Source organism: Bradyrhizobium sp. USDA 4473, assembly GCF_054063335.1.
The window spans coordinates 4,733,849-4,788,658 of the sequence record NZ_JBSSGE010000001.1 but is presented as its reverse complement, the minus strand read 5'-3'; the positions used below and the strand labels follow the sequence as shown (position 1 = coordinate 4,788,658).

Here is a 54,810-nt window from a genome sequence, read left to right as displayed (position 1 = left end):
GATGAACAGCCGCTCCTGCGAGCGCATTAACGGCCTGCATGTGATCCTGAAGGGCTATCTCGCGATGGCCGCAGGCCTCGCCGGCGATCAGTGGAACGAAGGCGACGTCTCCTGCTCGGTGGTCCGCCGCGTCATGCTGCCCGATGCCTTCCTTGCCATGGACGGGCTGCTCGAGACGTTGCTGACCGTGCTCGACCAGATGGAGGTATTCGAGGCTGTCGTCGAAACCGAGCTGAAGCGCTATCTGCCGTTCCTGCTGACCACCACTGTGATGATGGAAGCGGTGAAGAAGGGCGCCGGCCGCGAGGGTGCCCACGAGGCGATCAAGGAACATGCCGTCGCGGCCATCGGCGACCTGCGCACCGGTAAGATCGTGCAGAACGATCTGCTGCAGCGCCTCGCCGCCGATCCGCGTCTCGGCTTGAGCGAAGCCGAGCTCAAGGCCGTGCTCGACCAGGGCCGCGCCAACTCCGGCGACGCCGCCGCCCAGGTCGATCACTTCGCCGAGCAGGTCGAGGCGCTGGCCAAGGCCAAGCCGGACGCCGCGCGCTACACGCCGGGCACAATTTTGTAGAAGGACGAATAGTGGGTAGCGAATAGCGAGTGGAAGAAATTCCATTCGCTATTGGCTATTCGCCATTCGCCCGCTTACTCTTCCTTGAAGCCGTATTCCGGCACATTGCCGCTGGCGCCGTAATATTTGTACGGCAGGAACTTGCCGCTCATGGTGATCTTGACGCGGTCGCCCTTGGGGTTGGCGACGCGTTCCATCGCCATGTCGAAGTCGATCGCCGACATGATGCCGTCGCCGAACTCCTCCTCGATCAGCGCCTTCCAGGCCGGGCCGTTGACCATCACCATCTCGTAGAAGCGGTAGATCAGGGGATCGGTCGGCGGCATCGGCGTGCCGGTGCCGCGCATCGGCACCTCGTTGAGCATCGCGATCTCGGCCTTCGACAGCCCGAACAGCTCGCCGGCATTGGCCGCCTGCGGTTTTGTCAGCTTCATCTGGCCGAGGATCGCGCCGACGATCAGGACTTCGGAATAGCCGCCGATCTTTTCGCAGATGTGCTTCCAGCTCCAGCCCTTCTCGCGCTTGATGTCGAGCAGCTTCTCGGTGAGGTCTTCGCGTTTCATGGGGTTTCCTCCTTTGGGCTTCAGCGCGCAGCGCTCTGCGCGGGATTGGGTTCGACGACGCGCGGCGGCGAGACGATCACCGGCTCGCCGACGCCGGGCCGCACCACAGGCACGTGGCGCGGATCGTGTCCGGTCGCCTCGGTCGCAAAGCTCTTGCTGCGGCTGACCAGGAAATCGACGATATGGTTGCGCAGCGCATAATAGTAGGGATGGCGGTGCAGATCGATGCGGCCGCGATCCTTCGGCAGCGGATTCTCGACGATCTCGGCCAGCACGGCGCCGGGGCCGTTGGTCATCAGGAAGATCTTGTCGGCGAGGAAGATCGCCTCGTCGACGTCATGGGTGATCATGAACGTGGTCTGTCCGGTCTCGAGACAGATGCGCCGTACCTCGTCCTGGAGCGTGCCGCGGGTCAGCGCGTCGAGCGCCGAAAACGGCTCGTCCATCAGCATGATCTTCGGCGTGATCGACAGCGCCCGCGCGATGCCGACGCGCTGCTTCATGCCGCCAGACAATTCCGACGGATGCTTGTGCTCGGAGCCGGTCAGCCCGACCAGATCGATGAACCTCTCGGCGTGAGCCTTCACGCGTGCGCGGTCCCATTTGCGCCATTTCGAGCTGACGGCGTAGGCGACGTTGCCGAGCACGGTGCGCCACGGCAGCAGCGCGTGGCTCTGGAAGATCACGGCGCGGTCGAGGCTGGTGCCCTCGATGCCCTGCCCGTCGACGATCACGGTGCCCTCGCTCGGCTTGTCGAGGCCGGCGAGGATGTTCAGCACGGTGGTCTTGCCGCAGCCGGAATGGCCGATCACGCAGCCGAACTCGCCGCGCGCCATCGACAGCCAGAAATTCTCGAACACGGTGGTGATGCCGCCGCCGGCGCCGGGATAGCGCCGCGCAATGCCCTCGATGGAGATGAACTTGTCGGTCATCGCTACTCCGGAAACGTCACCATGCGCGTGAAGCGCGCCAGCACCTGGTCGAGCAGCATGCCGACAAGGCCGATCAGGAGGATCGCGATGATCACATTGGTGATCGACAGATTGTTCCACTCGTTCCAGACGAAATAGCCGATGCCGGTGCCGCCGACGAGCATCTCGGCGGCCACGATCACGAGCCAGGCGATCCCGATCGAGATCCGCATGCCGGTCAGGATCGTCGGCGCCGCCGCCGGCAGGATCACGGTAAAGGCGCGCCTGACGGTGCCGACCTCGAGCGTGCGCGCGACGTTGATCCATTCCTTGCGGACGCTTGCGACCCCGAACGCGGTGTTGAGCAGCATCGGCCACACCGAGCAGATGAAGATGACGAAGATCGCCGAGATCGAGGAATCCTTGATGGTGTAGAGCGCCAGCGGCATCCAGGCCAGTGGCGAGATCGGCTTCAGCACCTGGATGAAGGGATCGAGCGCCTTGCTGATCAAAGGCGACATCCCGATCGTGAAGCCGAGCGGGATCGCAACGATGACCGCGATCAGATAGCCGAGCCCGACCCGGCCGATCGAATAGGCGAGCTGGATGCCGAGCCCCTTGTCGTTTGGCCCGTTATCGTAGAACGGCCGCTTCAGGTGCTCCCACAGTTTCGCGCCGACATCTAATGGTCCCGGCATCGCCGACTTGCCCTGGGTCGCCGTCAGCCCCATCAGCTTGGCGTATTCAGGGCTCATGTTCGCAGCCGCACCCGTGCTGCGGGTCGCGAGGTGCCAGGCACCGAGGAAGGCGGCGAGCAGTGCAAGCGAGACGATGGCGGCGCGGAGACGGAGGGAAAGCGTCATTGCGCGAACTCCCTCCGCCCGTCGTCCCTGCGAAAGCAGGGACCCATACGCCGCGGCCCTTCGATGGAGCACGTCGGGAGACACCGTGCACAATTGCTAGCGGTCGTGGTTATGGGTCCCTGCTTTCGCAGGGTCGACGCTGTGGATAGACTTGCTCTCCTCACGACGACTTCCTGATCTTGAAGCTCGCCAGATAATCGTCGGGCTTGGCCGGATCGAAACTCTTGCCCATCACCGAGAACGATTTGTAGGCGGTCGGCGGCGGCGAAAGGCCCATCTCGGCCATCACCTTCTTGGTGTCGGTGGCGAGATACACCTGCTCGGCAACCGCTTTGTAGTCGACGTCGCCCTTGATCTGGCCCCAGCGCTTCATCTGGGTCAGCATCCACACCGCAAAGGATTGCCAGGGGAACGGATCGAAATCGACGCGCTTCGGATCGGTCTTCACGCCGCCGAGCCCGTCGGCATAGGTGCCGGTCAACACCTGCTCCAGCACCGTCACCGGCGCGTTGATATAGTTGGCCGGCGCGATCGCTTCCGCGATCTGCTTGCGATTCTCGGCCTTCGCCGCATAACCGGTGGCATCGACGATCGCGCGGGTCAGCGCGGCGAAGGAATTCGGCGCCGTGGTGATGAACTCGCGGCTCGCCGCAAAGCTGCAGCAGGGATGACCGTCCCAGATCTCCTTGGAGAGGATGTGCAGGAAGCCGACACCGTCATAGATCGCGCGCTGGCAGATATTGTCGGGCGCGAGGAAGCCGTCGATGTTGTCGGCGCGCAGATTGGCGACCATTTCCGGCGGCGGCACCGAGCGGAGCTGCACGTCGGTATCCGGATCGAGCCCGTGCTCGGCGAGATAATAGCGCAGCAAATAATTGTGCATGGAATAGTCGAACGGAATGGCGAACTTCATGCCCTTCCAGTCCTTCGGATCGCGCCGATCCCTGTGCTTCATCGCTAGCGTGATGCCCTGCCCGTTGATGTTCTCGATCGCGGGCACCGTGAACGGGATCGCATTGGCGCCGAGCCCCAGCGAGATCGCGATCGGCATCGGCGCCAGCATATGGGCGGCGTCGTATTCCTTGTTGATGGTCTTGTCGCGAATGACAGCCCAGCCGGCGGTCTTTACCACCTCAACGTTGAGGCCCTGCTTGGCATAGAAGCCGAGCGGCGCCGCCATGATGATCGGAGTCGCGCAGGTGATCGGGATGAAGCCGATCTTGAGGTCCTTTTTCTCCGGCGGACCGGCATCGGCGAACGCCTCCGTCGCGGTCTTGATCGGAAAGACCTGCGACAGCGCGGCGAGCGCGGTCGCCGCCCCGACCGATTTCAGGAACGCGCGGCGCGCGATGTCTTGCGGAAACACCGCCCGCATCACTGCCGAGGCGACGATGCCCTCGTAACGCTGCTGTTCGCTCAGAACAGGCTCGCAGCGCAGCGTGCCCGCGGCATGCTCGTGCTCGGCCGCCGAGCGGTGCCGGCCGCAGGCGCAGCCGGATCGTGAAAGATCACGATCGGCGTCGAAGGGATCGTCTGACGTGGACATGCTGCGCCCCATTGTCGCACCGAAACGCGGAGAGCTCCGCGATCCGGTTCATCGATCGGCGTCCGGTTGCGTTTTGCGCCGCCGGACGCCGCCAAACATGCAGGTTCTATGCCGCCTTGCCGGTCACGACGGCAGATGTCGGCAGGCCTTCATCGATCGGCAGCGACGGGTCGCGCGACCACTCGTTCCAGGAGCCGAAATACATCCGCACGTCCTTCACGCCGGCGTTCTTCAGCGCCAGGAAAGTGTTCGAGGCGCGCGCCCCCTTGAAGCAATAGAGATAGACCGGCGTGGTCTGCGAGATGCCGACGGTGGCGCATTCGGCAAGGATCTCGTCCTTCGACTTGAAGCGCGGGCCTTCGCCGGTCGGCTTCATCATGCGGTACCATTCGAGCCACACCGCGCCGGGAATGCGGCCCTTGCGCGGGCAGAAATCCTTGCCGTAGGGGGAGGAGCTTTCGCCGATCCACTCGTCGACGTCGCGCACGTCGAGGATCGCAACGCCGGGCTTGCCGACCGCGGCCAGCATCGTTTTGGCGTCGATCATGATCTCGCCGGCCTCCGGCACGATCGCAAAGCCGGCCTTCACCGGCACGGCAACGTCGGTGGTGACCGGCAGGTCCGCCGCCTTCCAGGCATCGAAGCCGCCATGCAGCACCTTGACCTTGGGATAGCCGAGCATGGTCAGCAGATAATAGCCGCGGCAGGACTGGCCGAAGCCGGAATTCATCGACTGCTCGTAGATCACGGCGGTCTCCTTGCCGGAGAGACCGGCCGCACCGAAGGCGTCGGCGAACTTGGTCTTCAACTCGTGGATGCCCTCCGGGGTCGAGGTCGCAAGGAACGTGAAGATATCGTGCACATTGACGGCGCCGGGCAGATGGCCCGCAGCATAGGCATCCGGATTCCGCGTGTCGATGATGACACACGGTTCTTTCTTGACGAGCTCGGCAAGTTCGCCGGCGGTGATCAGAACGTCCGTCATGGCTCTCTCCTGTTGCGTGGTTGCTAGTCTTGGTGGTCCCGAACTTGTTTGGGCATGATCTCCGCGCAAACGCGTTCCGCGTTTGTCGCGAGGGAAAACCGGTCTCCACTTTTCCGGATCATGCTTCACCCATCCGCGAGCATCTTGCGCAGCTGCTTGGTGGCGGGCGTGACGATGGCGACGAAATAGGCCTCGCGCAGCCGGCGCTGGGCGCGGTGGCTCATCAGATAGCCGCGCGCGCCGCAATGGAGCATCGCGGCATGCGCGACCGCGACGCTGGCGTCGCCAATGCGCAGCCGCAGCGCGACGACGCCGCGCCAGTAGCTGTCATCGGCATTGTAGGGATCGCGCGCCAGCGTCATCGCCTCCTTCTCGAACTCGGCATAGAGCTCGCGGAATTGCAGCGGCTGCTGCGGCAGATAGCGGTTGACGTGACCCAGCGGCGCGTGGACCTCGTCCATGATGTTGATGCAATCCTTCATCAGGCCGAGGCCCATGCCGACCTGCAGCAGGATGAAGCCGGCGCGGATCTTCCTGACGAACGGTGCGGCCGGCTCGGCCAGGATCAATTCGTCCGGCACGAAGGCATCGCGGAACTGGACGCTGTAGGTGCCGGTGCCGTCCATCGCCAGGAACGGCTTGCACGGCGTCAGCGTGATCGCGGGATCGGCGCAGTCGGCGAGGAACATGACCGTCCGCCCCTGCTCGCTCGTGCCGTCGTCATCCTCGCGCTCGAAGATCGTGCCGAAGTAATGGTCTGGCCCGAGATTCGACACCCAGGGCAACGCGCCGCGCACGATGTAGCCGCCGTCGACCTTGCGGCCTTTCAGCTTCAGCCGCTCGATGCCGAAGAAGCTCTTCATCGGGTTGGACAGCCCCGTGCCGCCGAGCCGGCGCCCGCTGGAAAAGCAATCGCCGAACCGGGCGGCGAGCTTCATGTTGGTGGAGTTCGCCGCGTACCAGACCAGCGTATTCTGGCACCACGCCATGAAGGCGGTGGCGCCGCAGACCTCGCCGATCGCGGCCATCGACTGGATGGCGCAGCGCAAATCGGCGGGGCCCTCCTGCGGCACGTGGCTGTTCCACGCGCCGACCTCGCCGAGCCGGCGCAGGAATTCGGCCGGATAGACCGTGCCGGCGTCGATCGCCGATGCGAGCGGCGCCAGCTCCTGGCGGGCGAGGCGCGCGACCTCGTCCGCTATCGTCGGTGCGGGATCTTGAGCTGCGACCCGCGATAAAGCCAGTGAACCCATGGATAGTCTCCGCACCTTGAATTGCCGGTCCGAGCTTTACGCGCTGACCTCGAGATTGACGGGGCGGGTGAAGGTGTTGGCGACCGGCGACCACTTCTTCACATGCGCCACCAGCGCATCGATCTCGCTCCTCGGGACGCCCTCGCATTCCATATCGACCTTGACGCGCACATCGGTGAAGCCGACCGGCTTCTCGCTGACGTCGCCGGTGCCCCACACCGCGGTGATGTTGAGGTCGCCCTCGAGCTCGAGCTCGAGCTTGTTGACGATCCAGCCGCGATGCACGGCGTTGGCGTGCAGGCCGACCGCAAGGCAGGAGCCGAGCGCCGCGAGCGAGGCTTCGGAGGGATTGGGCGCGGTGTCGTCGCCGAGCAGGCCCGGCGGCTCGTCGACGATGTAGGGCGCAAGGTTGCGGATGTAGTTGGCGTGACGGAACTTGCCCTCGGCCACCGTCTTGCACTTCAAGGTCTTGATCACCTTCGGATTGGCCTTGCCGTTGGCAATGAGCTGCTCGAGCCCGCCTTTGTCGATCGGCGCGAGGCAGCCGGTCAGAGCGGTTTTTTGAGCGACAGCGGTCATCAGTTTTCTCCCTGGGAGCGATGGAAATGGTCAGGATACCGAACGGTCTGTTTCCTGCATAAGCCGTGCCAGTCCCGCGCCAAATCAAAAGGTGAAATCGCAGAGGCGCTTAAGCGGGCCTGCCTGCGGATTGACCAGCGCCGCCCTGCTCAATCGCCAAGCAAATGCTGCGTGGGCTGCGATTACTTTGAGCGCAAGGCAGCGCACATGACCGCCCCGTGAAGATGCGGCTTGATGATTTAGCCGCGCTCCGATTTACTGCCGCGCATGGTCAAATCGCTCACCAAGAAAAAAACCGCAGCGTTCGCCGCCGGCGACGATGAATCCGCACGCGGGCGCCTGCTCAGTGCGGCGACGCATTTGTTCTGCAAGAACGGCATCAACGCCACGGGCATCGATGCGATCATCGATGAGGCTGGAACCGCGAAGACCACGCTCTACAAATTGTTCGGCTCGAAGACCAATCTGGTGCACGCCGTGCTGGAGAGCGAAGGCCGCCAGTGGCGCGAATGGTTCATCGGCGCGATCGAGGCCGGCGGCGGCGATCCGCAGACCAAGCTGGCGCGGATCTTCCCTGCCCTGAAGACATGGTTCGCCGAGGAACGTTTCTACGGCTGTCCCTTCATCAATGCGGTCGCCGAGCACGACAAAGACGCCAAGCAGTTCCGCAACATCGCGCTGAAGCACAAGAAGGTGGTGCTGGCGCATATCGAGAAGCTGGCCGGCGAGATGGGCGCGGCGGAGCCCGCCGTGCTGGCGCATCAACTCGCGCTTCTGATCGACGGCGCCATCGTCGCCGCCATGGTGTCGTGTGATCCCACCGTCGCCGACACCGCCGGCCTTGCCGCCGGCAATCTGTTCGCGCCGGCCAAGGTGAAGAAGGCCAAGCGCGCGACCGAGCTCGAGGCGGTCTAGTCCGACTTGCCGACGATTTGTCACATCATTGCGAGCGCAGCGAAGCAATGACGGCAGAAACGCCGCTCTACAGATCGAAATTCGTCGGCAGCATCACGACGTCACGGATGGTCATGCCGCGCGGCCGGGTCAGCATGAACATCACAACCTCGGCGACGTCGCTCGCCCCGAGCAAGCTGCCCGCCGCCTTGGCCTCCGCGAGCTTCTCCGCCGGCCAGTCGGCGAGCAGCGCGCTGATCACGGGCCCCGGCGAGATCGAGCCGACGCGGATGCCGTGCTTGAACACCTGGCGCCGCACCGTCTGGACGAAGCAGTTGATCGCCCATTTCGACGACGCATAGACCGGCTCCCACGGCGTCGGGAAATGCGCGGCGAGCGAGCTCGTCACGATGATGTCGCCCGTACCGCGTGCGATCATGTGCGGCAGCACGTCGTGCACGTTCTTCATTACGACATTGACGTTGAGGTTCAGCATCCGGTCGATCGCATTGGTATCGGCATCGACGAGGTCGCCGCCGACATAGATGCCGGCATTGGCGTGCAGGATGTCGAGCTGGCCGGCCTTTTCGAGCACCTGCGGCAGCAGGCTCGCGCAGGCCTTTGGATCCAGCAGGTCGAGCACCAGCGGGACCACCGCGTCGCCATGCTTGCCGGCGAGGGCTTGCAGCGCGGCCGCGTCGCGGTCGACCATCACCACGCGAGCGCCGGCCGCCAGCATCGCCTCGCTGCTCGCAAGTCCAATACCCGATGCCGCGCCGGTCACGGCCGCGACCTTGCCTTCCAATTGCTTCGCCATCGTCTCCACCCTGTCGGTTCGTGTGGCGCGTATGGCAACACATCACGGCCGCGATGTCAGCTCACCAAGCGCTGGAGCCTGTCATCGGGCGTGCCGAAGGCGAGACCCGTGGCGAATGATGACACCGAACAAGACGCTTCACCGCCCCTGCCGCAGCGCCGCCTCCAGCCGCGCCAGCTCGGCGTCGAGGTCGCGCTCGATGTCGGCCACCTGCATATCGACCACCCGGTAGTCGCGCGCCTCGAGCCAGGCTCTGCGCTTGGCGCGATCGGTGCCGATGGCCTCGCTTTCGTTCGGATTGACCAGTTCGATCGCGGTCCGGTGCACGAAGGAGACGAAGTCGGGGATGTGGCGGCCAACCGGGGTCTGGCGCTTGAACTGGCCGGCGAAGCGGCGGTCGCGGGTCAGCGCCTGCCACAGGATCCGCTCGGCATCGGTCGGGTTGCGGCGGAGCAGCCGGGCGAGGCCGCGCACCGTGCTGGAATTGTCGGCGGTCGCGCCGCCGCCGCCCTGTTCGGCGAGCAGCGCGCGGAGCCGTGTCGCCTGGGCGCCGTCGAGCACGCCGCCCTTGGCGGGGCCCTTGCGGCCCTCGGCGATCGCCATCACCACGCCGTGCAGCGTGTGCATGTCCTGCTTGGTCGGATCCATCCGGGTGAAGATGTTGCGCAAGTTGACCAGCATGGTGTCGCGCTTCTCGGCCGGACGCAGGAACTCGACCTTGTCGAGCTCGGCGACAAGGTTGTCGAAGAACGCCTGCATCTGGTGCTGGGAAGCCGGCTCAGACCGCTCCGGCATCGCAAACGGCAGCGCCCCGGCGGTCGAGAGCTTGAACCATTCATAGCCCATCAACAGCACCGCCTGCGCCAGGTTGAGCGAGGCGAAGCCCGGATTGACCGGATAGGTGATGATGCGGTTGGCGAGCGCGACCTCCTCATTGGTCAGGCCGGAGCGCTCCCGCCCGAACAGGATGCCGGCGCCGCCACCGGATGCGACATGGCGGGCGATCTCGGTCGCCGCGCTTTCCGGCCCGACCACGGGCTTGGCTTGGTCGTGGGCGCGCGCGGTGGTGGCGAACACCAGCGTGAGGTCGGCGATCGCCTGCTCGACGGTGTCGAACAATTCGACGGAGCCGATGATGTGGTCGGCACCGGCGGCCGCGCGCTGTGCGGCGATGTTCGGCCAGCCGTCGCGCGGGTTGACGATGCGCATCCGGCTCAGCGCGAAGTTGCCCATCGCGCGCGCGGCCATGCCGATGTTCTCGCCAAGCTGCGGCTCGACCAGGATGACGACGGGACCGGCAAGGTCGTGCCCTGCCTTGGTCTTGTCGGTGCCGGACATCTCACTTCACTTTCTGATTCAAGATCTGAAGATTTTGAATCAGCTTCCGAGGCGGCTGATTCAAAACCTTATCCAGGGGCCCGCAACCAGCTTTGCACCGGTTTTGCGCGGAACCAATTTCTCCAAGCAGATAACAGGGTTAGCGGCGATTGCGAATCCTCAATCGGAATCCCGATCGCAGAACATGAGGGCCGCGGCTTGCGCGCGCTTCGCCTTCGGATAGGCTATCAACCACAACCAAAGCGAAGCTGTAAAGGCACGCTTGAGACGCCGGTTGAACGGCGAGGCAGTTGGATTGAAGCACTTTGGGGGGACGACGATGCGGGGCAGATGGACGCTGGCGATTGTGGGCCTGATCTTGATCGTGGCGGGGGGCCTGCTCGCGCACTTTACTCAGACGGCAGGCGGCATCCGGATCGAGGATGTCAGGTTCAAGGGCGCCAAGGGCAACACCATGAGCGCCCTGCTCTACGTCCCGGCCAATGCGACGGCGCAGATCCCGGCGCCCGGCGTCCTCGCCGTCCACGGCTACATCAATTCGCGCGAGACCCAGGACGGCTTCGCCATCGAGTTCGCCCGCCGCGGCTACGTCGTGCTGGCGCTCGACCAGACCGGCCATGGCTACAGCGACCCGCCCTCCTTCGCCAACGGCTTTGGCGGACCTGACGGCCTCGCCTATCTCCGCAGCCTTCCATTCGTCGACAAGGAGAACATCGGTCTCGAAGGCCATTCGATGGGCGGCTGGACCGTGCTCGCCGCCGCCGCAGCGATGCCCAATGACTACAAGTCGATGGTGCTGGAAGGCTCCTCCACCGGCAAGCCGTTCGCCGCCGAGGGCACGACGTCGTGGCCGCGCAACACCGCACTGGTGTTCGCGCAGTATGAGGAATTCTCCACCCTGATGTGGGGCGTCGACCTCGCCCGCGACGTCACCACCAGCCCGAAGCTCTGGGCGCTGTTCGGCACCCAGGGCGCGGTCGAGCCGGGCAAGGTCTATGGCGATCCGGCCAATGGCACCGCACGGGCGCTGTACACGCCGGCGATGACCCATCCGGCCGAGCACATCTCGCATGAGGCGATCGGCTACAGCCTCGACTGGTTCGCCAAGACCCTGAAGGGCGGCACACCGCGTCCGGTCGACGACCAGATCTGGTTCCGCAAGGAGATCGGCACGCTGATCGCCCTTATCGGTTTCATCGCGCTCGTGATCGGAACGTTCGACGGGCTGCTTGAAGCACTGGCGTTCTCCCGCCTGCGTCTGCCCGCGGTCGCCGACGGCACCATGCCGCCGCATCAGGCGGCGAGCGGCCGGCGCTGGACCGCGGCGTTCATCCTGTCGGCCTTCATCCCGGCGCTGACCTACTACCCGGCCTTTGCACTGGGCGGCACCTTCGTCACCCCGAGCGCATTCCTGCCGCAGGGCATCACCAACCAGATCCTGGTCTGGGCTATTATCAACCTCCTGATCACACTGGCCCTGATGCGGTTCGCGCCGAAGCGCGCCAGCCGGGCGGGCCTCGTCGGTCAATCCATCGTGATCGCGCTGGCGTCGGTTGCGGTGGGTTACGCCGCGCTCTGGCTCGCCGACCTCGCCTTCAAGATCGACTTCCGGTTCTGGATCGTCGCACTCAAGTTGATGAGCGCGAAGCAATTCCTCATCTTCCTGATCTATCTGATTCCGTTCACGGCGTTTTTCGTCGTGGCGCTGCACGTGCTGCACCGGAATTTCTCGACCATGGATACGCCGCGCGGCGCGCTGTACCTGACCAACATCCTGGCCCTGACGCTCGGTTTCATCGTGTTGCTGGCGCTGCAATACGGCACGCTGTGGCTGAGCGGAAAGCTGTTCAACCCGATCCCGGACCCCGGTTTCGTGCCGCTCTCGACCATCGTCGCGATCCAGTTCGTGCCGCTGCTCGCGATCGTCGCCGTGATCGCGACCTTCACCTGGCGGCGGACCGGATCGAGCCTGCCGGGGGCCCTGATCGCGGGCCTGTTCGTGACCTGGTACATCGTCGCAGGGACGGCCACGCAGGCGGCATTTTAGGCTAAAAGATGGGCTTAAAGTGCATAACCGGTCCGCTTCCGCCCGCCCCCGGGCGGTGCTATAGCGCAGGCGTATTCCACCATCCCGCCGTCAAAAGCGCGCTGTTCCCAAGAGGGCCTCTCCGTCATGGCAAAAATCAAGGTATCCAATCCCGTCGTCGAGCTCGATGGCGACGAGATGACCCGGATCATCTGGCAGTACATCAAGGACAAGCTGATCAACCCGTTCCTGGATGTCGAACTGCTGTATTTCGATCTGGGCATGGAATACCGCGATGAGACCAACGACCAGGTGACCATCGACGCGGCGGAGGCCATCAAGAAGGTCGGCGTCGGCGTCAAATGCGCCACCATCACCCCCGACGAGGCCCGGGTGAAGGAGTTCGGCCTGAAGCAGATGTGGAAGTCGCCGAACGGCACCATCCGCAACATCCTCGGCGGCGTGATCTTCCGCGAGCCGATCATCTGCAAGAACGTGCCGCGCCTGGTGCCCGGCTGGACCAAGCCGATCATCATCGGCCGCCACGCCTATGGCGACCAGTACCGCGCCACCGACATCAAATTCCCGGGCAAGGGCACGCTGTCGCTGAAATTCGTCGGCGAGGACGGCACCGTGATCGAGCGCGAAGTGTTCAAGGCGCCCGGCGCCGGCGTCGCGATGGAGATGTACAATCTCGACGACTCGATCATCGATTTCGCCCGCGCCTCGCTGAACTACGGCCTGCTGCGCAACTACCCGGTCTACCTCTCGACCAAGAACACGATTCTGAAGGTCTATGACGGCCGCTTCAAGGACATCTTCCAGGACATCTACGACCGCGAGTTCAAGAAGGAATTCGAGGCCAAGGGCCTGACTTACGAGCACCGCCTGATCGACGACATGGTGGCCTCGGCGCTGAAATGGTCCGGCGGCTATGTCTGGGCCTGTAAGAACTATGACGGCGACGTGCAGTCCGACACCGTGGCCCAGGGCTACGGCTCGCTCGGCCTGATGACCTCGGTGCTGCTCACCCCGGACGGCAAGACGGTGGAAGCCGAAGCCGCCCACGGCACCGTGACCCGCCACTACCGCGAGCACCAGAAGGGCAAGGAGACCTCGACCAACTCGATCGCGTCGATCTTCGCCTGGACCCGTGGCCTTGCCCATCGCGCCAAGCTCGACAACAATCCGGAACTGGCGAAGTTCGCCACCACCCTGGAGAAGGTCTGCGTCGCGACCGTCGAGGAGGGCTACATGACCAAGGACCTCGCGCTCCTGGTCGGCGCCGATCAGCGCTGGCTCTCGACCACTGGATTCCTCGACAAGGTGTCCGACAACCTCGTGAAGGCCATGGCGGGCTAAGCCCGCCGTCCCCGGACGACAGCAGCGAGCGCAGATCATGGCCCTTGTCAGAGCCGCGGCGCTCGCATCTATCCTGCTATCAGGATCGGCGGCCCTCGCCGCCGATCCGCTGCCCGACGCCGTCGCGGCGCCCGGCGAATCTCCGGTCCTCACCGTCCATGCCGAGGGCGCGCAGCTCTATGAGTGCAAGCCGGTCACCGGCGGCAAGCTCGCCTGGTCGTTCCGCGAGCCGGTCGCGACCCTGATCGCCGATGGCCGCACGGTCGGCCGGCACTATGCGGGCCCGAATTGGGAGCATGTCGACGGCAGCGCAGTGACCGCCCGCACCGCCGGCAGCGCACCTGGCGCAACGGCTGCGGATATCCCCTGGCTGAAGCTCGAGGTGATCGCCCACCGCGGCAATGGCCTGTTCTCCAGCGTCGCCACCGTGCAGCGGATCAACACCTCGGGCGGCGAACTCAGCGGCGCCTGCGACAAGGCCGGCGCGCTGAAGAGCGCGGCGTATTCTGCCGACTACGTGTTCCTGCGCCGCGACTAATCCCGGATCCCGCCGTCGGTCTCGCGCGGCGCTTGCGCGATCTCCGCGGCCGCCAAGTCGCCACCAGCCGCGAGCGGATCGGCAAGCCGCGCTTCCGCGGTCTCGCGGACATGGGCGGAGAGTGCCGGCATGCGCTCGATCAGGGCGTGGAAGTCCTGCGCATCGAGCAACAGGAGCTTGGTCTTGCGCGTCGCCGTCACCGTGCCGGAGCGATTGGTCCTGCGCAGCAGCGCGATCTCGCCGAAGAACGTGCCGTCGGCAAGGCGCACCCGCTGACTCGGCAGGTCGATCTCGACCTCGCCCGCGGTGATGAAATACATCGATGAGGCTGCATCGCCGCGCCGCACCAGCACCTCTCCGGCCTCGATGGTCTGCGACCGCAACAGCCGCATGATGTCGGCGATATCGGCGGCATTGAGATGCGAGAACAGCGGCACCCGCGCCAGCATGCCCCAGGTCACGACGAAGTCGCGGCGCCGGACCTCGTCGGCGAACGCGGTCGAGATGATCGCGACCGGCAGCGCGATCATCGCAAAGCCGACCACGATCGCAACCACGGTGACGATCCGCCCGAGCGGCGTCACCGGAACGACGTCGCCATACCCGACGGTGCCGAGCGTCACGATTGCCCACCACATCGCCTGCGGCATGGTGCCGAACTTGTCCGGCTGCACCTTGTGCTCGATGGCATAGAGCAGCGAGGCGAACAGCAGCACCGCCCCGGTCAGGATCACGACGCAGCCGAACAGCGTGCGCCGCTCCGCATGCAGCGCCGCCAGCAGCGAGCGCATCGCGGTCGAATAGCGCACCAGCTTGAGAAACGGCAGCATGCCGAACAGCACCAGCGCGGTCCTGTCGCCGATCGCGAGCGCAATGGCCGACGGCAGGAAGGCGAGCAGGTCGATCATGCCGAGCGCCGAGAAGGCGTATTCGCGCCGTGCCTGCAACGCCGTCATGTCGCGCAGGGAGTGGCCGACCACGCTCCAGAGCCGGGCGGCATATTCCAGCGCGAAGGCCGCCACCGCCGCGATCTCGATCGAGGCGAGCGCCCAGCCGAACTGCGCGTCGATCTCGGGCACCGAGACCAGGATCGCCGCCAGCACGTCGACCGCGATGATGGCGACGATGATCCCGGCAAACCGCGAACCGCCGGAATGCGGCAGGTCATCGCGTTCAAGCAACTCGTAAAGACGGTCGCGCAGCCGGGGATCGCTGATCGTAGGCTTGAGCGGAGCCGTCGCCACGATCAGCCTCTCCGTCAGGCGCCGGCCGATGCCTGTTGAGTCATGGCCTGTTCGATCGCCGACAGCGCGGCATCGGCCTTGGCGCCGTCGGGACCGCCGGCCTGCGCCATGTCGGGCCGGCCGCCGCCGCCCTTGCCGCCGAGCACCTCGGAGCCCTTGCGGACCAGCTCGACCGCGTTGAAGCGCGAGGTCAAGTCGGCGGTGACGCCGACCACGATGCCGGCCTTGCCGTCCTCGGTGACGCCGACGATCGCGACGACGCCCGAGCCGATTTGCTTTTTGCCGTCGTCGACCAGGCTCTTCAGATCCTTGGTCTCGACGCCCTCGACCGCACGCGCCAGCAGCTTGACGTTGCCGACCTCGCGGACACCGGACGCCGCGCCGTTCGACGCACCGCTACCGCCGCCCATCGCGAGCTTCTTCCTGGCATCCGACAGGTCGCGCTCGAGCTTCTTGCGCTCTTCCATCAGGGCCGTGATGCGCGCCGGGACGTCCTCGATCGAGGTGCGCAGCTCGGCCGCCGCGCTCTTCGCCAGCGCCATGGTGTCGTTGGCGTGCTTGCGCGCGTGACGTCCGGTCAGCGCCTCGATGCGGCGCACGCCGGAGGCGACCGCGCTCTCGCTGGTCACCGAGATCAGGCCGATGTCGCCGGTGCGGCGGACATGGGTGCCGCCGCAGAGCTCGACCGACCAGCCGAGCGCGTTCTGACCGTGCTCGCGGGCGCTCTTGCCCATCGAGACGACGCGGACTTCATCGCCGTATTTCTCGCCAAACAGCGCGCGCGCACCGGCCTCGCGGGCGTCGTCGACGGCCATCACGCGGGTCGTCACCTCGTCATTCTCGAGCACGACCTCGTTGGCGATGTCCTCGACGCGGGCGAGCTCTTCCGGCGTGATCGGCTTCGGATGCACGAAATCGAAGCGCAGGCGATCGGGCGCGACCAGCGAGCCGCGCTGGGCGATGTGATCGCCGAGCACCTGGCGCAGCGCCTCATGCAACAGATGGGTCGCCGAATGGTTGGCGCGGATCGCCGAGCGGCGCGCGTGGTCGACCTCGAGCTGCAGCGCGGTGCCGGCCTTCAGCGTGCCCTGCTCCACCGTGCCGACATGCACGAACAGATCGCCGGCCTTCTTCTGCATGTCGGTGACGCGGAACTTGACGCCCTCGCCGGTGAGCACGCCGATGTCGCCGACCTGACCGCCGGACTCCGCATAGAACGGGGTCTGGTTCAGCACGATCGCGCCGCTCTCGCCGGCCTTGAGGCCATCGACCTCGGCACCGTCCTTGACCAGCGCCGTCACCACGCCTTCCGCGCTCTCGGTCTCATAGCCGAGGAATTCGGTAGCGCCGAGCTTCTCGCGCAGCGGGAACCAGATGGTCTCGGTCGCCGCCTCGCCGGAGCCGGCCCAGGAGGCGCGCGCCTTCTCGCGCTGGCGCTCCATCGCGTCGGTGAACGCCGCCTGGTCGACGCTGATGCCGCGCGACTTCAGCGCGTCCTGCGTCAGGTCGAGCGGGAAACCATAGGTATCGTACAGCGTGAACGCGGTGTCGCCGTCGAACATGTCGCCCTTCTTCAGGCCGGCGCTCTTCTCGTCGAGGATCGACAGTCCGCGCACCAGCGTCTTGCGAAATCGGGTCTCTTCGAGCTGCAGCGTCTCCTCGATCAGCTTTTCCGCGCGCACCAGGTCCGGATAGGCCTGGCCCATCTCGCGGACCAGCGCCCAGACCAGGCGATGCATCAGCGGCTCGCTCGCGCCCAGGAGCTGCGCGTGGCGCATCGCACGGCGCATGATCCGGCGCAGCACGTAGCCGCGGCCCTCATTCGACGGCAGCACGCCGTCGGCGATCAGGAACGCCGACGAGCGCAGATGGTCGGCGATGACGCGATACGACGCGACGTTCTGCGCGTTCGGCTCATGGCCGAGCGCCGACGAGGCTGCGTCGATCAGATGGCGGAACAGATCGGTCTCGAACACGCTCTCGACGCCCTGCAGGATGCAGGCCATGCGCTCGAGGCCCATGCCGGTGTCGATCGAGGGGCGCGGCAGCGCCACGCGCTCCTCCTTCGTCACCTGCTCGTATTGCATGAACACCAGATTCCAGAACTCGAGGAAGCGATCGCCGTCCTCCTCGGGGCTACCCGGAGGTCCGCCCCAGATGTGCTCGCCGCGATCGATGAAGATCTCGGAGCACGGACCGCAGGGACCGGTATCGCCCATCGCCCAGAAATTGTCCGAGGTCGGGATGCGGATGATGCGGTCGTCCGAGAAGCCCGCGATCTTCTTCCAGTAGCCGGCCGCCTCGTCGTCGGTGTGGTAGACCGTGACCAGCAGCTTGTCCTTCTTCAGCCCGAAATCCCTGGTGATCAGATTCCAGGCGAGCTCGATCGCGCGCTCCTTGAAGTAGTCGCCGAACGAGAAGTTGCCGAGCATCTCGAAGAAGGTGAGATGGCGCGCGGTGTAGCCGACATTGTCGAGGTCGTTATGCTTGCCGCCGGCGCGCACGCATTTCTGCGACGTCGTGGCGCGCTGATAGCCGCGCTTCTCGACGCCGGTGAAGACGTTCTTGAACTGCACCATGCCGGCATTGGTGAACATCAGGGTCGGGTCGTTGCGCGGCACCAGCGGCGACGAGGCCACGATCTCGTGGCCGTTCGCCTTGAAGAAGTTCAGAAATGTCGACCTGATGTCGTTGACGCTGCTCATGTTCATCCAATCGGAAAAAGGGGCCGGCCAGCCGCAAAAAGGCGTCATTTTCCGGCCGAACGCTTTTAGACATTGCCAGCTGCGGTGTCCAGAAACTGTGCAGCCGGATCATGGGCTTGCCGCAACAGCACAAAGCCCGTTGATAGTCGTCCGGGTGCGTTGACAGCCTTGGCGGGGCCGTGTTTTGGTCCTACCTGTAAGTAGTCACGTCGGGAGAGACTGGCCCTGTCCTGGGCCGGCGCCGAAGGAGCAACCGCCCCGGAAACTCTCAGGCAAAAGGACCGCGTGACGTCTGACATCTGGAAAGAGGCGCTGGGGTTCTCCCCGATTGCGTCCGCCGACGGGATAATACTCTCAGGCACAGCGACAGATGGGGCTTTCTGCAGGTTTCTCAAGGGGAAATAGGTCCCCGGCGGGAACCGCGAGGGCCCTGTGATGCTTGTGCGCGAAACTTCCCCGCTGAAACAGACCCCGCTGCACGCGCTGCATCTGGCGCGCGGCGCCAAGATGGTGCCGTTCGCCGGCTATGACATGCCGGTGCAATACACGGCCGGCGTGCTGAGGGAGCATTTGCACACCCGCAAGGACGCCGGTCTGTTCGACGTGTCCCACATGGGACAGCTCGTGCTGAAGGCCAAATCCGGCAAGATCGCAGACGCGGCGCTCGCGCTGGAAAAACTGGTGCCGCAGGACATCGTCGGCATCGCGCCGGGACGGCAGCGCTACGCGCAATTCACCAACAAGGACGGCGGCCTGCTCGACGATTTGATGGTGGCGAATTTCGGCGATCATCTATTCCTGGTGGTCAACGCCGCCTGCAAGGACGCGGACGAGGCGCATCTGCGAGCGAATCTTTCCGACAGCTGCGAGATCGTGTCGCTGGCCGACCGCGCGCTGATCGCGCTGCAGGGGCCGAAAGCGGAAGCGGCACTGGCAAAGCTTTGTCCAGATGTCAGTTCGATGAAATTCATGGACGCCGGCCCGCGCCGCGTCGCCGAGATCGACTGCTTCGTCTCGCGCTCCGGTTACACCGGCGAGGACGGCTTTGAGATTTCAGTACCCGCGGACAAGGCGGAAGCCCTGGTCACCGCGCTGCTCGACAATCCCGACGTGCTGCCGATCGGGCTCGGCGCGCGCGACAGCCTGCGGCTCGAAGCCGGGCTCTGCCTCTACGGTCACGATATCGACACCACCACCACGCCGGTCGAAGGCGCGCTGGAATGGTCGGTGCAGAAGGTCCGCCGCAGCGGCGGCGCCCGCGCCGGCGGCTTTCCCGGCGCCGACAAGATCCTCGCGCAATTCGCTGATGGCGCCACCCGCCGCCGCGTCGGCTTAAGGCCCGATGGCCGTGCGCCGGTGCGCGAAGGCGCCGCGCTGTTTGCCGACGCCAGCTCGACCGAGCAGATCGGCAAGGTGACCTCGGGCGGCTTCGGCCCGAGCCTCAATGCGCCGGTTGCGATGGGCTATCTGCCGACCGCCCTCTCCGCGCTCGGCACCACCGTTTTCGCCGAAGTGCGCGGCCAGCGGCTGCCGCTGAAAGTCGCCGCAACGCCCTTCATCCCCAATACCTACAAACGCTGAAGGATCGATCCCCATGACGACGCTGTACACGTCCGACCACGAATGGCTCCGCATCGAGGGCGATGTCGCCACGATCGGGATTACCGATTATGCGCAATCGCAGCTCGGCGACGTGGTGTTCGTCGAACTGCCCAAGATCGGCCGCAGCCTGAAAAAGGCCGAGGCCGCCGCCGTCGTCGAATCCGTCAAGGCCGCCTCCGACGTCTATGCGCCGATCACCGGCGAAGTGGTCGAGGTCAACGAGGCGCTCACGGCCGATCCCGCGCTGGTCAATTCGGATGCCGGCGGCAAGGCCTGGTTCTTCAAGCTGAAGATATCAGACAAGGGCGAGCTCGGCGGCCTGATGGATGAAGCCGCCTACGCCGCGCACACCGCCTGAGAGAATGAAGCAGATTGCGACCACACACTCCCTGTCATCGCCCGACTTGATCGGGCGACCCAGTACGCCGCGGCCCTTCAGCTTAACCACTGCTGTCCCGGCGTACTGGATACCCCGCTTTTGCGGGGTATGACGGCTGACAACGAGGACCCCGTCATGAACGCGCCCTTCAAGCCGATCAACGAAGCCGTCACCGATTTCGTCCGCCGCCACATCGGACCGTCACCGCGCGACGTCAACGCAATGCTGGAGACGGTGGGCGCCGCGAGCCTGCAAGCGCTGATGAACGAGACGCTGCCGGCGTCGATCCGCCAGAAGGCGCCGCTCGATCTCGGCCGCGCGCTGAGCGAGACCGAGGCGCTCGCGCATATGAGCGAGCTCGCCGCGCAGAACCAGGTGTTCACGTCGCTGATCGGACAGGGCTATTCCGGCACCATCCTGCCGGCGGTGATCCAGCGCAACATCCTGGAGAACCCGGCCTGGTACACCGCCTATACGCCGTATCAGCCGGAGATCAGCCAGGGCCGGCTGGAAGCGCTGTTCAACTACCAGACCATGATCTGCGACCTCACCGGGCTCGACGTCGCCAACGCCTCGCTGCTCGACGAGGCGACCGCCGCCGCTGAAGCGATGGCGCTCGCCGAGCGCCATTCGCAGGTGAAAGCAAAGGTGTTCTTCGTCGACAAGGAGGTGCATCCGCAGACGCTCGCGGTGATGCGCACGCGCGCGGCCCCCTTGGGCTGGGCGCTGGTCGTCGGCGATCCCCTCACCGAGCTCGACAAGGCCGACGTGCTCGGCGCGCTGTTGCAATATCCGGGAACGTCGGGCGCGGTACGCGACCTCCGGCCTGCGATCGCATCGCTGCGCGCCAAGGGCGCGCTGGCGATCGTCGCCGCCGACCTGCTGTCGCTGACGCTGCTGACCTCGCCCGGCGAGCTCGGCGCCGACATCGCGATCGGCTCGGCGCAGCGGTTCGGCGTGCCGATGGGCTATGGCGGACCGCACGCCGCCTACATGGCGGTGCGCGACACGCTGAAGCGCTCGCTGCCCGGCCGCATCGTCGGGCTGTCAGTGGATTCGCGCGGGCTACCCGCCTATCGCCTGGCGCTGCAAACCCGCGAGCAGCATATCCGCCGCGAGAAGGCGACCTCCAACATCTGCACGGCGCAGGTGCTGCTCGCCGTGATCGCCTCGATGTATGCGGTCTATCACGGCCCCGAGGGCCTGACCCATATCGCTCGCGGCGTGCATCGGCGCGCCACCGTGCTGGCCGCAGGCCTGCGCAAGCTCGGCTTTACGCCGACCAGCGAGGCGTTCTTCGACACCGTAACGATCGAGGCCGGTGCCAGGCAGATCGAGATCGTCGCCCGCGCGCAGGCGGAGCGGATCAATCTGCGCATCGGTACGACCACGCTCGGCATCGCGCTCGACGAGACCACGACGCCGGAGACCGTCGAGGCGGTGTGGCGCGTGTTCGGCGGCAAGCTCAGCTTTGCCGAAATCGAAGCGGCGGCGCACGAGGCGCTGCCGAAGGAGCTGCGGCGCACCAGCGCCTTCCTCACCCACCCGGTGTTCAACACGCATCGCTCGGAGACCGAACTGCTGCGCTACATGCGCAAGCTCAGCGATCGCGACCTCGCGCTCGACCGCGCGATGATCCCGCTTGGCTCGTGCACGATGAAGCTCAACGCCACCACCGAGATGATCCCGCTGACCTGGCCGGCGTTCGGCAATCTGCATCCGTTCGCGCCCGCGGATCAGGCCAAGGGCTATCACGCGCTGTTCAAGCGGCTGGAGCAGTGGCTGTGCGACATCACCGGCTATGACGCGGTGTCGTTGCAGCCGAACTCCGGGGCGCAGGGCGAATATGCCGGGTTGCTGGCGATCCGGGGCTATCACCTCGCGCGCGGCGAGCCGCACCGCAAGGTGTGCTTGATCCCCTCCTCCGCGCACGGCACCAATCCGGCCTCGGCCGCGATGGTCGGCATGGATGTCGTGGTGGTGGCGTGCGACGCGCGCGGCGACGTCGACGTCAATGACCTCCGCGCCAAGGCGGAGAAGCATTCGGCCAATCTCGCCGCCGTGATGATCACCTATCCGTCGACCCACGGCGTGTTCGAGGAGCATATCCGCGAGATCTGCGACATCGTGCATGCGCATGGCGGTCAGGTTTATCTCGACGGCGCCAACATGAATGCGCAGGTCGGGCTGTCGCGGCCCGGCGATTACGGCGCCGATGTCAGTCATCTCAACCTGCACAAGACCTTCTGCATCCCGCATGGCGGCGGCGGCCCCGGCATGGGCCCGATCGGCGTCAAGGCGCATCTCGCGCCCTATCTACCGGGTCATCCCGCAACCGACGGCGCAAATGCGCACGCCATCGGCCCGGTGTCAGCCGCGCCGTTCGGCTCGGCGTCGATCCTGACCATCTCCTACATCTACATCCTGATGATGGGCGGCGAAGGTCTCACCCGCGCCACCGAGGTCGCGATCCTCAACGCCAATTACATCGCCGCACGGCTGCAGCCGCACTTTCCGGTGCTGTATCGCAACGAGCGCGGCCGTGTCGCCCATGAGTGCATCGTCGACCCGCGCGGGCTGAAGACGAGCAGCGGCGTCACGGTGGACGACATCGCCAAGCGGCTGATCGACTACGGCTTCCACGCGCCGACCATGAGCTTCCCGGTGGCGGGCACGCTGATGATCGAACCGACCGAATCGGAATCCAAGTTCGAGATCGACCGCTTCTGCGATGCCATGATCGCGATCCGCAACGAAATCGCGGAGGTCGAGAAGGGCCGCTGGACCATCGACGCCTCGCCGCTGCGCCACGCCCCGCACACCGTGCACGACATCGCCGACGATGTGTGGGAGCGGGCCTACACCCGCGCCGAGGGCTGCTTCCCCGCGGGCGTGTCGCGGTCCGACAAATACTGGAGCCCGGTCGGGCGCGTCGACAATGTCTACGGCGATCGCAACCTGGTGTGCTCGTGCCCGCCGGTCGAGGATTACGCGCAGGCGGCGGAGTAAGCGCGGGCAACGATCAAGGATGGGCAGAGCCAACGGGCGCGGCTCCGTTGGCTCTGCCCATCCTGCAGCCCGGTTTTCATAAGGCGCGCTTGTCCGTGGGCGAACGACGGCGAGCAACGCCGCGGCAGGAGGAAGCATGCGCGAGGACTTCTGGTTTCATTTCCCGTTTCGCGTCCGCTATTCCGAGGTCGACGCGCAGGCCGTGGTGTTCAACGCCCATTACCTCACCTATTTCGACACCGCGATCACCGAGTATTTCCGCGCGCTCGGCTACGACTATCTCGGCGAGGTGGCGCGGACCGGCGTCGACTTCCACACCGTGAAATCGGTGGTCGAGTACAAGGCCCCGATCCGCTTCGACGAGGACATCGAGGTCTGCGTCCGCGTCGCCAGGATCGGCCGCTCCTCGATCAACCTTGCGCTCGCGATCTTCGCCAAGGGCTCCGATGATTTGCGCGCCACCGGCGAGATCATCTGGGTCGCCACCGACCAGAAGACCCATCAGTCGGTCGCGGTGACGGAGGATTTGCGGGCGCTGATCGGCAGCCGGGAAAAGGCGCTGGCGTAGGGACGAGTGACGCCTGCCGGCGCCGCGCGGATCAAGCCTACGGCGTGACCAAGGCGCGGCTCTTCGCGTCCCAGCGCCACAGCCGGTCGTTGGTCAACTCCGTGCCACCCCACCAGCGATGGATCGAGTTGTACTGGCTGAAGTCCAGCTCGCCATCCAGCACTTCCTGGCCGAAATCGGTCACCGACAGCCGGCTGTGCAGCGATCTTTCTCGGTGGGCCTTCCAATCATCCGCTCCTTGGATCTCTGCCGGAATCCAGCGAGGACCGGCGATCGACAATAGGCGAGTCCATCCAGCATCAGGTCTGCTTCTTGAAAATCGAACACGCCGCGTTCCCTGTACAGCTCACTCGAAAGCACACCCGGCTTGGTCTCGCCGAGACCTGCGCGGTTCAGATCGAGCCCGGATGGAAGATCAGACGCTTCATCGATCCAACTCACTGAACACTGGCACCAAAACCAAACAGGCGCCGAAGACGTCGGCAACTCAACGTCCTCAGCGCCCGCTTGCAGCGAAATCTTGGAGCTTTAAAGCTTACTCCTCCGTCGGCTCCTCGCCGTCGGCGTCGCGCTCCGGTGTGCCGGCGAGGATCTGCTCGGAGATCAGGCCGGAATTCTGCCGGATCGCGGCTTCGATCTTGGTGGTGATATCGGGGTTGGCGCGCAGGAACGCCTTCGAATTCTCGCGTCCCTGGCCGAGCCGCTGGCTGTCATAGGAGAACCAGGCACCCGATTTCTCGACGAGGCCGGCCTTGACGCCGAGGTCGAGGATCTCGCCCATCTTGGAGACGCCCTCGCCGTACATGATGTCGAACTCGACCTGCTTGAAGGGCGGCGCCAGCTTGTTCTTCACCACCTTGACGCGGGTGGTGTTGCCGACCACCTCGTCACGCTCCTTGATCGCGCCGATGCGGCGGATGTCGAGGCGGACCGAGGCATAGAACTTCAGCGCGTTGCCGCCGGTGGTGGTTTCGGGCGAACCGTACATCACGCCGATCTTCATGCGGATCTGGTTGATGAAGATCACCATCGTGTTCGACTTGTTGATCGAGGCGGTGAGCTTGCGCAGCGCCTGGCTCATCAGGCGGGCCTGCAGGCCGGGCAGCGCGTCGCCCATCTCACCCTCGAGCTCGGCCTTCGGCACCAGCGCCGCGACTGAATCGACCACCAGCACGTCGACCGCACCGGAGCGCACCAGCGTGTCGCAGATTTCCAGCGCCTGCTCGCCGGTGTCCGGCTGCGAGATCAGGAGCTCGTCGATGTTGACGCCGAGCTTGCGCGCATAGACCGGATCGAGCGCATGTTCGGCGTCAATGAAGGCGCAGATGCCGCCCTTCTTCTGGCCTTCCGCCACCGTGTGCAGCGCCAGCGTGGTTTTCCCTGAGGATTCCGGCCCGTAGATCTCGACGATGCGCCCCTTCGGCAGGCCGCCGACGCCAAGCGCGATATCGAGCCCGAGCGACCCCGAGGACACCGTCTCGACATCCATCGAGCGGTCGTTCTTGCCGAGCTTCATCACCGAGCCCTTGCCGAACTGACGCTCGATCTGGGAGAGCGCGGCTGAGAGGGCCTTGGACTTGTCCATGGAGGATCCTTCGACGATACGCAGTGCGGTGGCGGACATTTGGGATGTGCTCCTTATGGCGGGGATTCGCTAGCGGGACAAACGGGCGATGAGGTCGAATGGAATGCGTTGTTGATAGGAAACCTCGTACCACGTTTGTTCTATGTTCGCAATATGTTCTTTCGGACGCGTAAACGCCGGATGCCGTCAAGGCACTGTCTCCGGGGTTGATTTCCGAAGTGTCCTGGCGCGGATTAAGCGAACGGAAACCGAGGCTTGGTTGATGTTCTCGGTAGGACTACTGAGGCGATAGAGTAAATGTTCTGGCCCCATCATTTTCCATGGGACGCCATCTGTTCTGGCCGTGAAAGCGATCGCGAGATCGCGCCTCCGCACGCGGCGGCTCCCTCTGACAGACATTGTCCGGCCTCTTTCGGCCCAGCGCCTTTCGTGGCCATCGCCCCCGTGTCACAACCTGCGCACCGGCCGTAGCTAGTCGTCGGACTCCTGCCCCGCCGCGATCCGTAGTTCTCCGGGCAAGAACAAAGTTCCGGATGGCATGCCACCCAAGCACGTCCGAAAAATAGTTGCACCATCAAGATGTTATACACGCGCCGACCATGGTCTGGCACAATCTGCATACTACCTTGGTACCCCTCCTGACGCCCAAAAAAACTACGTAGCCTTCGCGGAAGACTCAGCTTGCGCCAGTGTTCGTAACGTTGGCCTGCCCGGCAATGCAGCCGGGGCGCTGCGCAGCGGCGACACCGTCCAGCCGACGGATCGGTCCGCCCGCAGGGTCTGCGACGCCGCCCGGACGGGCATTTTATCTCATATTAACGTTTGACGATTGTTAGAGATTAATACAACCTATGGTTTTAAGTATCGATGATTGCCTTTGATTCGCGGGATTGTTCCAGATGATCCACAGGGGCATCGAATTCACCATCACCCAGCTGATAGCCGGGGTCTGGACATGGCGCTTCCAGATCGGGGACCGGGTCTTCACAGGCAAGACCGAGGCGAAACTCGACTTGCTGGCGGTCCGCCGCGTGCAGCTGCGGATCGATCGCGAGCTGAACAACCTCGGGCGCGAACAGACCCGCGGCCGCAGCGACGGGGAGTGAGGCGCAATCTGCCGGGCGAGCTGACGCCGTGCCGGTCCGCTCCGCCCAGGCACTGTCAGTCCGCGCTGGCCAGCCGCCGCATCGTGAACTCGATGTCGCCGCCGGGCAGCTCGCGCCAGCTCTCGACGGCGCTCATATAGGCCGCCTTCGGATAGCGCTTGAGGAAGGCACGCGCCCGCAGGCGGGCCTGATCGCGTGGCAGGCTGAAGGTCTCGCGCAGGAAGCCGTCATCCGGCTTGCGCCGGGCGGCCATCCGGCTGGCGAGATCGCGCGGACGAAACACCATTGCCGCAACTCCGGACCAACTGACGACGCTCCCAATATAGGCGCGGTGCCGGGAGAATCCGAGTCCGTGCCAGACCGTCGAGGCCGGCCCGAACGGCGCTTACTGGCTGCGCTGCGTGGTCGGGCCTGGCTGCGCCGAGCTTCCGGTCTTGGTCTTCGGCTTGGCGGGAGGATGGGCCGCCGCCTTCGGCGCGTCGCTGCGCACCACGCCCCACGGATCGGACGATCCCTTGGCGTCGGGAATCTTGCTGAGCGAGTCCTTGTAGGCCCTCTGATTGACCGCGTCCTGGTCCTTCTCTTCCTGGGTCTTGGTCTTGACCTCAGGCATCAGATTGATGTTCGGCATCTGCGCATAGGCCGGCGCCGACAGCAGCACCGCAACCGCGACTGCGCACAAAACTCTCATGAGAACGCTCCTTGCATTTTCGTCCGCGGTATATCACCGCCGGAAAGCCGTCGCCAAGCACATGTCTGGCCAAGCATGTCCGGCCAAGCTGGCTGTCGCTGCCCTAGAGGTTGTCCGACTTGCAGGATTTCGGCGACTGCATCCAGTCGTCCCAGACCGGACCGCAGCGCGTGCAGCCACTGAGCGCCAATCCGATCGCAATCACGCCGCCGAGCAACACCAACCTGCGGACCATGTACGCCCCCACACCACTGACGAAGGGCGATTGGGCGCCCAAACTGGGGCATTTTCATGCCGGGCACGGCGTTTGCAAGGCAGCGCACGCACGTCGGGACGCAGCGCAAGCCGCTTCGGAACGCAGCGCAAGCGCGTCGGAAGGCAGCGCGAGCGTGCCGGAGCGCCGCCGCCGCGCAACGGTTTGACCGGGCGGCCGCGCAAATTACACTCCGCAACAAAGCAGAAAAGGAATCGACGACATGACTTTGGCGATGAGCTGGGACGAATGGACGCGGCATGACGGAACGGCGCTCGCCGAGCGCGTCCGGCGTGGCGAGCTGACGCCGCGGGAGCTGGCGTCGCAAGCCGCCGCCGCGGTCGCCAAGGTCGATCCCGCGCTCTCCGGCGTGGTCGAGCTGTTCGACGACGTGATCGCCGATCCCGCGCGCGACGGCGCCGATCTCAACGGGCCGTTCGCCGGCCTGCCCTTCCTGATGAAGGATCTCGGCCCGACCATGCAGGGACGGCTGCAGGAGATGGGCTCGCTGATGATGCGCGGCAACCGCGCCGCGGCCGACACCTTCCTGACCACGAAGCTGCGCAAGGCCGGCCTCAATCTGATCGGGCGGACCACGACGCCGGAGTTCGGGGTTTGCAGCTCGGCCGAGAACCCCGCGATCTATGTCACGCGCAATCCCTGGAACACCGACTACACCACCTGCGGCTCGTCGGCCGGCAGCGCGGCGATGGTCGCCGCCGGCGCGGTCCCGATCGCACATGCGACCGACGGCGGCGGCTCGATCCGGATTCCGGCCGGCGTCAACGGCAATATCGGACTGAAAGTGTCGCGCGGCGTGTTCTCGCTCGCGCCGCATCTGTCCGATCTCACTGGCCTCGTCTCGATCCAGGGCTGCCAGTCGCGCTCGGTGCGCGACACCGCGGCCTTCGTCGACGCCTGCCGCGGCCCCGCGCCCGGCGAGTTCATGCCGTTCTGGGCACCGCCTGAGCCATATGCCGCGATGATCAAGCGCGACCCCGGCCGGCTCAGGATCGCGCTGTCGCACACATGGGGCGACTATCGCGCGACGCCGCATATCGCAGCCGAGCTCGCGCGGGTCGGACGCTTCCTCGAAGGCCTCGGCCACCAGGTCGATTACGCGCTGCCGGCGATCGACTACACGCAAGCCTTCGCGGCGCAGACCAGCTGCTACATCAGCAATTTCGCCGTCGTGATCGGCAACATGCTTGCCGCGCGCGGACTGGAGCGGCCGCCGGCGGAGCTGATCGAGCCGATCAACATCCGCATTTGGGAGCACGGCCGCGACTTCAGCTTCGCCGACCGCGCCCGCATGCAGGCGGTGTTCAACACCACCGCGCGCGGCTTCGGCGCCTTCTTCGAGGATTGGGACATCATCCTGACGCCGATCACGGCGCTGCCGACGCCGAAGGTCGGCACCACGGAATATCTCACCATCAGCGACAACCCGTCGGTGCTGGACTGGTTCGGCAATCTCTGGCGCAATTTCGCCTTCACGCCGCTGGCCAATCTCTGCGGCATCCCCGCGATCTCGCTGCCGCTCGCGACCAACGAGCACGGCCTGCCGCTCGGCATCCAGGCGATCGGCAAGCAGGCCGATGACGGGCTATTGTTGCAGCTCGCCGCCCAGATCGAACGCGCGATCGACGGCAAATGGAATGACGGCAAGCGGCCGGGCGTGCATGTCACGGCCAACTAGGTCACGGTATCTACCATCGTCATTGCGAGCGAAGCGAAGCAATCCATCTGCCCGCACATGCGTAGGCATGGATTGCTTCGTCGCTGTCGCTCCTCGCAATGACAACCGAGTGCGATTCACATCACAGCGATACTGAGTGCTGGAAAAAGACGAGCAACAAGAGAGGAAACGGGACATCATGCAGCAGGCCAATGAATTCGGGATCGACGACGCGAAGCGCGTGCTCGGCGACGTCTTTGCGCCATGGGTGCAGGACCTCAATCTGTCGGTCGAGCAATTCGACATCGCAGCCCCCGCCGGCGGCGATCCCGACTGGCAGCCCGGCGCCATCCTGCGCATGCCGTTTTCCGAGCGGCTGTGCCGCAATGGCGGCATCGTCTGCGGCCAGGCGCTGATGGCGTTCGCCGACACCGCGATGGTGCTGGCCAATCTCGCCGCCAACAAGGGCTATCGCCCGATGACGACGGTCGACCAGACCACGCATTTCATGCGCGCAGTGACCGCCTCCGACGTGCTGGCCGACGCCCGCGTGGTCCGGCTCGGCCGCACCATGAGCTTCGGCCGCGTCACGCTCTCCTCCGGCACCGACAACAAGCCGGTGGCGATGGTGTCGAGCGCGTTCGCGATGCTGCCGGGATAAGACGCCGAGGCGACGCCTTGGCGGAGACGAGACCGGGCGCCCCAGTACGCCGCGGCCTGTCGGCTCAAGCACGACAGTCTCTGGAATACTGGATCACCCGCATGCGCGGTTGATGACACCGAGCAAGCTGTTTGACAGTTGAAATCAGACAACCGCAACACCCATCACCGTCATCCTGAGGAGCCGTGCATAGTACGGCGTCTCGAAGGATGAATCGGCCCGGCTGGTGGCCGCCGATCCCAGCGCTTCCGCTTGCGAGCGTATGTGCCGGGTGTCCGCATGCCTCTCGGAAGCGACATCCCGGATTTGGAGTCCACACGGCGTTGTCGAGATCAATCGGAAACCTGCAATTCCGAGCCGTCCAGCGGCGTGCGGCCGCCGTCAGCGCGCCGAGCGGCCCGGTAACGGCCCGGCGACTCTCCATGATGCCGCTGAAACAGCTTCGAGAATGCCGCCGCGGTCTCGTAGCCGACCCGGCTCGCAATCCGCGCGATGGACTCATCGCTGGTTTCGAGCAGGAAGGCGGCTTCTGCCATCCGGCGTTCGATTACATAACGCTGCATGGATTGACCGACGAGCTTGCTAAAGCGCGCCGAAAACGCCGAGCGGCCGAGCCCGACGCGACGGCCAAGATCACTCAAGGTCCAGGGCCGCTCCGGGCTTTCGTGAATCAGCTTGAGCGCCGGTCCGATATGGGGGTCGGAAATGGCCCCGAGCCAGCCGCCTTGTCCGGGGCTGAGAGACGAGATCCAGCTTCGGAGTACCTCGACAAACAGCACTTCCGTCAGTCGTGAAAGCGCGACCCGCTGGCCGGGACGCTCAAGCGCAGACTCGCTGACCATGCGGCGCAGGATCGCTTCGCGCCAACCACCGTCCGTCGTCGGCTTCAGCAGCAGTACTGGCGGCAGCAGCTCCAGCACGCTGCCAAATAGTGGCCGCGACACCGTGAAATTGCCGCAGATCATGGTCGCGTGCGGCTTGACACGACCGCCGTGACGAATGACGCCAAATCGCGACGACGCCCGATCGATATCGATGATGCGCAAAGGCTTCGCCTTGCGGTCCGAATAAAACACATGGGGCGCGCCGCGTGTAATCACGACAAGATCGCCCTCGGTCATCTGGATTTCTTGACGCTGCTCGACCGCGAGGGTCGCCGATCCACGGCTGACATAGTGAAACAGCGCGTAGGGGCGCGCCGGCAGCTCAAGATGCCAGGGATGGCCGAGCTCGAAGTGAAACAGCAGCGTCCCTCCGAGACGAACGCGATCGAGCACTTGAGCGAGGATATCCATTCTGTCGAGATTAACGGGGTGGACGATCCGACACAACACTCGGACGATTGATCCCTATCGTCCGGAATGACTGCGGATTAGGTCATGTCGTGGCGGGCCGACGTCACGTGCGGCAACCATTTCGCCGACGGCAGATGGAAGAACCGCGACCTCAGTGGAAACGCCTGTTCATTCCTCCGGACTCTGTTGGTCCGACACGCCTACAGGAACAATCGATGCGAAATATCCTTCTTTCAGCCGCCACTGTGCTTCTGGCCGGATCGACATTGGTCGGCTCCGCCAATTCGGCCGAACTGCCGAGGGGAGCAGCCCACAACATCGTGCTGGTACACGGAGCTTTCGTGGACCAGACGAGCTGGCAGCCCGTCGCCGATATCCTCACCAAAAAGGGCTATCACGTCACGCTCGTGGAAAATCCGCTCACTTCGCTCGCGGCCGACGTCGATGTCACCAAACAGGCGCTCGCGAAGCAGGACGGCAGAACCGTGCTGGTCGGTCACTCCTGGGGCGGCGTGGTGATCACGCAAGCGGGCAACGATCCCAAGGTTTCGGCGCTGGTGTATGTGTCCGCCTTCGCGCCTGACGTGGGTGAATCCCTTGCGTCGCTCGCAAAGGCAGGGCCGCCGACCGAAGGCGGCAATGCGATCCATCCTGACGCGAAGGGCGATCTCTACATCGACCCCAAAGTGTTTCCATCGGCCGTCGCGGCGGACCTTCCTCCGGAAATCGCCGCGCACCTCGCCAACTCGCAGCTCCCGTTGAACCACGTTGCGTTTGAAGCCCCGGTCACCATTGCGGCCTGGCACGACAAGCCGACCTTCTATGTCATCAGCACGAAGGACAAAGTCCTCGCGCCCGAGGCCCAGAAGTCGTTCGCAGCCCGGATCAAGGCTCAGACGACGGAAGTCGCCGGCAGCCACGCCTCGCTCGTCGTCCATGCCAAGCAAGTCGCCGAGGCCATCGAAAAGGCCGCGCTCGCGAAGTGACGGCGCCGCTCCCGGCGCTTCCGCGTCGGGAGCGCACGCGCTCACTCGGGGGAAAGCTCAGACCGCCAGGTCTTGGCGCCATACCGACCTCATTCGATTCTCAATATCCAGAGGATGACATGACTCAACCTGGAATCGCGAACCAGGACGCCGCCACGCTCGAAACGGCGCCGACTCTTTACATCGAAGGCAACGGAATCCGCTTTGCGTATCGCCGTCTCGGCCCCGCGACCGGAACGCCGCTGGTTCTTCTGCAGCACTTCTCCGGCAACATCGATGCCTGGGATCCCGCCATCGTCAACGCTCTGGCCGCCGCGCGGCCCGTGATCGCCTTCGACAATGCCGGGGTCGGCCGCTCGACCGGCCAAACGCCCGACAATGTCGAGGCGATGGCACGGGACGCGGTCGATTTCATCAACTCGCTCGGCCTTGTCGAGGTGGATCTGCTGGGCTTTTCCCTCGGCGGGTGCGTCGCTCAGCAGATCGCCGCCGAGCACGGACAGCTTGTCCGCAAGCTCATACTCGTCGGTACTGCGCCGAAAGGCGGAGAGGAACATTTGTTGGCGGTTCTGCAGGAAGCGTTTTCCCAGACTGATGCGCCGGACCCCCGCCTGCCGCTGTTCTTCACGAATTCGTCCGCCAGCCGATCCTTCGGCTTGGCCTTCCTGCAAAGGACGAAAGTGCGCAAGGACGATCGGGACACCGACAACGGCCGCGCGGTCACCGATCCGCAGGCCAAGGCGTTGATTACCTGGTGTGCCACACCTGATCCCGGACACGCCATCCTGCGCGCCATCAGTCAGCCGGTTCTCGTGGTCAGCGGCAGCCACGACACCATGCTGCCCGCGAACAATGCCTACGCGATGTTCAAGGAGCTCAGCAACGCGCAGTTGATCCTTTATCCCGATTCAGGTCACGGCGCGCTGTTTCAGCACCACGAGCTGTTCGTCAGCCACGTCAGGACCTTTTTGGACGCGCAGCCCGCCACGGCATGATCCCGGCGCGTTACGACGCCGCCGAATGCACTTGCAACAGAGGACAAAATGACAATCGCCAAAATCGAGATCGAACGATTCAGCCTCACGAGCTCGAAACCATTCGACGCTGTCGTGGCCGCCTTCAAGTCCGCAGTCGGGCAGCCGGACATTGTCGAATTTTTCGAGGAGACGAGGGCGACAACGTCCTTCCAGGATTTGGAGCGCGTTGTGCGACGTGGCCTCGGCCGGACGGAGCTGATGCTATTCGCACAATTCGACCTTGGCGACATTCTACGCCGCGAATCCGGATCCAAGACAGCCAGGATCATGCGATTTGTGGTCGGCAATCCACTCATCATGAAAGAGATGGTCAAACACGTCCCCGATGCCGGATCCTACGCTCCAGTCACAGTGCTCGTTGATGAGCGTGCCGACGGCGTGCACGTCTCTTATGACAAGATGGAGAGCTATTTGGCGGGTTGCGGCAGTTCGGAAGCCCTTGCTGTCGCCCGGGCCCTCGACACGAAAATCACGGACTTGCTGCGCGAGTGCGCAAGCTGAACGTCCTGCTGACGGCTCCGGTCGATCGAAATGAACAACTCACATCAACCGCGGCGCGCGAAGTGCGTCAGCATGATGCGATACAGACATCCAAAACGGCATTCCTTCATGTACAAGACACTTGCCTCCACCCTCATTGCCTTCGCTCTTTCCATGGGAGCTGCTGCATCCGCTCCCGCCGCCAGGAACGATCCGCTGGATGCTGCAACCATCGATGCGATCAGGTCAAAGTTCGGCAAGTTGATGGAGCTGGCCAACAATCACGATTTCAAGGCTCTGCACGGGATGTTCTGGCAATCGCCCTCGGCCCTGTTGGTGGCCAAGAGTGCGATTCAATCCGAGGGAAACTGGGCCGGCTTTTGGGGCAACGAGGCGATTGATCAGAAGCTGCATGACATCGGCACCTCGGGTCCGGTGGTGCTGGAGCCGGATTATTCGAGGTTCCGGGTCGTCGGCCTGACGCGCGACGTTGCCGAGTCGTATGTGCCAATGAACATCACGGTCTCCTATGCGGGACAGGATGGAACAGCCAGGCCATTTCTCATGATCATCAATTGGCTTCGCATCGGGAAGGACTGGAAGATCGCTTCCGAAATCATTCTGCCCGTGCCGCCCGCACCCGCTGCGAAAGGCTAAGGGCGAAACTTCCGCTCTTCGGCACCGATCGAGGCGATGGCTGCATCATTTCGGAATATTAGAAAACTATCCTGAGTTGCCCGACGTGTCAAGTTGCTTTTCGGACGCCGGCAGCCGCCGGCTCCTTTGCATGGGGTTGTTTTCGCTGTTTTGGCGGCGCGCCCATCCAGCAGGGAGCACCTAGGCGGATCGCGAGCGGCGGCTCCGCCAGCGCCACAGCAACGCTACGAGGGCGACGAGTACGAGACCGGCGGCCACAGCCTTGGCAGCAAACCGCCCGCCGGGGCGATCGATCAGGCGCGTCCACAGCGAGGCGCCCTCGCCCGGCCGCGGCAGGCGAAACGCCACCACGCTGTCCCCGATCGACGTGCCGGCCTCGGAATGGCCGCCGGCGCCGATCACGACATACTGCTCGCCCTTCCAGAGATAGGTCATCGGATTGGCGACGCCCGGCACCGGAAGCCGGCCGAGCCACAATTGCCGGCCCGACTTGACATCGAACGCGCGCAGATAAGCGTCCATCGCGCCGGTGAACAGCACGCCGCCGGCAGTGATCGCGACGCCATTGACCAGCGGCGTGCCGGTATTGAGCGCGATGCCGAGCGGCGCGACATCCTCGCTGGTGCCGACCGAGGAATGCCAGAGGATCTTGCCGACCTTCAGATCGACCGCCACGGTCTCGCCCCATGGCGGCTTGTTGCAGGGCGTCCCGACCGGCGTCATCGCCAGCGCCCGCGACATCGCGAACGGCGCGCCCTCCTGCTGGCCGAATTCATGGCCGGGCGGCGGATTGAAGCCCTTGGCCTGGTCGCGCGGAATCAGCGTGACGACATGCGCGGCATGGCTGACATTGGCGAACAGGATCTGGTTGACCGGATCGAACGCCGCGCTGCCCCAGTTCACGCCGCCACCGGTCATCGGATAGACGATCGTGCCTTGCGTCGACGGCGGCGTGTAAAGTCCTTCGTTGCGGGATTGCGCGAGCAGCTTGTCGCACGCCGGGTTGCCGACGCCCGGCAGCAGGCCTGCGACGTCGTCGGCCGTCATCCGCTGCGTCAGCAACGGCGGCACATGGGTCGGGAACGGCTGCGTCGGCGACAGTTGCTCGCCCTCGGCACCGTTCTGCGGCACCGGGCGCTCCTCGACCGGCCACACCGGCTTGCCGCTGTCGCGGTCGAGCACGAACACAAAGCCCTGCTTGGTCGGCTGGATCACGACGTCGCGCGGGCCGTTGCCGGTGTCGATCCGCGCCAGCGTCGGCTGCGCCGGCAGGTCGTAATCCCAGACGTCATGATGCACGGTCTGGAATGCCCAGACCAGCTCACCGGTCTCGATCCGCAGCGCGACGACGGAATTGGCGTGCTCGTCATTGCCGGGACGCTTGCCGCCCCAGAAGTCCGGACTGGGCGATGTCGTCGGCAGGAACACCAGGCCGCGCTCCTCGTCCACCGACATCGGCGCCCAGACATTGCTGTGACCGGCCTCGATCCCGTTATGCACCAGTGGATCGAAGGTCCAGCGCGGCTGACCGGTCCGCGCATCGAACGCGCGCACCGCGCCGAGCGGCGCATCGACCCGCCGGTTGTCGCCGATCGCCGATCCGACCACGACCACCCCGTGCCCGGTCACCGGCGCCGAGGTGATCTGAAATTCGCCCGGCCATTCCAGCTTCATCCCGGCGTCGATCTTGATCTCGCCGCCATTGCCGAAATCGGCGCAAGGCTTGCCGGTTTTGGCATCGAGCGCGATCAGGCGCGTGTCATTGGTGCCGGTGAAGATGCGCGACTTGCAGGCCGCGCCTTCAGCCGCACGATCGTCGGTCCAGTGCGCGACGCCGCGGCAGACGAAGCGGTTGGCCGGTCGCTGACCCATGCTGATCTTCGGATCGAACCGCCATTTTGGCGCGCCGGTGCCGGGATCGAGCGCGATCACCTCGTTGAACGGCGTGCAGAAGATCAGGCTGTCCTCGACGAACAGCGGCGTCGCCTCGAACTTGGTGCGCTTCATCACCGCGGGCGGGCGCGCGTCGAGATCGCCGGTGCGGAAGTCCCAGCCGCGCACCAGCGTGCCGACATTGTCTGTCGTGATCTGCGTCAGCGGCGAGAAGCGCGTGCCGCCGCGATCGCCGCCCCAATACTCCCAGGCGAGCGCCGGCTGCATGCACAGCAGCGCGGCGAGCAGGCCAAACAGGGATCGCATTGCGTCCTCCCGCGAGATGCGAACGGCGCATCTCATGCGGGGAAAGCGTTTACGCGATCGGCGCGTCAGTATCCACCCCTGCGATAGCCGCCGCCATAATTGCCGCGATAGCCACCGCCGCCGATGCCGATCCCGATTCCGCTCGGCGGTCCGACGGGTTCATAGACCACCGCCGGCGGCGGACGGCGTACCACCACGACGTCGTCCTCGACCACGACGCGCGGGCGGCCGCTTGCCGGCGCGCCGCGGCGGATCGGGCTCGGCACGCTTCTCGACACGCTGCTCGACACGATTCTTGGCCGGCGCGACGGCGGCCTTCTGCTGCGGCGGCGGCGCGGCATTGCAGGGACAGGTCGGCGCCGCCAGCGCGACATTGGTCGCGGGCACGCTGATCGCCGCAGCCGGCGTCAGGTCGGGACGGTAGCGCAGCCGCTCGATCATCTTGCGCGCGGTCGCCGTCAGGTCGCTGTCAGGATACTGCACGAGGAAGCTGCGATAGGCTGCCGCCGTATTGGCGATGATGGCGTTGTTCCACGCCACCATGCGGCGATGCCGGTCGAGCCAGTCGCGCGCCTGCAGGCCGCGCGGCGTGCCGGCGAAGATCGCGGCGAAGGCCTCATAGGATTCGTCGGTGCCGTCGATCACCATCAATTCGTTCGCAGTCTCGATCGGCTTGCCCTGCAACTCGCGCTTCCATTCGTCGACGGTGCGGTTGGCCACCGCCGGCGTCGGCGTCGGAGTGGCCGCGGGCGCTGGCGCATCCGCCGTCGCCGCGATGAAGCGGAAGTCGTCGGTGAGCGACGAGGAGTCCCACGGCGTCTGGCGGCCGTCGGTCGCCTTGTTCACCGCGAGCCGAACCCGCTTGAAGATGTCCTCGATCGCAATCCCCGGCTGCTTCGCGGTCGCCAGCAACGCGGTCGTATACGGACTGTTGGCGCCGCTGCCGTCCTCGGCTTCCGCCCCCGGCGAGGTCGAGAACGACACGAAGGTGCCGGGCGCGCCGATCCTGGCATCGACGATGGCAAGGCCATGCCCCGCGGTCTTGCTGAGCTCCGGGAACGGATTGTTGCGGCAGGCATCGAGCAGCACGATGCGCATCCGGCTCGGCACCGAGGTCAGCGTGTTGAGGATGTCGTTGAGGCGAACCGCCTGGATCGGGATGTCGGCCTCGCGCTTCGGATCGACGTCGACCGGCACCAGATAGTTCTCGCCATCGATTTGCAGGCCGTGCCCGGCGTAGAACACCAGCGCCACGGTATCGGCGCCCTTCGCCGCCACCTCGCCGGCAAAGTCGCTGATCCGGGTGCGCATCTCGTCCTGCGACAGATCCGATGCCGTCGTCACCGCAAACCCGGCATCGGTGAGCATCTGCGACATGGCCTTGGCGTCGTTGGCCGGATTGGGCAGCGCGGGCACCGACTTGTAGGCCGACTGCCCGATCACCAGCGCCAGCCGGCTTTCCGCCGATGCCGGCGCCGCGCTGAACAGGATCGCGGCGGGAACGAGCAGGCTGAGGAGCGAACGGCGCAACATGGCGGCCTCCGACATGACATCGGAGATGGGTCTGACGCCATCAGGTGAAGGTTCATGCCGCGCGGCAATCTGCGGCTACGGATGATGGACCTGTAAGAAACTGCGGCGTCCGGCTCTATTTCGGCTTCTTGGCCGGGTCGGTGGCCGGTTTGGTGACGCCCCAGGGATCGTATTTCTCCTTGGGTTCGGGGATACGATCGAGCGCGGCCTTGTAGGCCTTCTCGTCGACCTTGGGCTTCTGCTCCGTCTTCGCATCGCCCCCGCCGCCGCCTCGCCGGCCCTGGGCCAGGGTAGGCGTCGCGATCAGCGCCAGGATGACGGCAGCAACCGTGAAGCTTTTCATGTCCATCTCTCTCCCCCGCAGCCGCGGAAACATCCGGCAATACCTCTACCCCGACGATAACGTGTCGCTCGACATTTGTTGATCGACAAAGCGTCGCGTAACGCGAATACAGCGCCACCAGGGGGGCGCAATCTTGGCAGCGGTACATTAAATTCGCGGGATGGGACAGGGACCAGTAAAACTGGCGGCGCTGCTGGCCGGCGCCGCCATCATATTGAGCGGCTGCGGGCTGGCGGACAGCCACGCGGTGTGGCCGGAGGCGTTGCGGGTCAAGGCCACCGAACCGGCGCCGCTCGAGACGCCTCCGGATGTCAAACGGCTGGTTGCCGGCAAACTGGACTCGGTGTTCACCGCCGGCTCGCAGCCGACCCATGTGCGCGTCTCCACGCCGCTGCACGATCCGCGCGGCACCGGCTGGACCGCCTGCGTGCGTGCCGAGCTGACGTCGGTCATCGGCAAGCCGCTCGGGACGCAAACCTATCGCGTCTTCATCAATGAAGGCGCGATCTTCGATCGCCGCCAGGTCGAGGCCGACGACAATTGCGTGACCGAGACTTACGAGCCGGTCGAGAGCACCGTCGCGGCGGACACGCCACGCAGCACCAAGCCTTAGCCCGAGATGTCGGCATGCGCCGGCCAAGCCTGATGGCGCATGTCATGCAGGCCCGTCCGATCGTTGCGGGAAACCCGTTCAGACGTTGCTGACGCCGCCGTCGACGACCATGTCGGAGCCCGTCATGAACGAGCTTTCGTCCGACGCGAGGAAGACGGCCGCCGCCGCCAATTCCTCGGGACGCCCGATCCGCAGCATCGGCGTGTAGTTGGCGTACATCTTGCGGATCGCGGCGGCTTGCTCGGGCGTCGACGCCTGGGAATCCATGATCGGCGTGTCGACGGGCCCCGGGCTGAGCAGGTTGGCGCGGATGCCGCTGTCCTTGAACTCGGCCGCCCAGGTCCGGACATACGAACGCACCGCCGCCTTGGTGGCGGCATAGGTCGAGTGGTTCGCGAGGCCCATATAGTGCATGGCCGAGGACACCAGGATGATCGATCCGCCGCCAGCCATCATCGGCAGCATCTTCTGCACCAGGAACAGCGGCCCCTTGGCCATCAGGTTGAACGTGCGGTCGTAGTGCTCCTCCGTGATCTCACGCAGCGGCACCTGTTCGGTGAAGCCGGCGTTGGACACGACCACGTCGACCCTGCCCTTCGCCTGGCGAACCGTCCCGGCGACACGGTCGAGATCGTCGAGCCTGGACGCATCCGCCTGGATCGCGGTGACACCGCCGCCGATCAGCTTTGCCGCCTTGTCGAGTTCGTCCTTGCGCCTGCCGAAGACGAATATATCCGCGCCTTCCTTTGCGAAGCGCTGTGCGATGGCGAGCCCGATGCCGCTGTTGCCGCCGCTGATCACCGCGACCTTGCCGTCCAATCTCGACATGTCAGTTTCCTTTGCTTTGCGCACCCGGATCGTCCGGAGACCTTGCAGCTAGGCGCGCCCGCATCGGCCGCTCAGTGCGCATGTGCGCACACCGGTGGTGCAAGAATGATCCGGACGACAGGCGTTCCGGGCGGTGCGCTGTTCGTGCAGCCGATGGCTGGTCGGTCACCGCCAAAGCGCGGGCGTGCCGTCCGCCATATGCTGAACGCTGCGTTAACGTGACCGCTCAAATTGCCCGGTGACCTCAACGGCATTTTCCATCTCTTTGCCCTAGCGTTGCCCCCTGACGAACGCAGGCTGAGCTGCCGTGCGGACGCGCCGGGGAAACAGGGACGTGGCCGATATAGCTGACCGGGCAATGATCCGCCGTGCATCGCGCAAGGATGCCACGGGCGACCGCGCGTTGCCGCCGCTGTCAGGCGCGCCGGTCGGCGCATGGCGTGCGCTTGCCGAGCGCGCGATCGAGCCCAATGGCTATTACCAGGCGGATTGGGAATTGGCGGTCGATGCCTCGGCGCGCGGCCGCACCGGCGCATCGCTGCTCAGCGCCACCGGCGATGCCGGACAGTTGATCGGGCTGTTGCCGGTGATCCCGATGCGGCGGATCTACCACCTTCCGCTGCCCGCGGTGGTCGGCGCCGAACCCTACGGCACGCTGTGCACGCCGCTGCTCGACCGCGACGCCGCCGAGCAGGCGGCCGGCAAGATGTTGCAGCAGGCCCGCGATGCGGGCGCGCACGCGCTGATCCTGCGCACCATGTCGCTCGAAGGCCCGGCGATGGCGGCGATCCGCACGGTGCTCGCACAAGACGGGTTGGAGCCGCGCCTGCTGAGCGCCTGGCAGCGCGCACAGCTCGATGCGACGCGTGACGCCGACGAATTGCTGCGCGACGCGCTCGGGCCCAAGAAGCTGAAGGAGCTGCGCCGCCAGCGCCATCGCCTGGGCGACCACGGCGCGGTGCGCTTCGATGTCGCCCGCACGCCGCGGGCAATCGCCGCGGCGCTCGAGATCTTCCTTGCCCTCGAAGCCGGCGGCTGGAAGGGCCAGCGCGGCACGGCGCTCAGCCAGCATGCCGGCGATGCGACCTTCATCCGCCGCGCGACATTGGCGATGGCCGAGTGCGGACGCTGCGAGATCGTCACACTGCATGCCGGCGGCACGGCGGTCGCAGCCGGCATCGTGGTCCGCCACCAGGATCGCGCCTTCTTCTTCAAGATCGGCATCGACGAGCGCTTCGCGAAGCATTCGCCTGGCACGCAATTGACGTTGGAGCTCACGCGGCACCTTTGCGCCGACCCCACGATCAACTCAGCCGATTCCACCGCGGCGCCCGGCCACCCCATGATCGACCCGCTCTGGCGCGGCCGGTTTGCGATCGGCGACGTGCTGCTGCCGCTGCGGCGCCGCGATCCGCTGGTCACCGCCATCCATGCCGCGCTGGCCCTGAACAGGTTCGGCTATGAAGCCGCGCGCAGCGCCGTCCGCTTGATCCGCCGCCGGCGCGCTGCCTGATCAGCGCGGCCAGCGATTTACCTTTTCGTAGCCATACAGCTACATCAAAAAGCAACTGGATGTCGCCGTCAGGTTGGTGTCAGCCGGCCTCACTAGCGTTGCGGTGCGCTGTTTCTCAGGCAGTGCATGCCCTTGCCTGGAAAGCCTCATCCGATGGAAACATCGGGTGAGGCTTTCTGCCGGGGGTCTCGACGTCGCCGCAGCCTGCAACAGCGCGACCGTCGTCGCCTTACTGCAATGGCGAGTGCGGCGCCGGCAGCATGATGGTCGAGTGCATCTCTTCCAGCAGCTGCGTACCCTTGCTCAGGAATTCCAGCCAGGCCGGATCCTTCATCGCTCCACCGCGCGCCGCGGCGCGGGCGTTGAGATCGGGATAGGCCCAGATGTGACAGACCTCGTTGGGCTGTCCGGCATCGGTTTGCCAGAGGCCCACGATCTTGGAGTATTTCTCGCGCTCCGGCATCACGCCGGTGAACAGGTCGAGCCATTGCTTGACGCCGCCGAGCGGCTTGGCGCGATAGTTGCGGAATTCGTAGATGTTGCCCTTGGTGGCCGGCGCCACCGGCGGAATGATCGCATTCAGCAGCCGGACTTCCTGGCGCACCAGGAGCGGACGGATCGCCGGAATGTACTCGCCGGTCCAGCGCGGATTTTTGGAAAGCTCTGCGCGCAACCGGGACCGCTCGTTGAGGTCGGCGTAGCTCCACATGTGCATGACCTGATTGAGCGGCCCGATCTCGGTGATCCAGTAGCCTTCCAGCTTGCCGAAATTGTCGCCGCGGATATCGCGCGAGATCGTGCTCGCGGCCTTCACCATCTCGCCGACGGTGCCCGGACGTACCGTGTAGGTGCGCAGCTCATAGATCATGGTGGTCTTTCCTGATTTGTTTCCGATGGGTGAGAGGGCAAACGAAAAAGCCCGGCGCGAGCCGGGCTTTGAAAATGATCGCGGACTACTCCGCCGCCTGTGCGTTGATCTCGGCCGAGACCTGGCGGATGGCGCGGGCGAGCTGCTCGGCCGGCTGGGCGCCGGACACCGCGTATTTCTGCGCGAACACGAAGGTCGGCACGCCGGAGATGCCCTTCTCGGCGGCCTCCTGGGCCTGCGCCGAGACCAGGGCGACATCCTCGTCGGTGGCCAGGCGCTTGCGCACGCCGTCGGCGTCGAGCCCGACATCGGCGGCTGCCTGCACCAGCACATCGGTGTCGGTGAGATCGCCGCCGTCGCGGAAGTACAGCTCCATCAGCCGTTGCTTCATCTCGGCCGCCTTGCCCTTGGCCTCGGCCCAGTGGATCAGGCGATGGCAGTCGATCGTGTTGGGCTGGCGCTTGACGAGTTCGGGATGGTAGGTCAGCCCCTCCTCGCTGGCGGCGGCGACCACGCGGCCGGCGATGCCCTTATAGGCCTCGACCGAGCCGAATTTCGCGGTGAGGTATTCGTCGCGGCTGATGCCCTCGCGCGGCACCCAATTGTTGAGGAAGAACGGCCGCCAGTGCACCTCGACCGGCACATCGGGCACCAGCTTCAGCGCGTCCTCGATGCGGTGCTTGCCGATGTAGCACCAGGGGCAGACGACGTCGGAGACGATGTCGAGGCGAAGCGGCTTCAGATCGCTCATGGCAGGGTTCCCGGCAAAATTGGAACCCCAAAGGTAGGCCGAAAGCGCCCCGAGACAAGCCGCTATTTCATACTGGCTGCCATCTGCCGCATCCGCTCGGCGGTCGGCTCATCGGCCGGAAAGAAGGTCTCCAGTGCCAGTTCCTGCAGCGTGATGTCGACCGGCGTGCCGAACACCATGGTGGTCGAAATGAAGCTGAGGATCTCGCCATTGAGGCGGAGCTTGAACGGAAGCGCGACGTTGTTGTCGGTCGTGATCGGGGCCGAGCGCGCCGGGATCGGATAGGACTTCAGGTCCTGATAGAGCTTCAGCAGCTCCGGATCGGCGGTGGCCTCGCATTGCCGATGCAGCCGCTCCAGAAGGTGCGCGGCCCATTCCGCGAGATTCACGGTGCGCGGTGCGAGGCCCTCCGGGTGAAAGGCAAGCCTGAGGATATTGAAGGGCTGGCCGAGCAGCCGCTGCGGGACGCCCTCCAGCAATGGCGCCACCATGCGGTTGGCGGAGACCAGATTCCAGTGCCGGTCATAGGCCAGCGCCGGATTCGGCTCGTGCGCCTTCAGCACCAGGTTGATCGCCTCGCGCGCCGATTTCAGCGCGGGATCCTCCAGCGAGCGTTGCGGAAATGCGGGCGCGAAACCCGCGGCCACCAGCAGCACGTTGCGTTCGCGTAGGGGCACGTCGAGGCGCTCCGCCAGTTTGAGGACCATGTCGCGCGACGGCGCCGAGCGGCCGGTCTCGACGAAGCTCAAATGTCGCGCCGAGATCTCGGCATCGACGGCGAGGTCGAGCTGGCTGAGATGGCGGCGCTGCCGCCATTCGCGCAGGTGCTCGCCGATCAGGACGGGTTTTGCGGGCTCGGCCCGCGCCATGGATGCATGTGCGTTCATGGTGCAAAACCTACCATGCGGAATTCGCCCGTTCCATTACGCCTGAGGTAATCGAATTGGCGCGCAGGCCGGCTCATCTTCCACGGCACAGGAGATGACCATGCTGATGCTGTCCCTTATCCGCGCCTTCGCCGTCCTGATCCCGTGGCTGGTCCATTTGGCCACATGGCTCCTCGCGCGCTCGCTCAACATGCCCCAGCCGCTCGTGCACGCGACCGGCGTGTTCGTGTTCGCGCAGGTCTATGCGGCCGAGATGAGGGTCGGCAAGGCACTGTGCCCGCTCCGCCTGTGGCGTCAGCTGCAGGCCCTGTTCCGCTGACCAATCCATCCAACCCAAGGAGACCACTGCCATGATCCATTCGTCCCAGCTGCTGCGCCGCGCCTTGCTCGCCGATGCCGTGTTCAGCGGCGTGTCCGCCATCGCGATGCTGCTCGATGCCGGCGCGCTGGCCTCGCTGCTCGGCCTGCCTGAGGCGCTGCTGCGCGAGACCGGGCTGTTCCTGATCGCCTACACCGCGCTGGTCGGCTGGCTCGGATCGCGAACCGCGCTGCCGAAAGGACCCGTGATCCTCGTGGTCGCCGGCAACGCGGCCTGGACGCTGGCCAGCATCGCGCTGCTGCTGTCGGGCGCGGTGTCGCCGAATTTGCTCGGCACCATCGTGATCCTCGCCCAGGCGATCGCCACCGGCGTGTTCGCCGAACTGCAATATGTCGGGTTGCGGAGGAGCGAAGGCGTGCTGACGGCGTAACCGCAACGTCTTTGCGAGCGAAGCGAAGCAATCCATCGAGCCGCATGTGCGGAAGGATGGATTGCTTCGTCGCTTCGCGCCTCGCAATGACGGGTCGGAGTTCGACCTTACTGCACAGCTCCCGCTTCGCTTCGCCTGTAACGCTCCCCCACCCCCAGCATCACGCCCTGTCCGCTGGCAACGCCCATCTCCAGGCTCGAGGCAATGCGCCGCGCGCGATCGATGAAATGAACCGCCGCGACCGGCGGGCACAGCTCATGCGCGGCCGCCTCGAACAGTTCCAGCCAGCGGTCGAAATGCGCGGCATCGATCGGCAGCGGCATGTGCTTGACCATCGGCGTACCGTGATAGCGCCCGGTCATCAGCGCGACCGAGGACCAGAACGCGCACATCTGGGCCAGATGCGGCTCCCAATCTGAGATCCTGGCCTCGAACACCGGCCCGATCATCGGGTCCTGGCGGACCTTGGCGTAGAAGCCGTGCACCAGTTGCTCGATCATGGCCTCGGTGATCCCGGTCCGCGCGACAATCTCGGCGGTGATCTGCTCGCGGCGCTCTGCTCCTGTCATCGCTCACATCCTAAATAGGTATTTCAAATGCCTATTTAGACTGCTATAGCTGATCCGCCAAGTGCTGATTGCGAAGGGCTTCCATGCGCCTGACTTCGTTCACGGATTTTGCGCTCCGCGCCCTGATGCGGCTGGCCGGCGAGCCGGATCGCTCATTTGCCACCAGCGAGATCGCGGCCGAGTTCGGCATTTCCCGCAATCACCTCGCCAAGGTGGTGCGCGACCTCGCCGACGGCGGTTTCATCGCGACCCAGCGCGGCGCCGGCGGCGGATTTTCGCTGGCACGGCCGGCGGAGACCATCACCCTCGGGCAAGTGGTGCGCGCGCTGGAAGGCGGCAGCCCGCTGGTCGAATGTTTCAGGGATGATGGCGGCGATTGCCTGCTGCTGCCGCGCTGCCGGCTGAAGGCGAGGCTCGCGGCCGCCCGTGAGGCCTTCATGCGCGAGTTGGATGGGACTACGCTCGCCGAGTGCGCCTATCTGCCACGTCCCACGCGCCATCCAGCGCGCGCATCATGACCGTCGTCGACCGGATCGGTCGTAACTCAGGCCTGCAGCACGCGCGCGGTAGCGCGCTTTGACGGCGCCACCCGCTTGCCGGCCGCGGCCGTCAGGCTGTGGCCGTTGAGGTGCTTGCCGTTCAACGCCTTGCCGTTCAGGGTCTTGCCGTTGCCGCCCCTGCCGTTGGCTTTCGCAGTCTTCGTCGCCTTGGCCTTCCGCTGCTTGGCGCGCTTCTCTGCGAGCTTCTCGGCCTCGCGCCTGGCTTTCCGTTCGGCCTTTTCCTTCAGCCGCGCGCGCTCCGCCCTCGCCTCGGCGCGCTGCTTCTTGCGCTTCTTCTCGCAGGAATCGCACTTGCAGCCGATCGGCTTCAGATAGGCTTTGAAATAGTCGGTTCCGTAATCGTAGTTGATCTCGTCGCCCGGCTCGATGTCCTTGATGGCGCGGATGAACACCTTGCGCTTTCGGGGTTTGACGTCGGATTCCGCGTTCGGCCGGCAGGCATGATTGATGTAGCGGGCGATGTTCTCGCGGATCGAGCCGTCGATGGTCCAGCGGTTGGTGAGCTCGAACAGATATTTGTTCTCGATCGCGTCCTCATCCTTCTTCTTCGAGTCGAGCAACGGCCCGAAATAGCGGATGATCTTGGTGCCTTTCTTGATCGGCTTGGTGGCGAAAAGGCCGAGGCCGGTACGGGAGCGGCCGACGCGATAGGGCTTGTGCGATAATGATGCGGGCATGACGATCGAGGCTACGGCACGCTAGAGTGCACGCGACAGAAGTTGCGAAGCCGCCCTTCTAGGACGATTCCGCGCGCCTGTCAGGTGTTTCCCGCGTGTCTGTTGAACCTTCCCCAGATTGCATATGTCAGACACAAAGTAACGCCCGGATCGCAGGTTTCCCCCGATGAAATACCTTGCTTTTGCAACAGTCGCGATGGCGCTTGCCGGTGCAAATCCTGGCCAGGCCGGCGCCGAGACGATCAGCAGCAGCTACACCTCTACCGCGCCGAAAGCCTGCCGCGTGATCGGCAGGCCCAATCAAGAGGACGGCGGCACCACGCGGATTTGCCCGGGAAAATCCGGCCTTGTGGTGCTGATCAGCGAGGGTGACCTGCGCGAAGTGGTCTCGGTCGGCCGAAATCGGGCGGCCGCGGCCAGGGAACCGGCGGCGCAGGCGTGGTTCGGCCCGTTCAGTTCGACCGGCGATACCGTCGAATGGCGTGCCGCCGACCGCAAGCCGTTTGCGATCATCCAGCGCTGGCAGATCGCCGACAACAGCGAGCAGGACAAGCGCGGCGGCCCGGTGCCGCGCGCGATGCTCGCGGTGACGCGGCTGCCGCCGGGCGAGGTCTGCCATGTCGCCTATGTCGATGTCGCTGCCAATTCCAACGCCAACGCGCTGGCGCGTCAGGCCGCCGACGATTTCGCCCGCGATTTCAAATGCGGTGCGGATCAGGTCAAGACGGTCGGCCAGAGCGGGCGCACCACGTCGCTGACGAAACGCTAAAGCGCGACGAGATTACGCTGAATCGTCATCGCGCCTTGGCTCTTTGTTTGAGCATGATCTTTTCGGAAAACCGCTTCGCACTTTTCCGGATCATGCTAGGGCCGCGCCGAGCGGCCCGCGGACAATCGCAGCATCGCGGTCAAGAGCGCTTCCACGGATGTGCCCTCGGGCGCCCGGTCCAGAATGGTCTTGAGGCGCCCATCGAGCAGCAGCATGGTGAAGCCATGCACCAGCGACCAGGCCGATGCGATCGCGGCCGCCTGATCCAGCGTAAGCTGCTCCTTGGAGATCTGCTCATGCCGGCTGGCGCCGACGCCGCGGGTCAGCCCTGCGAATGAGGCCTCCGACGCCTCGTGCAGCGATGGCCGCGAATGATCGAGCCGCTCGCTGCGGAACATCAGCCCATACATGCCGGGATGCGCCTGCGCATAGGCGACGTACGCCTTGGCGCTCGCCACGCCCTTTTCGGGCGGTGTCGCCGCCGAAGCGTCAGCCGCCGCCATCGCCTGGCCGAATTGCCGGAAACCGATCGCTGCGAGTTCGCTGAGCAAACCGGTGAGATCGCCGAAATGATGCGTGGGCGCGGCGTGCGACACGCCGGCTTCGCGTGCCACCGCACGCAGGGTCAGCCCCGCCAGTCCGTCACGCTCGAGCACGCGCTCGGCGGCTCTCAATAGCGCCTCGTGCAGGTCGCCATGATGATACGGCGCGTCGGTGGCCCCGCGCCGCGGCGCCGGACGATCGGAGGCTCCACGCGCAACCCGGCGGGCCGGAGCCCGCGCCGGCCGTGTCGCCTTGTTTTCCTTGGATAATCTTGCCATGCGGCCGTTATAGGTCGCAATTTTTACACTGTAAAGATTTTGCTTGACGACCGACGGTGCCGTCCCTACTGGTATCTTTACGATGTAAAGATCATAATGCAGGGAGATCGGAATGCTCGACCAGGTCACATCCACCGCGGCGCGGACCAATCTGGCGCCGATCCCGTTCGAAGCCGATGCGCCATTCCCAAAGATCTCGGGCGAATTGCCGCGCGAGCTGAACGGCACGCTCTATCGCAACGGCCCCAATCCGCAATTCGATGTGCCGGGCGCGCACTGGTTCGTCGGCGACGGCATGCTGCACGCCTTCCATCTCGAGAACGGCCGCGCCAGCTACCGCAACCGCTGGGTCCGCACCGCGAAATGGCAGGCCGAGCACGACGCCGGCCGCGCGCTGTTTGGCGGCTTCGGCCGCAAGCTGCCGGACGCTCCCGCCGACATCACGACCGATGGCTGCGTCGCCAACACCAACATCATCTACCACGGCGGCAAGCTGCTCGCGCTGGTCGAGAGCCATTTGCCGACCGAGATCGACCCCGGCACGCTCACTCGCCTCGGTTATTGCGACTACCAGGGCGCGATCTCCGGCCCCTTCACCGCGCATCCCAAGATCGACCCGGTCACCGGCGAGATGGTGTTCTTCGGCTACAACGCCGCGGGTCCGCTGACCCCGGCGCTGTCATTCGGTGCGGTGAACTCGTCCGGCGTGGTGAGCCGGTTCGAGCGCTTCGAGGCGCCCTATGCCAGCATGGTGCACGACTTCATCGTCACCGAGAACCACGTGCTGTTTCCGATCCTGCCGATATCAGGCAGCATGCAGCGCGCGATGAAGGGACAGGCGCCCTACGCCTGGGAGCCGGACAAAGGCGCCTATGTCGGCGTGATGAAGCGGAGCGGTTCGTCAAAGGACATCGTCTGGTTCCGCGCCGAGACCTGCTACGTCTTCCACGTCATGAACGCGTGGGACGACGGCAACCGCATCATCGCCGACGTGATGCAGTTCGAGGAAGCGCCGCTGTTCAACCATCCCGACGGCTCGCCAACCGACCCGAAGAATAACCGCGCGCGCTATTGCCGCTGGACTTTCGACCTCTCAGGGAATACCGACCGCTTCACGCAAACCTATCTCGACGACCTCACCGGCGAATTCCCCCGCATCGACGATCGTCGCGCCGGATTTGCCAGCCATCACGGCTGGTACGCCTGCGCCAACCCTGACCTACCGATGTTCGGTGCGCTGTCCGGCATCGTGCATGTCGACGGCCGTGGCAAGCGGGTCGGCCATTATCTCCTGCCCGCCGGCGATACCATCTCCGAGCCGGTGTTCGTCGAACGCAGCGCGGACGCGGCTGAAGGCGACGGCTGGCTGCTCGCGGTGGTCTGGCGCGCCCGCGAGAACCGCAGCGACCTCGCCGTGTTCAACGCGCAGGATGTCGAGGCAGGCCCGGCCGCTCTGGTCCATCTCGGCCACCGGGTGCCGGATGGATTCCACGGCAATTGGGTCGGAGCGCGGTAGCTGCCGATCGTCTCAGACGTAAGAGCATCAGTCTCTCCAATCTTCATGCCCGGCCCCGTGCCGGGCATCCACGTCTTTCTCGCCGCTTGCAGCAAGGCGTGGATGGCCGGGACAAGCCCGGCCATGACGACGCGGAGAAATCGATAGCCACTCATCGCACCCGCAGAGCATTGACGTTTCATGATTTTTGCAGACCGCATCACGATTTTGACACTGTAAAGATTTCGCTTGACGCTCCCGTTGCCCACCTCTAGGGTATCTTTACGATGTAAAGATCAGCCTTCGAGGCTCACCATGACGATCTTCCTGATCCTCGCTCCCTACGGCGCCTTTGCCACGCTGATGCTGGTGACCTCGGCCGTGGCGAGCCTGCTCTGCGCCGCCCTGATCTGCCTTGCCGTCATCGCGTTCGATATCGCGCGCGGCCGCAGCATCAAGATCCTCGGTGTCGGCTCGGTCATCGTGTTCACCGCAGTCGGCTGCTACCTCACCTTCGTCGACGCGACGCCGAGCAGCATCGCGGTGAAGATCGCGGTCGATGTCGGCATGCTCGTGGTGTCGCTCGGCTCGATCCTGATCGGCCATCCCTTCACGCGGCAATATGCGCTCAAGCAGGTCGATGCCGAGATCGCGAAGCAGCCTGGCTTCCTCAATGCCAATTATCTGATCACCGGCGCCTGGGCCGCCGCGACGCTGTTGATGTTGATCGGCAACATCGCGGTGCTCTACGTACCCGCCCTGCCGCTGTGGACCGGCCTGCTGATCGCCTTTGCGGCGCGCAACGCCGCGGTCGGCTTCACCCGCTGGTATCCGCAATATCGCATGGCCAAGGACGGCGCGCCGCCGGCCGGCGCGTTGCCGTCGCACTGACCGCTAAGGTCACAACACCAAAGCAATCACCGCCCCGAGGAAACGGAAACCACCACGATGAAGAGCGTATTTGCCAGGCTCGCGAGCGACTTCCTCTCCACCATCGTCTTCCTGGTGGTCTATCTCGCCACCGACAATGTGCTGATCGCCACCGGCGTTGCGATCGCGGGTGCAATCGCGCAAGTGCTGTATGCACGCGTCAGGGGACAGGCGCTCGGCTACATGACCTGGGCAAGCCTTGGCCTGGTGATCGTGCTGGGCGGCGCGACGCTCGTCACCAACGATCCGCGCTTCGTGCTGGCCAAGCCCGCGATCGGCCACATCGCGATCGGCGCGATCATGCTGAAGCGCGGCTGGATGCTGCGCTATCTGCCGCCGATCGTGACCGAGACCATTCCGGAATACGCCACCCTCGCCGGCTATGCCTGGGCCGGGTTGATGTTCATCCTCGCCGCCGGCACCATCGCGACCGCGGCGACCGGCGACATGAAGCTGTGGGCGTTCTACGTGTCGGTGGTGCTACTTGGTGCGAAGATCGCGGCCTTCGCGATCCAGTACGTCGCGTTCCGCGTCCTGGTCGGCAGCCGGCTGCGCGCCACCGCCCGCGCCTGATCGTCGCTAGCCGCGAACTAGGCGCGCGCGGCAAGATGGGCTATACCGCCGCGCACGCTTTTCACCTCGAGGGGAGACATCGATGGCGGTGGACGGAAACTGGAATCTGACGATGACGACGCCGATGGGCGAGCGCAAGGCGACGCTGTCGCTGGCAAGCTCCGGCGGCACGCTCACCGGCACGCAGGGCGCCGAGGGCAACTCCACCGAAATCTTCGACGGCACCGTGAACGGCGACGACGTCTCCTGGAAGGTCTCCATCACCAACCCGATGCCGCTGACGCTCGAATTCACCGGCAAGGTCGCCGGCGACGGCATCTCCGGCGAGATGGGCATCGGCCCGATGGGCAGCTTCCCCTTCACCGGCACGCGGGCGTAAGCAAACCGGTCTAGAACCAGATCTGCATCGGCAGATCATGCGCATCCAGCGGCTGCTGTCCCTCGGGAACGCAGCCGTTCGGTTGATGGGCCGCGAGCGCCACCGCGCAGGCATCCAGCACATCGTCGCGCTTCGCACCGCTGCCGATCCGCGCGACGGTGAGCCAGCGATCGATCTCGCGAAGGCCCGCTCGCTTCAGCAGCCTGCAACGCAGCGCATCGCCCTCCTCCGACTTCTTGCGCGGCAGCGGCACCCCCGCGTTCAGCAGCAGGAACACCAGCTCGGGATGCACCTCGCGGATGTCGCGCGAGGGGTCCGCGCGGACGAACCTATCGACCTCCATGATCTTCTTGCCGAGGTGCCAGAGCTGGCGCGAGACGCAGGTCTGGCCGCGGCGTTGCGCTTCACGATTCGCTGCGTCGGGATCGTCGAACTCCTGCCACAGCCAGCGCCGCGCACCGGTGAAGACGCGCGAGGTGTGCGGCCGCAGGCGCTCGCGCGCGAGACGGTCGCAGCCGCGTTCGCCGTCGTCGGTCATGCCGATCGGGATATCGATCCCGGCACGGTCGAACGGACGCGACAACGCGTCCGCAATGTCGCCATGAAAGGAAATCGTACGCTGGTCGCCGTCGATGCTGACGGCGACCCAGCCTCTGGAGAATCCGTCGAGGCCTAAAACCCTCAACCCAGGTTCAATTCCTTGAAGAAGTCGTTGCCCTTGTCATCGATGATGATGAAGGCCGGGAAATCGACCACTTCGATGCGCCAGATCGCTTCCATACCGAGCTCCGGATACTCGACCACCTCGACCTTCTTGATGCAGTGCTCGGCGAGGTTCGCCGCCGCGCCGCCGATCGAGCCGAGATAGAAGCCGCCGTGGTTCTTGCAGGCCTCGCGCACCGCGACCGCGCGGTTGCCCTTGGCGACCATCACCATCGAGCCGCCGGCGGCCTGGAACTGGTCGACAAAGGAATCCATGCGGCCCGCGGTGGTCGGGCCGAACGCGCCGGAGGCATAGCCCTCGGGCGTCTTGGCGGGGCCGGCGTAGTAGACCGGATGGTTCTTGAAATAATCCGGCAGCGGCTCGCCCTTCTCCAGCCGCTCGCGCAGCTTGGCGTGGGCGGAGTCGCGCGCGACGATCATGGTGCCGGTCATCGAGACGCGGGTCTTGATCGGATATTGCGACAACGTCGCCAAGATCTCCTTCATCGGCTTGTTGAGGTCGATCTTGACCACCTCGCCGCCGAGCGACTGTTCGACCGCGGGCAGATACTGCGCCGGGTTGTGCTCGAGCTCCTCGAGATAGACACCGTCCTTGGTGATCTTGCCGAGCACCTGGCGGTCCGCCGAACAGGACACGCCGAGCCCGATCGGCAGCGAGGCGCCGTGGCGCGGCATCCGGATCACGCGCACGTCGTGGCAGAAATACTTGCCGCCGAACTGCGCGCCCACCCCCAGGCTTTGCGTCATCTTGAGGATTTCCTGCTCCATCTCGAGATCGCGGAACGCATTGCCGTCGGGCGAGCCGTGGGTCGGCAACGCATCGAGATAGCGCGCCGAGGCGAGCTTCACGGTCTTCATGCAGAGCTCGGCCGAGGTGCCGCCGATCACGATCGCAAGGTGATACGGCGGGCACGCCGCGGTGCCGAGCGTCAGCACCTTCTCCTTTAGGAACGCCAGCAGCCGGTCCTTGGTCAAGACCGAGGGCGTCGCCTGGAACAGGAAGCTCTTGTTGGCGCTGCCGCCGCCCTTGGCCATGAACATGAACTTGTAGGCGTCGTCACCCTCGGCGTAGATCTCGCACTGCGCCGGCATGTTGTTGGCGGTGTTCTTCTCCTCATACATCGACAAGGGAGCCACCTGCGAGTAGCGCAGATTGCGGCGCAGATAGGCGTCGCGTGCGCCTTCGGACAACGCGGCCTCGTCCTCGCCGTCGGTGATGACGTTGCAGCCCTTCTTGCCCATGATGATCGCGGTGCCGGTGTCCTGGCACATCGGCAGCACGCCGCCGGCCGCGATGTTGGCGTTCTTGAGGAAATCGAAGGCGACGAACTTGTCGTTGTCGCTGGCTTCCTTGTCCTCGAGGATCGAGCGCAGCTGCTTCAGGTGGCCCGGCCGCAGATAGTGGTTGATGTCGCCGAACGCCGCCTCGGAGAGCGCCCGCAGCGCCTCGCGCGACACCACCAGCATGTCCTTGCCCAAGACCTTCTCGACCCGGACGCCCTCGCTCGTCACCTTCTTGTAGGGCGTGGTGTCGGCACCCAGCGGGAACAAGGGCGTGTGCTTGTAGGGCGGAACGGGCTTCTGCTGGTCGGGGAAGGCGGAGGGGGCGTTCATGAGCTGCTCTTTGGGCTTGCAGGCCGGGTTCGAAAGGCCGGTCCGGCCGCGGGGCCGCCGGCAATGTAGAGCCGTTCTAAGCCTTTTTCGGGCAAAGGAAAGGGAAGCCGGCTGCCTTCCAGCCATGCGCGGGACCGGCAATCCATATGCTAGGTTTCATGCCACCGTGATCTCGGATTGCCACAACGCGCAGCACACCGCCAATCGGCCGGGGAAGCCACCAGGAGACCTTCATGAAGACAGCGCTTGTGATCCGGTTTGCGGCGCTGGCCCTGCTGGTCGCGCTCCCGGGCGGCGCCGATGCCGCGCGCCTCGGCAGGTCCTGCGGCGGCCTTGCCGGCCTGCAATGCAGCAGTCGCGGCCAGTTCTGCCAGTTCAAGCCGGGGCAATGCGGCCGTGCCGACCAGTCCGGCAGCTGCGCGTTCCGGCCGACGATCTGCAACAAGATCTTCAAGCCGGTGTGCGGCTGCGACGGCAAGAGCTATGGCAATGATTGCGAGCGCCGCGCCGCCGGCGCCTCCAAGGCGCAGGACGGCAAGTGCCCGTCCTGACTGGCGATGTTGACGCGCCGCGCGGGAGCCTGCATGTAGCTTCGCGTATATTCATACCGCGGGGGTATTTCGTGACAGCACCGTTGCGCCGACGCGCTTTCAGCATCCGCTCCACCCTGCCGGCCGCGCTGATCGCGCTAGCCACGGCTCTTGTCGCCGCGCCCGCGCATGCCGACCCCTGCGTGGATATCGCCAAGCAACTCGCCGGCCAGATCGACGGCCTGAAGGTCAATTTCAGCGCCGCCAACATCACCTACCTCACACACCCGGCGGCGAAGGAATTGTCGCTCGGCTGCCGTGGCAAGGACTATGCGATCGAGCTCTATGCCAAGACCGATCGCAAGATGAAGCCGGAGTTCTTCAATCTGGTCGGCTCGGCCACCGCACTGATCTTCACCGTGCCGAAGGACGACGCCACCACCGGCACCTCGCGCTGCCTGAAGCGGATGGGCATTCTGCGCGGCAACACCATCACCATGCGCTATCGCCGCCTCAATCTCGAATGCACGCGCAACAGGACCGATGCCTCGATCACGGTCCGTCGCGGCAACAACGAGTGATCAGCCCTCGCCGGTGACCCGGCCGATCGCGTCGACGATCTTGCCCCAGCCCGGGCTCATCATGTCGAAGGCGAAGCGGTTGCCGGGGAAGACGAAGCCGTCATGCACCATGCGGACCTG

57 protein-coding genes, 1 pseudogene and 1 riboswitch (2 of these 59 only partly in view) are annotated in these 54,810 nt (G+C 65.2%); of the genes and pseudogenes, 28 read left to right on the top strand and 30 right to left on the bottom strand.

The annotated features are described in order from the left end of the window. Positions 1-574, top strand: partial view of an adenylosuccinate lyase gene (gene purB, locus ACVW17_RS22270; RefSeq protein ID WP_456753914.1) — the end only. Its footprint begins 857 nt before the window's first position; the window shows 574 of its 1,431 coding nt (coding positions 858-1,431); its start codon lies beyond the left edge, outside the window; it ends in the stop codon at positions 572-574. A 74-nt stretch (positions 575-648) separates the two neighbouring features. Here purB and cynS read toward each other — a convergent pair whose 3' ends face one another. The 7 genes from cynS to ACVW17_RS22235 form a co-directional block, all read right to left on the bottom strand. Then, entirely contained in the window at positions 649-1,137 is a 489-nt protein-coding gene (gene cynS, locus ACVW17_RS22265; protein WP_163160216.1) for a cyanase, read from the bottom strand. A 20-nt stretch (positions 1,138-1,157) separates the two neighbouring features. Continuing rightward, entirely contained in the window at positions 1,158-2,069 is a 912-nt protein-coding gene (locus ACVW17_RS22260) for an ABC transporter ATP-binding protein (protein WP_456753913.1), read from the bottom strand. A gap of 2 nt (positions 2,070-2,071) precedes the next feature. Further along, complete coding sequence (gene ntrB, locus ACVW17_RS22255; RefSeq protein WP_456753912.1) at positions 2,072-2,911, bottom strand: nitrate ABC transporter permease; 840 nt, start codon at positions 2,909-2,911, stop codon at positions 2,072-2,074. Positions 2,912-3,071: 160 nt separating this feature from the next. Beyond that, on the bottom strand, positions 3,072-4,457 hold the full coding sequence (locus tag ACVW17_RS22250; protein ID WP_456753911.1) for a CmpA/NrtA family ABC transporter substrate-binding protein: 1,386 nt from the start codon (positions 4,455-4,457) through the stop codon (positions 3,072-3,074). A 106-nt stretch (positions 4,458-4,563) separates the two neighbouring features. Then, positions 4,564-5,442 carry a sulfurtransferase gene (locus ACVW17_RS22245; protein ID WP_456753910.1) on the bottom strand — a complete coding sequence of 293 codons (879 nt, stop codon included), beginning with the start codon at positions 5,440-5,442 and terminating at the stop codon, positions 4,564-4,566. Between the two features lie 125 nt (positions 5,443-5,567). Next, positions 5,568-6,695, bottom strand: a complete 1,128-nt coding sequence (locus ACVW17_RS22240) for an acyl-CoA dehydrogenase family protein (protein ID WP_456797879.1) — start codon at positions 6,693-6,695, stop codon at positions 5,568-5,570. A gap of 36 nt (positions 6,696-6,731) precedes the next feature. Then, positions 6,732-7,274, bottom strand: a complete 543-nt coding sequence (locus ACVW17_RS22235; RefSeq protein ID WP_456753908.1) for an OsmC family protein — start codon at positions 7,272-7,274, stop codon at positions 6,732-6,734. A gap of 267 nt (positions 7,275-7,541) precedes the next feature. Between ACVW17_RS22235 and ACVW17_RS22230 the strand changes: the two genes are divergently transcribed. Next, entirely contained in the window at positions 7,542-8,189 is a 648-nt protein-coding gene (locus tag ACVW17_RS22230) for a TetR/AcrR family transcriptional regulator (protein WP_456753907.1), read from the top strand. 67 nt (positions 8,190-8,256) lie between these two features. Here ACVW17_RS22230 and ACVW17_RS22225 read toward each other — a convergent pair whose 3' ends face one another. Further along, positions 8,257-8,985, bottom strand: a complete 729-nt coding sequence (locus tag ACVW17_RS22225) for an SDR family oxidoreductase (protein ID WP_456753906.1) — start codon at positions 8,983-8,985, stop codon at positions 8,257-8,259. 138 nt (positions 8,986-9,123) lie between these two features. Continuing rightward, on the bottom strand, positions 9,124-10,323 hold the full coding sequence (locus ACVW17_RS22220) for a TrmJ/YjtD family RNA methyltransferase (protein WP_456753905.1): 1,200 nt from the start codon (positions 10,321-10,323) through the stop codon (positions 9,124-9,126). Positions 10,324-10,642: 319 nt separating this feature from the next. Between ACVW17_RS22220 and ACVW17_RS22215 the strand changes: the two genes are divergently transcribed. The 3 genes from ACVW17_RS22215 to ACVW17_RS22205 all read left to right on the top strand — a co-directional run bounded on the left by ACVW17_RS22215 (position 10,643) and on the right by ACVW17_RS22205 (position 14,249). Further along, positions 10,643-12,370, top strand: a complete 1,728-nt coding sequence (locus ACVW17_RS22215; RefSeq protein ID WP_456753904.1) for an alpha/beta hydrolase family protein — start codon at positions 10,643-10,645, stop codon at positions 12,368-12,370. Between the two features lie 126 nt (positions 12,371-12,496). Beyond that, positions 12,497-13,711, top strand: coding sequence for an NADP-dependent isocitrate dehydrogenase (locus ACVW17_RS22210; protein ID WP_456753903.1), 1,215 nt, complete (start codon positions 12,497-12,499; stop codon positions 13,709-13,711). Between the two features lie 37 nt (positions 13,712-13,748). Further along, positions 13,749-14,249 (top strand): DUF3455 domain-containing protein, encoded by a 501-nt coding sequence (locus ACVW17_RS22205; RefSeq protein ID WP_456753902.1) that lies wholly within the window; start codon positions 13,749-13,751, stop codon positions 14,247-14,249. Here the strand turns inward: ACVW17_RS22205 and ACVW17_RS22200 are convergent. Together ACVW17_RS22200 and alaS are read right to left on the bottom strand one after the other, a co-directional pair. Beyond that, positions 14,246-15,496, bottom strand: a complete 1,251-nt coding sequence (locus ACVW17_RS22200) for a cyclic nucleotide-gated ion channel (RefSeq protein ID WP_456756500.1) — start codon at positions 15,494-15,496, stop codon at positions 14,246-14,248. The two genes, ACVW17_RS22205 and ACVW17_RS22200, sit on opposite strands and share 4 nt — an antisense overlap. An 11-nt stretch (positions 15,497-15,507) precedes the next feature. Then, a complete protein-coding gene (gene alaS / locus ACVW17_RS22195; protein ID WP_456797878.1) occupies positions 15,508-18,198 on the bottom strand; it encodes an alanine--tRNA ligase in 2,691 nt (896 codons plus the stop codon). A 200-nt stretch (positions 18,199-18,398) separates the two neighbouring features. Next, positions 18,399-18,491, top strand: a riboswitch (glycine riboswitch). 142 nt (positions 18,492-18,633) lie between these two features. Here alaS and gcvT point away from each other — a divergent pair. From gcvT to ACVW17_RS22175, 4 genes are all read left to right on the top strand, one after another. Next, the gene (gene gcvT, locus ACVW17_RS22190) at positions 18,634-19,779 is read left to right on the top strand and encodes a glycine cleavage system aminomethyltransferase GcvT (RefSeq protein WP_456797877.1); all 1,146 of its coding nucleotides are present in this window, start codon (positions 18,634-18,636) and stop codon (positions 19,777-19,779) included. A 13-nt stretch (positions 19,780-19,792) separates the two neighbouring features. Continuing rightward, positions 19,793-20,158, top strand: coding sequence for a glycine cleavage system protein GcvH (gene gcvH / locus ACVW17_RS22185; RefSeq protein ID WP_456753899.1), 366 nt, complete (start codon positions 19,793-19,795; stop codon positions 20,156-20,158). A 156-nt stretch (positions 20,159-20,314) separates the two neighbouring features. After that, complete coding sequence (gene gcvP, locus ACVW17_RS22180; RefSeq protein ID WP_456753898.1) at positions 20,315-23,188, top strand: aminomethyl-transferring glycine dehydrogenase; 2,874 nt, start codon at positions 20,315-20,317, stop codon at positions 23,186-23,188. Positions 23,189-23,324: 136 nt separating this feature from the next. Beyond that, positions 23,325-23,756 carry an acyl-CoA thioesterase gene (locus ACVW17_RS22175; protein WP_456753897.1) on the top strand — a complete coding sequence of 144 codons (432 nt, stop codon included), beginning with the start codon at positions 23,325-23,327 and terminating at the stop codon, positions 23,754-23,756. Positions 23,757-23,793: 37 nt separating this feature from the next. Here the strand turns inward: ACVW17_RS22175 and ACVW17_RS22170 are convergent, their stop codons facing one another. Both ACVW17_RS22170 and recA read right to left on the bottom strand, forming a co-directional pair. Then, positions 23,794-24,036: a hypothetical protein gene (locus ACVW17_RS22170; RefSeq protein WP_456753896.1), complete on the bottom strand. Its 243-nt coding sequence runs from the start codon at positions 24,034-24,036 to the stop codon at positions 23,794-23,796. A 255-nt stretch (positions 24,037-24,291) separates the two neighbouring features. Beyond that, positions 24,292-25,380 (bottom strand): recombinase RecA, encoded by a 1,089-nt coding sequence (gene recA / locus ACVW17_RS22165; protein WP_050629140.1) that lies wholly within the window; start codon positions 25,378-25,380, stop codon positions 24,292-24,294. An 860-nt stretch (positions 25,381-26,240) separates the two neighbouring features. Between recA and ACVW17_RS22160 the strand changes: the two genes are divergently transcribed. Beyond that, the gene (locus ACVW17_RS22160) at positions 26,241-26,447 is read left to right on the top strand and encodes a hypothetical protein (protein WP_456756499.1); all 207 of its coding nucleotides are present in this window, start codon (positions 26,241-26,243) and stop codon (positions 26,445-26,447) included. Positions 26,448-26,502: 55 nt separating this feature from the next. Here ACVW17_RS22160 and ACVW17_RS22155 read toward each other — a convergent pair whose 3' ends face one another. The 3 genes from ACVW17_RS22155 to ACVW17_RS22145 form a co-directional block, all read right to left on the bottom strand. Beyond that, on the bottom strand, positions 26,503-26,733 hold the full coding sequence (locus ACVW17_RS22155) for a hypothetical protein (protein WP_456753895.1): 231 nt from the start codon (positions 26,731-26,733) through the stop codon (positions 26,503-26,505). A 99-nt stretch (positions 26,734-26,832) separates the two neighbouring features. Then, positions 26,833-27,138 (bottom strand): hypothetical protein, encoded by a 306-nt coding sequence (locus tag ACVW17_RS22150; RefSeq protein WP_456753894.1) that lies wholly within the window; start codon positions 27,136-27,138, stop codon positions 26,833-26,835. Between the two features lie 103 nt (positions 27,139-27,241). Beyond that, entirely contained in the window at positions 27,242-27,373 is a 132-nt protein-coding gene (locus ACVW17_RS22145) for a peptidylprolyl isomerase (protein WP_456753893.1), read from the bottom strand. Between the two features lie 241 nt (positions 27,374-27,614). On the opposite strand from ACVW17_RS22145, the gene ACVW17_RS22140 reads away from it, so the two are divergent. Beyond that, positions 27,615-29,090, top strand: a complete 1,476-nt coding sequence (locus ACVW17_RS22140) for an amidase (RefSeq protein ID WP_456797876.1) — start codon at positions 27,615-27,617, stop codon at positions 29,088-29,090. Positions 29,091-29,268: 178 nt separating this feature from the next. After that, the gene (locus tag ACVW17_RS22135) at positions 29,269-29,730 is read left to right on the top strand and encodes a PaaI family thioesterase (protein ID WP_456753892.1); all 462 of its coding nucleotides are present in this window, start codon (positions 29,269-29,271) and stop codon (positions 29,728-29,730) included. Positions 29,731-30,062: 332 nt separating this feature from the next. Here the strand turns inward: ACVW17_RS22135 and ACVW17_RS22130 are convergent, their stop codons facing one another. After that, positions 30,063-31,025, bottom strand: coding sequence for a cupin domain-containing protein (locus tag ACVW17_RS22130; protein WP_456753891.1), 963 nt, complete (start codon positions 31,023-31,025; stop codon positions 30,063-30,065). Positions 31,026-31,240: 215 nt separating this feature from the next. Between ACVW17_RS22130 and ACVW17_RS22125 the strand changes: the two genes are divergently transcribed. The 4 genes from ACVW17_RS22125 (at position 31,241) to ACVW17_RS22110 (ending at position 34,185) form a co-directional block, all read left to right on the top strand. Further along, on the top strand, positions 31,241-32,011 hold the full coding sequence (locus tag ACVW17_RS22125; protein ID WP_456756498.1) for an alpha/beta fold hydrolase: 771 nt from the start codon (positions 31,241-31,243) through the stop codon (positions 32,009-32,011). 119 nt (positions 32,012-32,130) lie between these two features. Next, entirely contained in the window at positions 32,131-33,006 is an 876-nt protein-coding gene (locus tag ACVW17_RS22120) for an alpha/beta fold hydrolase (RefSeq protein WP_456753890.1), read from the top strand. Between the two features lie 48 nt (positions 33,007-33,054). Next, positions 33,055-33,549, top strand: coding sequence for a DUF302 domain-containing protein (locus tag ACVW17_RS22115; protein WP_456753889.1), 495 nt, complete (start codon positions 33,055-33,057; stop codon positions 33,547-33,549). Between the two features lie 108 nt (positions 33,550-33,657). Beyond that, positions 33,658-34,185 carry a hypothetical protein gene (locus ACVW17_RS22110; protein ID WP_456753888.1) on the top strand — a complete coding sequence of 176 codons (528 nt, stop codon included), beginning with the start codon at positions 33,658-33,660 and terminating at the stop codon, positions 34,183-34,185. 180 nt (positions 34,186-34,365) lie between these two features. On the opposite strand, the gene ACVW17_RS22105 is transcribed toward ACVW17_RS22110, so the two are convergent. From ACVW17_RS22105 to ACVW17_RS22095, 3 genes and pseudogenes are all read right to left on the bottom strand, one after another. Further along, the gene (locus ACVW17_RS22105) at positions 34,366-36,384 is read right to left on the bottom strand and encodes a pyrroloquinoline quinone-dependent dehydrogenase (RefSeq protein ID WP_456753887.1); all 2,019 of its coding nucleotides are present in this window, start codon (positions 36,382-36,384) and stop codon (positions 34,366-34,368) included. Between the two features lie 65 nt (positions 36,385-36,449). After that, positions 36,450-37,917 (bottom strand): annotated as a pseudogene (locus tag ACVW17_RS22100) (caspase family protein). A gap of 115 nt (positions 37,918-38,032) precedes the next feature. Beyond that, positions 38,033-38,260 carry a hypothetical protein gene (locus ACVW17_RS22095; RefSeq protein WP_456753885.1) on the bottom strand — a complete coding sequence of 76 codons (228 nt, stop codon included), beginning with the start codon at positions 38,258-38,260 and terminating at the stop codon, positions 38,033-38,035. Positions 38,261-38,420: 160 nt separating this feature from the next. Between ACVW17_RS22095 and ACVW17_RS22090 the strand changes: the two genes are divergently transcribed. Continuing rightward, a complete protein-coding gene (locus ACVW17_RS22090) occupies positions 38,421-38,873 on the top strand; it encodes a hypothetical protein (RefSeq protein ID WP_456753884.1) in 453 nt (150 codons plus the stop codon). Positions 38,874-38,951: 78 nt separating this feature from the next. On the opposite strand, the gene ACVW17_RS22085 is transcribed toward ACVW17_RS22090, so the two are convergent. After that, the gene (locus ACVW17_RS22085) at positions 38,952-39,701 is read right to left on the bottom strand and encodes an SDR family NAD(P)-dependent oxidoreductase (RefSeq protein WP_456753883.1); all 750 of its coding nucleotides are present in this window, start codon (positions 39,699-39,701) and stop codon (positions 38,952-38,954) included. 334 nt (positions 39,702-40,035) lie between these two features. On the opposite strand from ACVW17_RS22085, the gene ACVW17_RS22080 reads away from it, so the two are divergent. After that, the gene (locus ACVW17_RS22080; protein ID WP_456753882.1) at positions 40,036-41,214 is read left to right on the top strand and encodes a GNAT family N-acetyltransferase; all 1,179 of its coding nucleotides are present in this window, start codon (positions 40,036-40,038) and stop codon (positions 41,212-41,214) included. Between the two features lie 229 nt (positions 41,215-41,443). Here ACVW17_RS22080 and ACVW17_RS22075 read toward each other — a convergent pair whose 3' ends face one another. The 3 genes from ACVW17_RS22075 to ACVW17_RS22065 all read right to left on the bottom strand — a co-directional run bounded on the left by ACVW17_RS22075 (position 41,444) and on the right by ACVW17_RS22065 (position 43,720). Further along, on the bottom strand, positions 41,444-42,082 hold the full coding sequence (locus ACVW17_RS22075; RefSeq protein ID WP_456753881.1) for an NIPSNAP family protein: 639 nt from the start codon (positions 42,080-42,082) through the stop codon (positions 41,444-41,446). 85 nt (positions 42,083-42,167) lie between these two features. Beyond that, the gene (locus tag ACVW17_RS22070) at positions 42,168-42,833 is read right to left on the bottom strand and encodes a DsbA family oxidoreductase (RefSeq protein ID WP_456753880.1); all 666 of its coding nucleotides are present in this window, start codon (positions 42,831-42,833) and stop codon (positions 42,168-42,170) included. Between the two features lie 62 nt (positions 42,834-42,895). Beyond that, on the bottom strand, positions 42,896-43,720 hold the full coding sequence (locus ACVW17_RS22065; protein ID WP_456753879.1) for a helix-turn-helix domain-containing protein: 825 nt from the start codon (positions 43,718-43,720) through the stop codon (positions 42,896-42,898). Between the two features lie 94 nt (positions 43,721-43,814). Here ACVW17_RS22065 and ACVW17_RS22060 point away from each other — a divergent pair, with 94 nt between their 5' ends. Both ACVW17_RS22060 and ACVW17_RS22055 read left to right on the top strand, forming a co-directional pair. Further along, positions 43,815-44,039: a hypothetical protein gene (locus tag ACVW17_RS22060; RefSeq protein WP_456753878.1), complete on the top strand. Its 225-nt coding sequence runs from the start codon at positions 43,815-43,817 to the stop codon at positions 44,037-44,039. 31 nt (positions 44,040-44,070) lie between these two features. Then, complete coding sequence (locus tag ACVW17_RS22055) at positions 44,071-44,469, top strand: hypothetical protein (RefSeq protein WP_456753877.1); 399 nt, start codon at positions 44,071-44,073, stop codon at positions 44,467-44,469. A gap of 107 nt (positions 44,470-44,576) precedes the next feature. Here the strand turns inward: ACVW17_RS22055 and ACVW17_RS22050 are convergent, their stop codons facing one another. Then, positions 44,577-45,038, bottom strand: a complete 462-nt coding sequence (locus ACVW17_RS22050) for a group III truncated hemoglobin (protein WP_456797875.1) — start codon at positions 45,036-45,038, stop codon at positions 44,577-44,579. Between the two features lie 83 nt (positions 45,039-45,121). Here ACVW17_RS22050 and ACVW17_RS22045 point away from each other — a divergent pair, with 83 nt between their 5' ends. Further along, positions 45,122-45,556 (top strand): RrF2 family transcriptional regulator, encoded by a 435-nt coding sequence (locus ACVW17_RS22045; RefSeq protein ID WP_456753876.1) that lies wholly within the window; start codon positions 45,122-45,124, stop codon positions 45,554-45,556. Between the two features lie 26 nt (positions 45,557-45,582). Here the strand turns inward: ACVW17_RS22045 and ACVW17_RS22040 are convergent, their stop codons facing one another. Further along, a complete protein-coding gene (locus tag ACVW17_RS22040) occupies positions 45,583-46,275 on the bottom strand; it encodes an SET domain-containing protein (RefSeq protein WP_456797874.1) in 693 nt (230 codons plus the stop codon). Positions 46,276-46,441: 166 nt separating this feature from the next. On the opposite strand from ACVW17_RS22040, the gene ACVW17_RS22035 reads away from it, so the two are divergent. After that, the gene (locus tag ACVW17_RS22035) at positions 46,442-47,044 is read left to right on the top strand and encodes a hypothetical protein (RefSeq protein WP_456753874.1); all 603 of its coding nucleotides are present in this window, start codon (positions 46,442-46,444) and stop codon (positions 47,042-47,044) included. 95 nt (positions 47,045-47,139) lie between these two features. Here ACVW17_RS22035 and ACVW17_RS22030 read toward each other — a convergent pair whose 3' ends face one another. Beyond that, on the bottom strand, positions 47,140-47,865 hold the full coding sequence (locus ACVW17_RS22030) for a TetR/AcrR family transcriptional regulator (RefSeq protein WP_456753873.1): 726 nt from the start codon (positions 47,863-47,865) through the stop codon (positions 47,140-47,142). A 112-nt stretch (positions 47,866-47,977) separates the two neighbouring features. Here ACVW17_RS22030 and ACVW17_RS22025 point away from each other — a divergent pair, with 112 nt between their 5' ends. The 4 genes from ACVW17_RS22025 (at position 47,978) to ACVW17_RS22010 (ending at position 51,242) form a co-directional block, all read left to right on the top strand. After that, positions 47,978-49,381, top strand: coding sequence for a carotenoid oxygenase family protein (locus ACVW17_RS22025; protein ID WP_456753872.1), 1,404 nt, complete (start codon positions 47,978-47,980; stop codon positions 49,379-49,381). 294 nt (positions 49,382-49,675) lie between these two features. Beyond that, positions 49,676-50,251, top strand: coding sequence for a hypothetical protein (locus ACVW17_RS22020; RefSeq protein ID WP_456797873.1), 576 nt, complete (start codon positions 49,676-49,678; stop codon positions 50,249-50,251). 57 nt (positions 50,252-50,308) lie between these two features. After that, positions 50,309-50,863: an inner membrane-spanning protein YciB gene (locus ACVW17_RS22015; RefSeq protein ID WP_456753870.1), complete on the top strand. Its 555-nt coding sequence runs from the start codon at positions 50,309-50,311 to the stop codon at positions 50,861-50,863. Positions 50,864-50,945: 82 nt separating this feature from the next. Then, positions 50,946-51,242, top strand: coding sequence for a hypothetical protein (locus tag ACVW17_RS22010; RefSeq protein WP_456753869.1), 297 nt, complete (start codon positions 50,946-50,948; stop codon positions 51,240-51,242). A 10-nt stretch (positions 51,243-51,252) separates the two neighbouring features. On the opposite strand, the gene ACVW17_RS22005 is transcribed toward ACVW17_RS22010, so the two are convergent. Next, complete coding sequence (locus ACVW17_RS22005; protein WP_456797872.1) at positions 51,253-51,927, bottom strand: DUF429 domain-containing protein; 675 nt, start codon at positions 51,925-51,927, stop codon at positions 51,253-51,255. Further along, on the bottom strand, positions 51,924-53,579 hold the full coding sequence (locus tag ACVW17_RS22000; protein ID WP_456753868.1) for a fumarate hydratase: 1,656 nt from the start codon (positions 53,577-53,579) through the stop codon (positions 51,924-51,926). The genes ACVW17_RS22005 and ACVW17_RS22000 overlap by 4 nt, the downstream gene beginning before the upstream one ends. A 233-nt stretch (positions 53,580-53,812) precedes the next feature. Between ACVW17_RS22000 and ACVW17_RS21995 the strand changes: the two genes are divergently transcribed. Together ACVW17_RS21995 and ACVW17_RS21990 are read left to right on the top strand one after the other, a co-directional pair. Further along, positions 53,813-54,130: a hypothetical protein gene (locus ACVW17_RS21995; RefSeq protein ID WP_456753867.1), complete on the top strand. Its 318-nt coding sequence runs from the start codon at positions 53,813-53,815 to the stop codon at positions 54,128-54,130. 104 nt (positions 54,131-54,234) lie between these two features. After that, positions 54,235-54,690, top strand: a complete 456-nt coding sequence (locus tag ACVW17_RS21990) for a hypothetical protein (protein ID WP_456756496.1) — start codon at positions 54,235-54,237, stop codon at positions 54,688-54,690. Here the strand turns inward: ACVW17_RS21990 and ACVW17_RS21985 are convergent, their stop codons facing one another. Beyond that, on the bottom strand, positions 54,691-54,810 hold the final stretch of the coding sequence (locus tag ACVW17_RS21985) for an SRPBCC family protein (protein ID WP_456753866.1). It continues 321 nt past the right edge of the window; only the last 120 of its 441 coding nucleotides appear in the window; its start codon lies off the right edge, out of view — the gene reads right to left on this strand; it ends in the stop codon at positions 54,691-54,693.

Coding starts and splice junctions, on each gene's coding strand:
- cynS (WP_163160216.1), bottom strand. CDS start 1,137: ATGAAACGCGAAGACCTCACCGAGAAGCTGCTCGACATCAAGCGCGAG.
- ACVW17_RS22260 (WP_456753913.1), bottom strand. CDS start 2,069: ATGACCGACAAGTTCATCTCCATCGAGGGCATTGCGCGGCGCTATCCC.
- ntrB (WP_456753912.1), bottom strand. CDS start 2,911: ATGACGCTTTCCCTCCGTCTCCGCGCCGCCATCGTCTCGCTTGCACTG.
- ACVW17_RS22250 (WP_456753911.1), bottom strand. CDS start 4,457: ATGTCCACGTCAGACGATCCCTTCGACGCCGATCGTGATCTTTCACGA.
- ACVW17_RS22245 (WP_456753910.1), bottom strand. CDS start 5,442: ATGACGGACGTTCTGATCACCGCCGGCGAACTTGCCGAGCTCGTCAAG.
- ACVW17_RS22240 (WP_456797879.1), bottom strand. CDS start 6,695: ATGGGTTCACTGGCTTTATCGCGGGTCGCAGCTCAAGATCCCGCACCG.
- ACVW17_RS22235 (WP_456753908.1), bottom strand. CDS start 7,274: ATGACCGCTGTCGCTCAAAAAACCGCTCTGACCGGCTGCCTCGCGCCG.
- ACVW17_RS22230 (WP_456753907.1), top strand. CDS start 7,542: ATGGTCAAATCGCTCACCAAGAAAAAAACCGCAGCGTTCGCCGCCGGC.
- ACVW17_RS22225 (WP_456753906.1), bottom strand. CDS start 8,985: ATGGCGAAGCAATTGGAAGGCAAGGTCGCGGCCGTGACCGGCGCGGCA.
- ACVW17_RS22220 (WP_456753905.1), bottom strand. CDS start 10,323: ATGTCCGGCACCGACAAGACCAAGGCAGGGCACGACCTTGCCGGTCCC.
- ACVW17_RS22215 (WP_456753904.1), top strand. CDS start 10,643: ATGCGGGGCAGATGGACGCTGGCGATTGTGGGCCTGATCTTGATCGTG.
- ACVW17_RS22210 (WP_456753903.1), top strand. CDS start 12,497: ATGGCAAAAATCAAGGTATCCAATCCCGTCGTCGAGCTCGATGGCGAC.
- ACVW17_RS22205 (WP_456753902.1), top strand. CDS start 13,749: ATGGCCCTTGTCAGAGCCGCGGCGCTCGCATCTATCCTGCTATCAGGA.
- alaS (WP_456797878.1), bottom strand. CDS start 18,198: ATGAGCAGCGTCAACGACATCAGGTCGACATTTCTGAACTTCTTCAAG.
- gcvT (WP_456797877.1), top strand. CDS start 18,634: ATGCTTGTGCGCGAAACTTCCCCGCTGAAACAGACCCCGCTGCACGCG.
- gcvH (WP_456753899.1), top strand. CDS start 19,793: ATGACGACGCTGTACACGTCCGACCACGAATGGCTCCGCATCGAGGGC.
- gcvP (WP_456753898.1), top strand. CDS start 20,315: ATGAACGCGCCCTTCAAGCCGATCAACGAAGCCGTCACCGATTTCGTC.
- ACVW17_RS22175 (WP_456753897.1), top strand. CDS start 23,325: ATGCGCGAGGACTTCTGGTTTCATTTCCCGTTTCGCGTCCGCTATTCC.
- recA (WP_050629140.1), bottom strand. CDS start 25,380: ATGTCCGCCACCGCACTGCGTATCGTCGAAGGATCCTCCATGGACAAG.
- ACVW17_RS22160 (WP_456756499.1), top strand. CDS start 26,241: ATGATCCACAGGGGCATCGAATTCACCATCACCCAGCTGATAGCCGGG.
- ACVW17_RS22155 (WP_456753895.1), bottom strand. CDS start 26,733: ATGGTGTTTCGTCCGCGCGATCTCGCCAGCCGGATGGCCGCCCGGCGC.
- ACVW17_RS22150 (WP_456753894.1), bottom strand. CDS start 27,138: ATGAGAGTTTTGTGCGCAGTCGCGGTTGCGGTGCTGCTGTCGGCGCCG.
- ACVW17_RS22145 (WP_456753893.1), bottom strand. CDS start 27,373: ATGGTCCGCAGGTTGGTGTTGCTCGGCGGCGTGATTGCGATCGGATTG.
- ACVW17_RS22140 (WP_456797876.1), top strand. CDS start 27,615: ATGACTTTGGCGATGAGCTGGGACGAATGGACGCGGCATGACGGAACG.
- ACVW17_RS22135 (WP_456753892.1), top strand. CDS start 29,269: ATGCAGCAGGCCAATGAATTCGGGATCGACGACGCGAAGCGCGTGCTC.
- ACVW17_RS22130 (WP_456753891.1), bottom strand. CDS start 31,025: ATGGATATCCTCGCTCAAGTGCTCGATCGCGTTCGTCTCGGAGGGACG.
- ACVW17_RS22125 (WP_456756498.1), top strand. CDS start 31,241: ATGCGAAATATCCTTCTTTCAGCCGCCACTGTGCTTCTGGCCGGATCG.
- ACVW17_RS22120 (WP_456753890.1), top strand. CDS start 32,131: ATGACTCAACCTGGAATCGCGAACCAGGACGCCGCCACGCTCGAAACG.
- ACVW17_RS22115 (WP_456753889.1), top strand. CDS start 33,055: ATGACAATCGCCAAAATCGAGATCGAACGATTCAGCCTCACGAGCTCG.
- ACVW17_RS22110 (WP_456753888.1), top strand. CDS start 33,658: ATGTACAAGACACTTGCCTCCACCCTCATTGCCTTCGCTCTTTCCATG.
- ACVW17_RS22105 (WP_456753887.1), bottom strand. CDS start 36,384: ATGCGATCCCTGTTTGGCCTGCTCGCCGCGCTGCTGTGCATGCAGCCG.
- ACVW17_RS22095 (WP_456753885.1), bottom strand. CDS start 38,260: ATGAAAAGCTTCACGGTTGCTGCCGTCATCCTGGCGCTGATCGCGACG.
- ACVW17_RS22090 (WP_456753884.1), top strand. CDS start 38,421: ATGGGACAGGGACCAGTAAAACTGGCGGCGCTGCTGGCCGGCGCCGCC.
- ACVW17_RS22085 (WP_456753883.1), bottom strand. CDS start 39,701: ATGTCGAGATTGGACGGCAAGGTCGCGGTGATCAGCGGCGGCAACAGC.
- ACVW17_RS22075 (WP_456753881.1), bottom strand. CDS start 42,082: ATGATCTATGAGCTGCGCACCTACACGGTACGTCCGGGCACCGTCGGC.
- ACVW17_RS22070 (WP_456753880.1), bottom strand. CDS start 42,833: ATGAGCGATCTGAAGCCGCTTCGCCTCGACATCGTCTCCGACGTCGTC.
- ACVW17_RS22065 (WP_456753879.1), bottom strand. CDS start 43,720: ATGAACGCACATGCATCCATGGCGCGGGCCGAGCCCGCAAAACCCGTC.
- ACVW17_RS22060 (WP_456753878.1), top strand. CDS start 43,815: ATGACCATGCTGATGCTGTCCCTTATCCGCGCCTTCGCCGTCCTGATC.
- ACVW17_RS22055 (WP_456753877.1), top strand. CDS start 44,071: ATGATCCATTCGTCCCAGCTGCTGCGCCGCGCCTTGCTCGCCGATGCC.
- ACVW17_RS22050 (WP_456797875.1), bottom strand. CDS start 45,038: ATGACAGGAGCAGAGCGCCGCGAGCAGATCACCGCCGAGATTGTCGCG.
- ACVW17_RS22045 (WP_456753876.1), top strand. CDS start 45,122: ATGCGCCTGACTTCGTTCACGGATTTTGCGCTCCGCGCCCTGATGCGG.
- ACVW17_RS22040 (WP_456797874.1), bottom strand. CDS start 46,275: ATGCCCGCATCATTATCGCACAAGCCCTATCGCGTCGGCCGCTCCCGT.
- ACVW17_RS22035 (WP_456753874.1), top strand. CDS start 46,442: ATGAAATACCTTGCTTTTGCAACAGTCGCGATGGCGCTTGCCGGTGCA.
- ACVW17_RS22030 (WP_456753873.1), bottom strand. CDS start 47,865: ATGGCAAGATTATCCAAGGAAAACAAGGCGACACGGCCGGCGCGGGCT.
- ACVW17_RS22025 (WP_456753872.1), top strand. CDS start 47,978: ATGCTCGACCAGGTCACATCCACCGCGGCGCGGACCAATCTGGCGCCG.
- ACVW17_RS22020 (WP_456797873.1), top strand. CDS start 49,676: ATGACGATCTTCCTGATCCTCGCTCCCTACGGCGCCTTTGCCACGCTG.
- ACVW17_RS22015 (WP_456753870.1), top strand. CDS start 50,309: ATGAAGAGCGTATTTGCCAGGCTCGCGAGCGACTTCCTCTCCACCATC.
- ACVW17_RS22010 (WP_456753869.1), top strand. CDS start 50,946: ATGGCGGTGGACGGAAACTGGAATCTGACGATGACGACGCCGATGGGC.
- ACVW17_RS22000 (WP_456753868.1), bottom strand. CDS start 53,579: ATGAACGCCCCCTCCGCCTTCCCCGACCAGCAGAAGCCCGTTCCGCCC.
- ACVW17_RS21995 (WP_456753867.1), top strand. CDS start 53,813: ATGAAGACAGCGCTTGTGATCCGGTTTGCGGCGCTGGCCCTGCTGGTC.